General features: G+C 50.3%; 53 protein-coding genes (2 of these 53 only partly in view). 46 read left to right on the forward strand and 7 right to left on the reverse strand.

Features of this window, described 5'->3' with window-relative positions:
* Together ACKU41_RS09225 and ACKU41_RS09230 are read left to right on the forward strand one after the other, a co-directional pair.
* Positions 1 to 502, forward strand: the 3' portion of a protein-coding gene (locus tag ACKU41_RS09225; protein WP_319776855.1) for an aldo/keto reductase. It extends 491 nt beyond the left edge of the window; only the last 502 of its 993 coding nucleotides appear in the window; its start codon lies off the left edge, out of view; its stop codon occupies positions 500 to 502.
* A 164-nt stretch (positions 503 to 666) separates the two neighbouring features.
* A complete protein-coding gene (locus ACKU41_RS09230) occupies positions 667 to 2,064 on the forward strand; it encodes an ATP-binding protein (RefSeq protein WP_321405137.1) in 1,398 nt (465 codons plus the stop codon).
* A 90-nt stretch (positions 2,065 to 2,154) separates the two neighbouring features.
* On the opposite strand, the gene ACKU41_RS09235 is transcribed toward ACKU41_RS09230, so the two are convergent.
* The 3 genes from ACKU41_RS09235 to ACKU41_RS09245 form a co-directional block, all read right to left on the reverse strand.
* Positions 2,155 to 2,517, reverse strand: a complete 363-nt coding sequence (locus tag ACKU41_RS09235; RefSeq protein ID WP_321405138.1) for a cupin domain-containing protein — start codon at positions 2,515 to 2,517, stop codon at positions 2,155 to 2,157.
* 91 nt (positions 2,518 to 2,608) lie between these two features.
* A complete protein-coding gene (locus tag ACKU41_RS09240; RefSeq protein ID WP_321405139.1) occupies positions 2,609 to 5,866 on the reverse strand; it encodes an efflux RND transporter permease subunit in 3,258 nt (1,085 codons plus the stop codon).
* Entirely contained in the window at positions 5,866 to 7,023 is a 1,158-nt protein-coding gene (locus tag ACKU41_RS09245; RefSeq protein WP_321405140.1) for an efflux RND transporter periplasmic adaptor subunit, read from the reverse strand. The genes ACKU41_RS09240 and ACKU41_RS09245 overlap by 1 nt, the downstream gene beginning before the upstream one ends.
* Positions 7,024 to 7,176: 153 nt before the next feature.
* Here ACKU41_RS09245 and ACKU41_RS09250 point away from each other — a divergent pair, with 153 nt between their 5' ends.
* The 26 genes from ACKU41_RS09250 to ACKU41_RS09375 all read left to right on the forward strand — a co-directional run bounded on the left by ACKU41_RS09250 (position 7,177) and on the right by ACKU41_RS09375 (position 32,487).
* Positions 7,177 to 8,580 (forward strand): sigma-54 dependent transcriptional regulator, encoded by a 1,404-nt coding sequence (locus tag ACKU41_RS09250; protein ID WP_321405141.1) that lies wholly within the window; start codon positions 7,177 to 7,179, stop codon positions 8,578 to 8,580.
* Positions 8,581 to 8,912: 332 nt separating this feature from the next.
* On the forward strand, positions 8,913 to 9,458 hold the full coding sequence (locus ACKU41_RS09255) for a GNAT family N-acetyltransferase (protein WP_319776868.1): 546 nt from the start codon (positions 8,913 to 8,915) through the stop codon (positions 9,456 to 9,458).
* An 18-nt stretch (positions 9,459 to 9,476) separates the two neighbouring features.
* Positions 9,477 to 9,749, forward strand: a complete 273-nt coding sequence (locus ACKU41_RS09260) for a hypothetical protein (protein WP_319776870.1) — start codon at positions 9,477 to 9,479, stop codon at positions 9,747 to 9,749.
* Positions 9,750 to 9,908: 159 nt separating this feature from the next.
* Positions 9,909 to 12,224, forward strand: a complete 2,316-nt coding sequence (locus tag ACKU41_RS09265) for a PAS domain S-box protein (RefSeq protein WP_321405142.1) — start codon at positions 9,909 to 9,911, stop codon at positions 12,222 to 12,224.
* A 114-nt stretch (positions 12,225 to 12,338) separates the two neighbouring features.
* Positions 12,339 to 13,823: a diguanylate cyclase gene (locus ACKU41_RS09270; protein WP_321405143.1), complete on the forward strand. Its 1,485-nt coding sequence runs from the start codon at positions 12,339 to 12,341 to the stop codon at positions 13,821 to 13,823.
* A gap of 36 nt (positions 13,824 to 13,859) precedes the next feature.
* Positions 13,860 to 14,063 (forward strand): hypothetical protein, encoded by a 204-nt coding sequence (locus ACKU41_RS09275; protein ID WP_319776876.1) that lies wholly within the window; start codon positions 13,860 to 13,862, stop codon positions 14,061 to 14,063.
* A gap of 189 nt (positions 14,064 to 14,252) precedes the next feature.
* Positions 14,253 to 14,975 carry a 3-oxoacyl-ACP reductase FabG gene (fabG, locus tag ACKU41_RS09280; protein WP_321405144.1) on the forward strand — a complete coding sequence of 241 codons (723 nt, stop codon included), beginning with the start codon at positions 14,253 to 14,255 and terminating at the stop codon, positions 14,973 to 14,975.
* Positions 14,976 to 15,002: 27 nt separating this feature from the next.
* On the forward strand, positions 15,003 to 16,208 hold the full coding sequence (locus tag ACKU41_RS09285) for a beta-ketoacyl-[acyl-carrier-protein] synthase family protein (RefSeq protein WP_321405256.1): 1,206 nt from the start codon (positions 15,003 to 15,005) through the stop codon (positions 16,206 to 16,208).
* Positions 16,208 to 17,704, forward strand: coding sequence for an NAD(P)/FAD-dependent oxidoreductase (locus ACKU41_RS09290; RefSeq protein ID WP_321405145.1), 1,497 nt, complete (start codon positions 16,208 to 16,210; stop codon positions 17,702 to 17,704). Before ACKU41_RS09285 ends, ACKU41_RS09290 begins: the two co-directional genes overlap by 1 nt.
* Positions 17,686 to 18,915: a beta-ketoacyl-[acyl-carrier-protein] synthase family protein gene (locus tag ACKU41_RS09295; protein WP_321405146.1), complete on the forward strand. Its 1,230-nt coding sequence runs from the start codon at positions 17,686 to 17,688 to the stop codon at positions 18,913 to 18,915. The genes ACKU41_RS09290 and ACKU41_RS09295 overlap by 19 nt, the downstream gene beginning before the upstream one ends.
* Positions 18,912 to 19,166 carry an acyl carrier protein gene (locus ACKU41_RS09300; RefSeq protein WP_319776884.1) on the forward strand — a complete coding sequence of 85 codons (255 nt, stop codon included), beginning with the start codon at positions 18,912 to 18,914 and terminating at the stop codon, positions 19,164 to 19,166. Before ACKU41_RS09295 ends, ACKU41_RS09300 begins: the two co-directional genes overlap by 4 nt.
* Before the next feature lie 180 nt (positions 19,167 to 19,346).
* Complete coding sequence (locus tag ACKU41_RS09305) at positions 19,347 to 19,949, forward strand: lysophospholipid acyltransferase family protein (RefSeq protein WP_321405147.1); 603 nt, start codon at positions 19,347 to 19,349, stop codon at positions 19,947 to 19,949.
* Between the two features lie 43 nt (positions 19,950 to 19,992).
* Entirely contained in the window at positions 19,993 to 20,388 is a 396-nt protein-coding gene (locus ACKU41_RS09310; RefSeq protein ID WP_319776887.1) for a hypothetical protein, read from the forward strand.
* Between the two features lie 185 nt (positions 20,389 to 20,573).
* Positions 20,574 to 21,071, forward strand: a complete 498-nt coding sequence (locus ACKU41_RS09315; protein WP_321405148.1) for a 3-hydroxylacyl-ACP dehydratase — start codon at positions 20,574 to 20,576, stop codon at positions 21,069 to 21,071.
* Positions 21,059 to 21,691, forward strand: coding sequence for an outer membrane lipoprotein carrier protein LolA (locus ACKU41_RS09320; protein ID WP_319776891.1), 633 nt, complete (start codon positions 21,059 to 21,061; stop codon positions 21,689 to 21,691). Before ACKU41_RS09315 ends, ACKU41_RS09320 begins: the two co-directional genes overlap by 13 nt.
* A 2-nt stretch (positions 21,692 to 21,693) precedes the next feature.
* A complete protein-coding gene (locus ACKU41_RS09325; protein WP_321405149.1) occupies positions 21,694 to 24,084 on the forward strand; it encodes an MMPL family transporter in 2,391 nt (796 codons plus the stop codon).
* Complete coding sequence (locus ACKU41_RS09330) at positions 24,077 to 24,616, forward strand: hypothetical protein (protein ID WP_321405150.1); 540 nt, start codon at positions 24,077 to 24,079, stop codon at positions 24,614 to 24,616. Before ACKU41_RS09325 ends, ACKU41_RS09330 begins: the two co-directional genes overlap by 8 nt.
* Positions 24,617 to 24,618: 2 nt before the next feature.
* The gene (locus tag ACKU41_RS09335; protein ID WP_321405151.1) at positions 24,619 to 25,005 is read left to right on the forward strand and encodes a 3-hydroxyacyl-ACP dehydratase; all 387 of its coding nucleotides are present in this window, start codon (positions 24,619 to 24,621) and stop codon (positions 25,003 to 25,005) included.
* The gene (locus ACKU41_RS09340; protein WP_321405152.1) at positions 25,005 to 25,484 is read left to right on the forward strand and encodes an acyl-CoA thioesterase; all 480 of its coding nucleotides are present in this window, start codon (positions 25,005 to 25,007) and stop codon (positions 25,482 to 25,484) included. The genes ACKU41_RS09335 and ACKU41_RS09340 overlap by 1 nt, the downstream gene beginning before the upstream one ends.
* 7 nt (positions 25,485 to 25,491) lie before the next feature.
* Entirely contained in the window at positions 25,492 to 26,886 is a 1,395-nt protein-coding gene (locus ACKU41_RS09345; RefSeq protein ID WP_321405153.1) for a lipid biosynthesis B12-binding/radical SAM protein, read from the forward strand.
* A complete protein-coding gene (locus ACKU41_RS09350) occupies positions 26,876 to 28,060 on the forward strand; it encodes a DUF2062 domain-containing protein (RefSeq protein WP_321405154.1) in 1,185 nt (394 codons plus the stop codon). The genes ACKU41_RS09345 and ACKU41_RS09350 overlap by 11 nt, the downstream gene beginning before the upstream one ends.
* Positions 28,047 to 28,970, forward strand: coding sequence for an acyltransferase (locus tag ACKU41_RS09355; protein WP_321405155.1), 924 nt, complete (start codon positions 28,047 to 28,049; stop codon positions 28,968 to 28,970). Before ACKU41_RS09350 ends, ACKU41_RS09355 begins: the two co-directional genes overlap by 14 nt.
* 23 nt (positions 28,971 to 28,993) lie before the next feature.
* Positions 28,994 to 29,239, forward strand: a complete 246-nt coding sequence (locus ACKU41_RS09360) for a phosphopantetheine-binding protein (RefSeq protein ID WP_321405156.1) — start codon at positions 28,994 to 28,996, stop codon at positions 29,237 to 29,239.
* Between the two features lie 3 nt (positions 29,240 to 29,242).
* The gene (locus tag ACKU41_RS09365; protein ID WP_321405157.1) at positions 29,243 to 30,433 is read left to right on the forward strand and encodes a beta-ketoacyl-[acyl-carrier-protein] synthase family protein; all 1,191 of its coding nucleotides are present in this window, start codon (positions 29,243 to 29,245) and stop codon (positions 30,431 to 30,433) included.
* Positions 30,430 to 31,323, forward strand: coding sequence for a beta-ketoacyl synthase chain length factor (locus tag ACKU41_RS09370; protein ID WP_321405158.1), 894 nt, complete (start codon positions 30,430 to 30,432; stop codon positions 31,321 to 31,323). The genes ACKU41_RS09365 and ACKU41_RS09370 overlap by 4 nt, the downstream gene beginning before the upstream one ends.
* Before the next feature lie 3 nt (positions 31,324 to 31,326).
* Positions 31,327 to 32,487: an AMP-binding enzyme gene (locus ACKU41_RS09375; protein ID WP_321405159.1), complete on the forward strand. Its 1,161-nt coding sequence runs from the start codon at positions 31,327 to 31,329 to the stop codon at positions 32,485 to 32,487.
* 2 nt (positions 32,488 to 32,489) lie between these two features.
* On the opposite strand, the gene ACKU41_RS09380 is transcribed toward ACKU41_RS09375, so the two are convergent.
* Together ACKU41_RS09380 and ACKU41_RS09385 are read right to left on the reverse strand one after the other, a co-directional pair.
* Positions 32,490 to 33,347 carry a hypothetical protein gene (locus ACKU41_RS09380; RefSeq protein ID WP_321405257.1) on the reverse strand — a complete coding sequence of 286 codons (858 nt, stop codon included), beginning with the start codon at positions 33,345 to 33,347 and terminating at the stop codon, positions 32,490 to 32,492.
* 5 nt (positions 33,348 to 33,352) lie between these two features.
* Positions 33,353 to 34,459, reverse strand: coding sequence for a pyruvate carboxyltransferase (locus ACKU41_RS09385; RefSeq protein WP_321405160.1), 1,107 nt, complete (start codon positions 34,457 to 34,459; stop codon positions 33,353 to 33,355).
* Positions 34,460 to 34,786: 327 nt separating this feature from the next.
* Here ACKU41_RS09385 and nifH point away from each other — a divergent pair, with 327 nt between their 5' ends.
* The 12 genes from nifH (at position 34,787) to ACKU41_RS09445 (ending at position 46,682) form a co-directional block, all read left to right on the forward strand.
* Positions 34,787 to 35,614 carry a nitrogenase iron protein gene (gene nifH, locus ACKU41_RS09390; RefSeq protein WP_319776916.1) on the forward strand — a complete coding sequence of 276 codons (828 nt, stop codon included), beginning with the start codon at positions 34,787 to 34,789 and terminating at the stop codon, positions 35,612 to 35,614.
* A 160-nt stretch (positions 35,615 to 35,774) separates the two neighbouring features.
* Positions 35,775 to 36,122, forward strand: coding sequence for a P-II family nitrogen regulator (locus tag ACKU41_RS09395; protein WP_319776918.1), 348 nt, complete (start codon positions 35,775 to 35,777; stop codon positions 36,120 to 36,122).
* Between the two features lies 1 nt (position 36,123).
* On the forward strand, positions 36,124 to 36,498 hold the full coding sequence (locus tag ACKU41_RS09400; RefSeq protein ID WP_319776920.1) for a P-II family nitrogen regulator: 375 nt from the start codon (positions 36,124 to 36,126) through the stop codon (positions 36,496 to 36,498).
* 21 nt (positions 36,499 to 36,519) lie between these two features.
* Positions 36,520 to 38,154: a nitrogenase molybdenum-iron protein alpha chain gene (nifD, locus tag ACKU41_RS09405; protein WP_319776922.1), complete on the forward strand. Its 1,635-nt coding sequence runs from the start codon at positions 36,520 to 36,522 to the stop codon at positions 38,152 to 38,154.
* A 12-nt stretch (positions 38,155 to 38,166) separates the two neighbouring features.
* Entirely contained in the window at positions 38,167 to 39,540 is a 1,374-nt protein-coding gene (gene nifK, locus ACKU41_RS09410) for a nitrogenase molybdenum-iron protein subunit beta (protein WP_319776924.1), read from the forward strand.
* Positions 39,541 to 39,597: 57 nt separating this feature from the next.
* A complete protein-coding gene (locus tag ACKU41_RS09415; protein ID WP_321405161.1) occupies positions 39,598 to 40,728 on the forward strand; it encodes a NifB/NifX family molybdenum-iron cluster-binding protein in 1,131 nt (376 codons plus the stop codon).
* Between the two features lie 16 nt (positions 40,729 to 40,744).
* Entirely contained in the window at positions 40,745 to 41,047 is a 303-nt protein-coding gene (locus tag ACKU41_RS09420) for a ferredoxin (protein WP_015850327.1), read from the forward strand.
* 66 nt (positions 41,048 to 41,113) lie between these two features.
* On the forward strand, positions 41,114 to 41,569 hold the full coding sequence (locus ACKU41_RS09425; RefSeq protein ID WP_319776927.1) for a GNAT family N-acetyltransferase: 456 nt from the start codon (positions 41,114 to 41,116) through the stop codon (positions 41,567 to 41,569).
* A gap of 15 nt (positions 41,570 to 41,584) precedes the next feature.
* Positions 41,585 to 42,949, forward strand: a complete 1,365-nt coding sequence (nifE, locus tag ACKU41_RS09430; RefSeq protein ID WP_319776928.1) for a nitrogenase iron-molybdenum cofactor biosynthesis protein NifE — start codon at positions 41,585 to 41,587, stop codon at positions 42,947 to 42,949.
* A 2-nt stretch (positions 42,950 to 42,951) separates the two neighbouring features.
* The gene (gene nifN, locus ACKU41_RS09435; RefSeq protein ID WP_321405162.1) at positions 42,952 to 44,310 is read left to right on the forward strand and encodes a nitrogenase iron-molybdenum cofactor biosynthesis protein NifN; all 1,359 of its coding nucleotides are present in this window, start codon (positions 42,952 to 42,954) and stop codon (positions 44,308 to 44,310) included.
* A gap of 42 nt (positions 44,311 to 44,352) precedes the next feature.
* Entirely contained in the window at positions 44,353 to 45,624 is a 1,272-nt protein-coding gene (locus ACKU41_RS09440; RefSeq protein WP_321405163.1) for a radical SAM protein, read from the forward strand.
* A gap of 194 nt (positions 45,625 to 45,818) precedes the next feature.
* Entirely contained in the window at positions 45,819 to 46,682 is an 864-nt protein-coding gene (locus ACKU41_RS09445; RefSeq protein WP_321405164.1) for a hypothetical protein, read from the forward strand.
* A gap of 109 nt (positions 46,683 to 46,791) precedes the next feature.
* On the opposite strand, the gene nifA is transcribed toward ACKU41_RS09445, so the two are convergent.
* A complete protein-coding gene (gene nifA / locus ACKU41_RS09450) occupies positions 46,792 to 48,387 on the reverse strand; it encodes a nif-specific transcriptional activator NifA (protein ID WP_321405165.1) in 1,596 nt (531 codons plus the stop codon).
* 209 nt (positions 48,388 to 48,596) lie between these two features.
* Between nifA and ACKU41_RS09455 the strand changes: the two genes are divergently transcribed.
* Positions 48,597 to 50,540 carry an aldehyde ferredoxin oxidoreductase family protein gene (locus tag ACKU41_RS09455; protein WP_321405166.1) on the forward strand — a complete coding sequence of 648 codons (1,944 nt, stop codon included), beginning with the start codon at positions 48,597 to 48,599 and terminating at the stop codon, positions 50,538 to 50,540.
* On the opposite strand, the gene ade is transcribed toward ACKU41_RS09455, so the two are convergent.
* Positions 50,537 to 52,240: an adenine deaminase gene (gene ade / locus ACKU41_RS09460; protein WP_321405167.1), complete on the reverse strand. Its 1,704-nt coding sequence runs from the start codon at positions 52,238 to 52,240 to the stop codon at positions 50,537 to 50,539. The genes ACKU41_RS09455 and ade overlap by 4 nt on opposite strands.
* 228 nt (positions 52,241 to 52,468) lie before the next feature.
* On the opposite strand from ade, the gene ACKU41_RS09465 reads away from it, so the two are divergent.
* The 5 genes in view from ACKU41_RS09465 to ACKU41_RS09485 are tightly spaced (at most 13 nt apart) and all read left to right on the forward strand, a layout consistent with a single transcriptional unit that may run on beyond the window.
* Complete coding sequence (locus ACKU41_RS09465; protein ID WP_321405168.1) at positions 52,469 to 53,518, forward strand: UDP-glucose--hexose-1-phosphate uridylyltransferase; 1,050 nt, start codon at positions 52,469 to 52,471, stop codon at positions 53,516 to 53,518.
* Position 53,519: 1 nt separating this feature from the next.
* The gene (locus ACKU41_RS09470) at positions 53,520 to 54,848 is read left to right on the forward strand and encodes a galactokinase family protein (RefSeq protein WP_321405169.1); all 1,329 of its coding nucleotides are present in this window, start codon (positions 53,520 to 53,522) and stop codon (positions 54,846 to 54,848) included.
* 1 nt (position 54,849) lies between these two features.
* On the forward strand, positions 54,850 to 55,872 hold the full coding sequence (locus tag ACKU41_RS09475) for a LacI family DNA-binding transcriptional regulator (protein ID WP_321405170.1): 1,023 nt from the start codon (positions 54,850 to 54,852) through the stop codon (positions 55,870 to 55,872).
* Positions 55,872 to 56,909 (forward strand): aldose epimerase family protein, encoded by a 1,038-nt coding sequence (locus ACKU41_RS09480; protein WP_321405171.1) that lies wholly within the window; start codon positions 55,872 to 55,874, stop codon positions 56,907 to 56,909. Before ACKU41_RS09475 ends, ACKU41_RS09480 begins: the two co-directional genes overlap by 1 nt.
* Before the next feature lie 13 nt (positions 56,910 to 56,922).
* Positions 56,923 to 57,671 carry the 5' portion of a sn-glycerol-3-phosphate ABC transporter ATP-binding protein UgpC gene (locus ACKU41_RS09485; protein WP_319776943.1) on the forward strand. The gene runs 349 nt beyond the window's last position, so only the first 749 of its 1,098 coding nucleotides appear in the window; the start codon lies at positions 56,923 to 56,925; its stop codon lies beyond the right edge, outside the window.

Raw genomic sequence — 57,671 nt, forward strand, 5'->3', positions numbered from 1 at the left:
GACCCTGCGCCGGGCCCATGCGGTGCACCCTCTTTCCGCCCTGCAATCCGAGTATTCCATGCTCACCCGTGATCCGGAAAATGAAATACTAGGCCTGACCCGCGAGTTGGGAATAAGCTTTATTCCATACAGCCCCATCTGCCGGGGACTTCTCAGTAGCTGGAAACCATCCAAAGACAAGAACGATTTCAGGAACAGGCTGCCCCGCTTTCAGGGTGAGGCATATGCAGGCAACAAAACAATTGCCGACGCACTCGGCGTACTTGCCGAAAACAAAGGCTGCACTTTGGCCCAACTCTCTCTGGCATGGGTTTGCGCACAGGCGGAAAACATAATTCCCATTCCCGGAACCACAAAAATTAAAAATCTTGATTCCAATATAGGCGCGACGCAGATCGAGCTTAATAAAGAAGATCTTGCAGCCATTGAAACAATCCTGAGTACCAGAAAGGTCTTGGGAAATCGCTATACGGACGAAGGTATGAAGGGTGTAAATCAGTAAAAAGGGCGGCCCTTTCCTTTCGAGTAAAGGAAGGGGCCGTACATGTTGACCAACCTCTTAAATCCAGTCCTGTACTTGAATTTGCTGCTATGATATTCTGCTATCGCAGGCAATTGTATCAAACCTGCAGTTTCATAAAGCAAAATCACTAACAGGACTTAAACGTGAATCAAGGCAACAAAAATTCCTTAATCGCCCATAAGATTGCAGCAATTTACGCTTTATTCGGCTTTCTATGGATTCTTCTTTCAGACAAATTGCTCAATTTTCTGGTCAGTGATCCGAACTTGATCCAGAATATCCAGACCTTCAAAGGCTGGCTATATGTACTTATCACTGCCGGAATCATATACCTGCTGGTGGATAAGTATGACCGCTCAATCCAGAAAAGCCAGAACGCCTATAGACGCTTACTCGAGAATCTTGTCGACCCCATTTACCTGATGAATTCAGAAGGGATAATCATTGATATAAATGACGCGGCATCATTAGCCCTTGGCTACAGCCGGAAAGAAATAATTGGAATGCCCCTTGATCAGATAGACCCTGATCTCAATCTTAATCAATGGATTAAAACTGTTGCCCAGATAGAGCAGGACATACACCTAAAAACGGAAACAAGGCACCGCCGCAAAGACGGTTCAATATTTCCGGTAGAGGTTGTGGGCTGTATCTTTGAAGAAGACGGAAAAAGATACTGTCTGGGCGTAGCAAGAGACATAACCCACAGAATTCATGCACTGGAGTTGATGGTTCAGAACGAAAAAATGAATTCCATGAGCGGCATGGCTGCAGGGATTGCCCACGAAATAAATAATCCGCTATCTGCCATACTTGGTGCCTGCCAGAATATTACCAACCGCCTGTTCACTGATACCCCGAAAAATCTGAGTATCGCGAAAGAGTGCAATACAGATTTGGAAGCAATGCGGGCTTATATCCGCAAAAGAGATATTCTGCGCATGATAAAGTCCATTTCGGATGCAGGGGAAAGGGCTTCCAAAATTATCGCCAGCATGCTCAATTTCAGCCGTGACGCATCGCGAGAAATGAAACCATGTGCGATTCAGGACATTCTTGATGAAAGTCTTGAACTTATTTCTTCCGACTTCAGTTTCAGCAATAACAGCTGGTTCAAAAAAACCAGAATTATAAAAAAATATCCTCCCCAACAGGTTCACATTTGCTGCATTAGAAGTGAACTACAGCAAGTAATTATGAATCTGGTTAAAAATGCCAGCGAAGCCATGGCGGAAAAGAAATACTCACCCGAAGAGCAGCCCACCCTCGATTTGATGCTAAAAAAAGAGGAACAACATATAGTTATAGAAATAACAGACAATGGTCCGGGCATACCCGAAAAGATTTTAAAAAAAATATTCGATCCATTTTACACCACCAAGGGGGCGAATGCGGGAACCGGACTTGGACTTTCCATCTCTTATTTTATCATCACCGAACAGCACAAAGGATCACTGATAGTTAGCAGTCCTCCCGGCAAAGGGACAAAATTCACCATCCGCTTGCCGGAAAAATCCAGCTATTGTGAATTAGACGTTTGAAAAGTAAGGATGCAATAAACAAGAAAAAGGCCCGAACGACACGAAAAGGCATACGCCTATTTCAGCCGCTGGGCCTGTTGCAGACAATTACTACTGCTTGATCAAAGTCAACAACATCTTGAATCGCTCACGCGCCTCTAGGCCGTGGGGGATATTTGCGGGCATGACAATTGATTCACCTGCAGCCACATTATAAACGTCATCGCCGATAGTAACCTCGGCAACACCGTCCAGGACCTGCACCATGGCATCACCGGGCGCACTGTGGGTGCTTATCCCTTCCCCGGTATCAAAAGCGAACAGGGTCAGAGAAATCTGCTTGACCTGCGAAAGAGTCCTGCTGACCACCTGCCCTTCCTGATAAACTACCAGATCAGTGAGATTCAGAACCTTGTTATGGTCAATATTCTTTATGGTTACATCCTTAAGATTCTTGAGATTTAAGTCAGCCATATGGACCTCCATATAAAAGGTTTACGGTTGATTTTAACAACCTCTACGGCTTCTATTTCACACAAAGACAGTAGGAATCATATGATGCAAGTCAATTCTGATTATTTTTCTGCTCAAACACATAATACCCCACCGGAACAACCAGCAGCGTAAACAAAGTTGAAGCCAACAGCCCGAAAATAAGAGCCCAAGCCAATCCGGAGAAGATAGGATCAAGAGTAATCGGCCATGCTCCCAGTGCGGTGGTAGCCGCAGTCAGAGCGATAGGCCGCAAACGCACCGAACCGGATTTGATGATCGCATCCTTTAATTCCATACCCCCGGCAACTGACTGACGGATAAAATCTATAAGCACCAGCGAGTTACGGATGACAATTCCGCCCAGAGCTATCATGCCGATCATACCTGTGGCTGTGAAGAAAACCGGATCGGCAAAGGCTTCACCTATTGCTCCCTGCACGGTCCCGGCACTGATCACATTGAGCAGCCAGAATCCGGGCATGATACCCAGCAAAGTCAGCGGAATAGCGCACATAATCAGGAGCGGCATCCCGAAAGAACCTGTTTCCACGATGAGCAGGATATAAATTCCCAGCAGGGCCGCACCAAAAGCAAGTCCGAGATCACGGAAAACATCGAGTGTGATCTGCCATTCCCCCTCCCCAGCCCAGTCGGACCAGATAAACGGGGGCAGCGGATCTTTATCAAGCCGAGACTGCATGTCGAGAATGGCTTCTCCCGGTGCGCGACCTGCCATTTCCGCAAACACATAGACCACGCGCTTAAGATTTTTGTGGTAAACCGGCTGCTCGCGGCTGATTTCAACCAAACGGCCAAGTTCGGCCAAGGGGACGGAATGACCGTCGGCAGTGCGCACCTTGAGTTGTTCAAGTGACGACACATCCGCACGCCTTAGGAGGGGTAGGATAAGCCTCACAGGTAAAGGATTGCGTTCACCCTGCTCATGGACTGTTGCCGGGACCATCCCCGAAAGGGCCATCTGTAAAGTATTAACCACGTCTCGGGCGCTGACTCCGTGCAGGGCGGCTTTTTCCTTATCAAGCACAAAGTCGACCATGGTCTGGTCCGCCTCGGTGGATAGATCTATGTCCACCACTCCGGGTTCATCTTCCATAGTAGCTGCAATCTGCTGCGCCCCTTCAATAAGTGCGGAATATGGACGGTCCTCAGCCCCGTAGACCTCGGTAGTAATGGTAGAAATAACCGGTGGTCCGGGTGGGGATTCCACAATTTTTATATTTGCGTTGTTACGCCGGGCGACCTGCTCCAGCTCATTTCGCAACCGGAGCACAATGGCATGGCTCTGTTCCTCACGACGGGATTTATCAGCAAGATTGACCCGGATATCAGCCATATGTCCGCCTTCGCGCCAATAATAATGACGGACTAATCCGTTAAAATCCATGGGGGAAGGTTCTCCGGCATAAGTCACGAAACTGGTCACTTCCGGTACTGTTCGCAGCACCTGCTCCATTTCGCGAACCACACGGTCTGTCTGCTCCAGCGGCGTACCCTCATCCATATCAATAACGATCTGGAATTCATTTTTATTGTCAAAAGGCAACATCTTCAGCGGCACAAACCTTAACCCGGCAAGGGCCATGGAAAAAACAAGTCCGGCAACGATCACACCTACCAGCAGCCAGCGACGGAAACGGGAGTCCAAAAAAGGAGTAATAATCCTAGTGTAAAGGCACTCAATGCGTCCGGGACCGGATGTTGCTGACATTGCCTTTGGCTGCAGATTTTTCAACAACCGGAAAGCCATCCAAGGCACAATGGTCAAAGCGCAGACAGTGGAAAAAGTCACGGTCAGCGGGACATTGGCGGCCATGGGAGCCATGTACGGCCCCATCATTCCGGTAATGAAAAACAAAGGAACAAATGAAACTATAATTGCTAATGTGGACATGATTACCGGAGGCAGAACTTCCGAAACCGCATCAAGAGTCGCCGCTGCAGGGTTCTTCTTTTTCATCAGGATGTGGCGCTGAATGTTGTCCACATTGGTGATTGGATCATCCACGACCAGTCCGAGAGAAAGAATGAGAGCGAAGAGGGTCACCCGGTTGATGGTATAGCCAAGCAGGTAATTGACAAACAGGGCCAGCGAAAAACTTATAGGCACAGCAAGGGCGACAACAGCAGCCTCGCGCCAGCCAAGGGTCAGGGCCAACAGGATTATCACCGTAACCACGGCGAACCCCAACGAACCTAGCAGTTCATCGACCTTTGCATCAGCGGTCTTGCCATAATCGCGGGTAACCTCCATTTCAATACCTGCGGGCAGAATAGCTTCCCTCAATTGCTCAGCACGGGCAAGCACGGCCTCGGCAACCTTGACCGCATTGGTGCCTTTTTTCTTGGAAAAGGCAATGGTCACCGCAGGACGGGAAGACTGTTCAGGATCATGCCCCGCTTTAGTCAGGTACATACGGGAAAAACCGATCCGGGAATAGGAAGAAGCCTCCTGCGGCCCGTCAAAGACTTCTGCAACATCGCGCAGGTAAACCGGACGGGAATTAAACACGCCCACCACCAGATTACGGACATCGGCAGCATCTTCCAAAAAAGAATTAGCCGAAACGATAATTTCCCGGTTACCGGAAAGAACTGATCCTGCCACAGCGGACTGGTCCGCGCCTTGAAGCGCCCCGGCAATTTCCAGAGGTGAAATATTAAATCCGGCCATGCGTTCGGGCTGCAATTCAACGCGCATTTCACGGGATCGCCCGGAAACGAGAGAAACACGGGAAAGGTTCTCCACCTCAGCCAGTCGGGCAGCAAGTTCCTCGGCAACCCGGCGCAATTCGAAATCGGAGATATCTTCATGTCCGCCGGAAGAATGAGCAGATGGGTAAAGGGTCAGGGCCACAATGGGGACATCATCGATTTCAACCGGTTTTATAGCCCAGTTTGAAACTATTTTCGGAGCCAGGTCATTGTTCTTGGTGATGGCGTTATGCAGCTTGATCAAAGATTCTTCTCGATCCTCGCCCACATAAAACCGCACAGTAACCATGGAAGAATCACGTCGGGAGATAGAATAAACATACTCCACCCCGTCAATCTGCCAGAGAATACGCTCCAGCGGAGTGGTAATCAGCTTCTCCACTTCTTCCACCCCGGCACCGGGAGCCTGTACCATGATGTCGGCCATTGGCACTACTATCTGCGGTTCCTCCTCACGCGGGGTAAGCTGAACAGCGGCCACACCCAACAAAAGTGCACCGACAACCAGCACCATAGTCAACTTGGAATGCAGAAAAAAATTAACAGCCGTAGCGATCAACCCCCGGCTCTGTTCCGGCTTCAACGAAGTGGGCATTACTGCTGACCTCCGGTTGCGGGCAGTTCAAACCCCACAGTTTCATTACCGCGAAGCCCGGACAGAATCTCCAGCTTATCGCCGTGGCTTGCACCGCTGCGCACGTAGACCAGTTCCCAGTTTCCGCCACTCTGAACCAGAACTGTTTGCAGTTGCCCCACGCGGGAAACGGCTCTTGCAGGAACAAGCACAACCTGTTTTTTAGCGACAGGTATAAGCAGCCGTCCGAACATTCCGGGATAAAGACCGGGTAAAGGATCAATCCCAGCCTTAACCAAAAAGGTCCGGGTCAAAGGATCGGCAGAGGGCACAACCTCCTCCACTACGGCCTCGGCCCCCTCACCAAGAGCCTCTATGTCCACCGCAAATTTCTGCCCGACACGGACCTGTCCGATTACACTCTCACGTACAAGGGCTTCCAGCCGCAGGGTCCCGCCGGTCTGGATCAGCATAAGCGGCTTACCGGGGAAGGCAAGGTCGCCGGGTTCCACCATGCGTTTGGCAACTTCGCCATCAGCCGGAGCGGAAATAATTGTATAGCTTAGATTTATGCGAGCCGCTTCAACACCTTTTCGGGCCTGTCTGACTCCGGCGGAAGCAGCATCCAAACCGTCTCCAGCCTGAGCCAGAGCAGCTTTGGCCTTGAGGTAATTAGCTTCCACCCGGTCAAGCTCATCCTGTGTTGCAACCTTGTCTTCAAAAAGCTTCTTCATCCGCTTCCAAGTGGCTGTAACCGTATCCGCCTCGGCTCTGGCGGCGTTGATACCTTCACGGGCCTGACGTTCAGAGGCCTCCGCAGATTTAAGTCCCTGTTCCGCGCTTTCAAGCCTGGTCTTGAATTCCCGGTCATCCAGCACAATGAGCTGATCGCCCTTGCGGACTTTCTGCCCGGAATGAACCAGCACCTTGCGAACCTTTCCGGTAACCTGCGCTTCAATTGAAGTTTCCGTTTCAGGACGTACAGTTCCCACTGCTTCATAAACCACAGGCACAACCACGGATTCCGCAACAGCAGTAACGGCAGGCCCCGCTTTACTGCGGGTCGGGACTATCCGCCCTTTTTCAATCATTGCGGACTCAAATGAGCCTGTCATCCAAAGCACCATAAACATTATCGCTGCGCCGAGCATGGCGACCATAATACATTTTTTTGTCATCACTAACTCCAGAATTGCCGATATTTTCCACAGGGAGAGGAAGAACCTTCATATTCTTATACAATTGTTAAACAACTGTTTCAATTACAATCATTTTCTTTTTTGTTGTCCTGACAAAGCATAAAAAGTATCTTTTGCCGCAAGGAGAAAGATGTGCGCAGAATACTTTTAATAACCCGCAACAGGCATCAACTTTCCGGGATAGTCGAAGGGCTTGATTCAAAACGGAATGTGGTAAGGGAAACCGATATTGGGATTGATTCCATGCATGGTGAGGATCACGGGATTGATACGGTCGTAGTTGAAATGAACTCCCTTATGGAGCCGTCTATGACTGTTGATGCGGCCCTTGACCGACTGCTTGAAAAATACCCTTCCGCCTCCATTGTAGTGGTCGCAAACAGCAACCAGTCTCCGCAGGCGGTGGAAGCAGTCAAAGCCGGGGCCTTTGATTACCTTACCCATCCAGTCGGAAAAGAAGAACTGGAACTGGTTATTGAAAAAGCGCATCAGGCCGACATCCGCCACTCGGAACTGGATTATCTGAGGGATCAGTTCTGGGGAGACGATTACAAGGATGTGGTCAATACCAAGAGCGAAAAGATGCTGGAGGTACTTGAAAAAGTCCGGCAGGTAGCCGCAACCGGGACTACGGTGCTCCTTTCAGGGGAAACAGGCACCGGAAAGAACCTTATCGCCCGCATGCTGCATGCCCACAGCAGCCGCAAGGACAGACCGTTTATCAATATACACTGCGGAGCAATCCCTGACTCCCTTGTTGAAAGCGAACTTTTCGGCCATGAAAAGGGCGCCTTTACCGGGGCCATGAAACGCAAACTCGGTAAATTCGAGTTAGCAGACTCCGGAACAATATTCCTTGATGAAATAGGCACTATCAGCTCCGCCGTTCAGATAAAGCTACTTGATGTTCTTCAGGAAAGACACATACAGCGGGTGGGAGGTGAACTGTCCATCCCGTTAAACGTTCGGATCATCGCCGCTACTAATGAAGACCTTGATGAACAGTGCCGCAACGGGGATTTCAGGCGGGACCTGTTCTACAGGCTGAATGTATTTCCCATCACCCTTCCCCCTCTGCGGGAGCGCAAGGAAGATATCCTTCACTTGAGCAGGGTCTTCATTTCCCAGTTCAACACCCAGCTCAACAAAGATATCGAATCCGTGGCCCCTGATGTGCTTGAAGCTTTTATTTCATATGACTGGCCCGGCAATGTGCGCGAGCTTGAAAATATAATTGAAAGGGCCTGTATCCTTGAATCAGGACCACAACTGACCAAAAGCAGCTTCCCCATCGAATTCTTCCATGACTGCAACAGCTCACACCCTACTATGGTTGATACAGACATCCCTTTGGGAAAAGCCCGTCAGTCTGCAATTGATTCTTTTGAGCAAACGTACCTGACTCGCCTTTTAAGCAGAACAAACGGCAGCATAACCCGCACAGCAGCCAAGGCTGGCGTTTCAACCCGGCAGGTAAGCAAACTGATGAATAAACACAAATTGAAACGGAGTGATTTCACTGCAAACAAGAACTGATAGTTCCGAACTCATTTCAAGAAAAGGAACTCCCGATTCTGCATTACACCCAAAGGCATTGCCCCTAATTTTCGCAATCTCAAGTTGTTTTTAGCCAGTTACGGCTAATTACGGACAAATCGGCCTTACAAACAACCGCCCGAACACCGACAAACAGGAACCCGAGGTTCCTGTTTAGCCGCAAATACACAAATATACCCTTTTATTTCAATGCATTATATCTGGCACACTCCATGCTTTAAATAGACAGCCTGCATTCGCAGACTGCAAAGCGTAAACATTTATTGTGGTCTCCGCTTTGTATTTGATCAGAATGAAGTGAGGAACAACAAATGCCTTTCGAAAATGAGCATGGTGCAGAACCTGTTGAAACAGAACTGCAGCTTAAACTCAGTATTGGACTGAATCCGGAAGATACCGAAGAGATACTGGAACTGGCCGCCTGCTGCCAGACCATTCCGCAGGAAAAACTTGAAATGCTCGAACAGAGTGTCTGGGAAGAAGCATACAATACCAGTCTCCCGTTCAGTACATTTATAAGAGCTCATGTTGTTAATGGAGATGAGCAGCCTCTATGCGGGTTTGCATACTTCGGCACCATTGCCGACATGGAAGACTGCTATGAGTTGTACCTTGTCGCTGTGGATGAGGAGTTCAGGAATATCGGCATCGGAGCCGCTCTGGTTGATGAAATCGAACGTCAGATTTCAGCCGCGGATGGAAGCACTATTTTTTGCGAAGTGCCTGACTCACGTGCTCATGAGAATTCCGAAAACTTCCTGCAGGCAACAGGTTTCAGCAGGCAGAACCGCCACTACCGTTTTTTCATCCCTGAAAAAGGAAACGCCGTCTACGCTAAAAAATTACTGCAAAATTAATCATACTGGAGAAAAACTGTGTCAACAGAAGAATATGAAGACACGATATACGGACAGGTGGTTCCATATAGCGGTGAAGCAGAAGACAGGTTTGACATTGCGATTCTGGTAGACAGTGAGGAAGAGTATATTGTCGAGCCGGACTCACGTGGACGCAGTCTGAGCGAATACATGGACCGCTGGATAAAAGCTGATGTTTCGATCAGAGAAACGGAAGAGAACATTTATATAAAAATTATGGATATAGAGCTGGATGACATGAGCTGGCAATACAGCGAAGACAACTGGTAACCCCCATAAATTTCCACGATAAAGGCCGCAGCAGAATAAAATCTGCTGCGGCCTTTTTACTGACTGATAGCAGACAACAATTCACAAGACATTCTTTTTTATGTACTGTATATTTTGTTTTTATTTTCGGTTGTCCAATAATATATTGTCGGAGAACAGATGAAAGCCGTAAGACACCAAAAATCAAAAAAAAATCTTTACGACAGTGAGAAACGCAATCGCAGGCTTTCAGATGCGACTTTTGAGTCCATTTTAATTTCCGAGGATGGCATCTGCCTTGATCAGAACAAAACTGCGGAACATATGTTCGGCTATACATTAGAAGAAGCAATAGGAAAGTCAGACACAGAATGGGTCATCCCGGAAGACCGTGAAAAGGTTATCAAAAAGATTAGCGCCAACATTGAAAAGGCATACGAAGTAACCGCGCTTCGCAAAGACGGAACAACTTTTCCATGCGAGATACAGGAAAAAATAATTATTGAGGATGACAGAGAACTTCACATAACCGCCCTGCGGGACATCAGCCAACGTAAGGCAATAGAAAAACAGATGCGGGACAGTGAGCAGCGCCACCGGCTTATTTTTGAGCACTCACCTCATGCAATGATCCGCTTTGATAACACAGGAACCATTATCGACTGTAACCAGAAATTTGTGAAGCTCATGGGGTCCGATAAGAAAAAGCTCATCGGCTTCAATTCGATCAAGCATAGCACCCGCAAAATGCGTGCCGCCGTAAAAAAGGCGGTGGAAGGTGAAACCTCCGTATATCAAGACATATATACTTCTGTAACAGGCAATAAGACTAGTTATATCCGCGCCATATTCAACCCGGTAAACAAAGGCAACCCAACTGAAGTGATAGCTTCACTGGAGGACATTACCGACCACAGAAAAATGGAAGTGGAATTGGCAAGGACAGAATCCCGTTTCAAGACCATTGCCGAAAATTCCAAAGACCTTATCTACCGCTTTTCCATACCGGACAAAAAATTTGAATATGTAAGCCCGGCCTGCCTTGAAATTACCGGATATCCTCCAGGAACATTCTATAACAATTCACAATTTTTCTTTGATCTGATTCATCCTGACTTTGCGGACTTTATTCACCAGCAATGGCTTGATATGGCCTGCGGTAAAATGTCCCCCATTGTGGAGTACCGGATAATTGACCGCTATGGCCGAAGCAAATGGCTGCAGCAAAGCAATGTCCCCTTTTATGAAGATGGGTCCCCCTCCAAGGTGGAAGGTATTGTCCGAGATGTGACAGAACTTAAGGATGCTTTGAACAAAGTCGAAGAAGAAAAGACTCGGGCCGAGGCCGCCAGCAGAACCAAATCAGAATTTCTGGCTAATATGAGCCATGAAATACGCACTCCGCTCAATGGCATCATGGGCATGCTGCAACTCATTGGTATAGAATCCACTTCAGCCAAACAGGGCGAATATGTCAACGCGGCAATGCAGGCCTCCAAAAGACTGAACAATGTTCTGTCCGATATTCTCGATCTGGCCCAGGTTGAAGCGGGGAAACTGACCCTCAACTACAAAGAATTCAACCCTGAGGAAGAGATAAGGCATGTCTTTGAACTTTTCGAAATTACTTCCCGTCATTCAGGAGTAGAACTCATGCTCAGACTTGCTCCGGACCTCCCCCGGACCGTTATCGGGGACCCGGCACGCCTGCAGCAGATCCTGACCAATCTGGTAGGTAACGCACTCAAGTTCACCCATAAGGGGCATGTCTGCATTGATGCAACGGTACTACCGCATTATAAATCTAAGCAATACGAGCTGCTCTTCACAGTGGAAGATACCGGAGTAGGAATTCCGAAAGAGAAAATGCACAAGCTGTTTCAGTCCTTTTCTCAGGTCAGCCATGGCAGCACCCGCCAATATCAGGGAGCCGGACTGGGGTTATCCATTTGCAAAAAGCTGACCGAACTGATGAACGGCAGCATTTCTGTCGAAAGCACGGCAGGCGAAGGAACCTGCTTCAATGTTTCAATTCCGTTTAACATCCCTCAACACGAAACTCTGCTTCCTGAAACAAAAGAAAACTCCCCGAAAGCCAAGTCCTCTTACTCGGACTACCGAATCCTTGTGGCTGAAGACGAAAAGGTCAACAGGCTTTATATCAAACTATTTCTTGAACAACTCGGGTTCAATGTGGAAACAGTCACAGACGGGCAGCAGGTACTCGACAAATTACTCTATGAAGACTTCAACCTGGTACTTATGGATATCAATATGCCTGTTATGAACGGTACGGAATCGACTCAGGCTATCAGGATGGGTGAGGCGGGGGCACATAACAAGCGTATCCCCATCATTGCTATTACCGCTTTCGCCATGAAAGGGGACCGGGAACAATTTCTGCAAAAAGGTATGGACGATTATATTGCCAAACCTGTAGAAGAAAACGAACTTCGCAAGATAATCCTGAAAACACTGCAGCTTAGCTCGGTATAACAAGCACACCCACCATAATACCCAGCGAATGTCATATCATTTAATCTCGAATTCTTCTCAACAAGCATACATACGACAACCTTAACAACCTGTCTGAATAACATATGGATTTTTATGGGGATCAAAACGGGGAATTTTAAAAATATCGGCAGCTCCTACGAAGAGGGATCAAATGCCGCAGTACTTTCGGCAATTGCCCGAAGTGCCGAAGAGCTGACCACAGGAAAAGGATGGCCCGACGGGGTGAACGACCTGCTTGAGGCCCTCGGCCGGGCTACAGGTGTGAGTAGGGTCTGGATCTTCCAGACCATTGAAGTCACAGACACGCACATAACTCAGAATTACACCTTTGAATGGGCTTCGGCCCCGCGCTACAAACAGCTGGGCATGCCCATGTTCAGCATGTTCACTAACAAGATAAACCGCCCGGAATACCGGGAAACTGTCTGGAGCAGACAACGCGGGGAATGGCAGAAGATGGTCACCAACCGGATCGAACCGGGCTGGCTGAGGGATACCCTTGAAGTACAGAAAATAAAATCCATGCTTACAATTTCCATCATGGTGGAAGATCAGTGGTGGGGAACTCTGGGCTTTGACGACTGTGAACGAGCCTACGACTGGTCGGATGAAGAAATAGCCCTGCTCAAAACTGCCGGATACCTTATTTCAAATGCAGTGCTGCGCGACAGACTCAGCGCTAAACGCAGGCAGTTCAGCATTCTCAAACAATTGACAGACAGCAGCGTCTGGGAATTCGACTTCAAAACCGGACAGATATGGTGCTCACCGGAGCTTCTCTATTCCGTTCCGGTCCCAACGGACAACATCCGCTTTTCGCTGCATAAGGCTCTGCACCTGATCCACCCGGATGACCGCCGTCCCCTGCTTGCCGCTGCCCGGCAATACCTGCAAGGCAACCGGAAAAATGTTTTCCGCTTTGACATGCGTTTATTTACAGATTGCGGTGACCTGCGCTGGGTGGAACTTATCGGGAACCTGCGTAGCGGAGAGGACGGCAAACCTGAACAGCTGGCCGGAATCCTTATAGACATCCGCAAGCGCAAACGAGAAGAACAGCGCCTGCGGGAAGAAGCTGTCACAGATCCATTAACAGGGGTGACCAACCGTCGACTGTTTGAGCACCGCCTGCAGGAATATATTGATTTTTCCGTAAGCGAACGGACGCCTTTCTCCCTGCTTTTCTTTGATATCGACCACTTTAAAAAACTGAATGACACATACGGGCACCCCACCGGAGACAAAGGGCTCTGCCATCTGACTAAAGTGCTGGAAGACCAACTGCGCGGCGACGACCTGTTGGCCCGCCTGGGAGGAGATGAATTCGCTTTAATCCTTCCTAAAACCGATCAGCGTACAGCCACAGCCATCGGGGAGAGATTGATCAGAACGGTAGAATCATCACCTTTTGAACATGATGGAAAAACCCACTGGCTGACTATCAGTATCGGGCTTGCTGTCAGCAACGGAAAGCTGACCACCCCCGCCCGGATAATTGAAACTGCCGATGCTGCCCTGTACGAAGCCAAACAAAGGGGACGTAACAGGCTGGCAGTGCTCTCCGGCTGTGACCTGTGATACAAATTGACTTTTTCCAAAAGACCGGATTAGTAAATGACAACAGAAAAACATGCTGGAGGAGATATGATCACCAGAATTGCCGCTGCACTGATCATTGCAGCACTCATGATTTCGTCCCTTGGCTGTGCCAAAATTGGAAAGGCCACAGGACAGGCAGTCAAGGAAGTCAAGGAAATGCCCGGAGAGTTCAAAAAGGGCTATGACGATGGTAGAAATTCCCAAGAAGACAACATATAAAATTAACTCCTAATCCATTAGCAAATTACAAAGACTGGTGAGACTGAGCCGTCTTCAGGGCGAAAAACAATATTCAAACGATGAATAGGCATTCATGCGGTTCAATATTGTTTGCAGCCAGTTGCAGACCGTTTTCTCTCAGCACTCTGAAGGGGGCTTTGAGCCCCTTTTTGCATTAGGCTGATTACAATGTCACAAATTGCTTTAATCACCGGCGCCAGCAAAGGTATCGGCGCAGCCATCGCCCTGCAACTGGCTGAAGACGGCTACAACATCTGGCTCAATTACCGCAGTGATGACGCAGGCGCGGAAAAAACTGCTGCTGCAATCAGGGAAAAAGGGCGGGAATGCACCCTGCTTAAATTTGACGTTACCAATGAAGAAGAGGTGGAAAAGGTTCTTTCCCCGCTGCTTCAGAAGGAAGTTCCCTATATAGTGGTCAACAATGCAGGCTTCGCGCGCGACTCCATCATGATGATGATGTCCTCCGAAGATTGGAACAAAGTTCTTCAGGTCCATCTGGGCGGTTTTTTCAATGTGACCAAGCCTGTAGTTTCACGCATGTTGCGCAAACGGACCGGACGAATCATTAATATCGCTTCCACCTCTGGCGAAACAGGCGTTGCAGGACAGACAAACTACTCCGCCGCCAAAGCCGGACTCATCGGAGCGACCCGATCGCTGGCCGTGGAGGTTGCCAAACGCAACATTCTGGTCAATGCCGTTACCCCCGGATTCATTGAAACGGACATGGTGGCAGAACTGCCCGTGGATCAGATCAAAAACCAAATTCCACTGAAAAGGCTGGGCAGCCCGCAGGAAGTCGCCGGAGTGGTTTCTTTTCTCTGCTCGGACAAAGCCTCCTATATCACCGGCCAGACCATTGCTGTTAACGGCGGAATCCACACCTAATATTACGGAGATCATTCCTTGTATAAAGTGGCCATTACCGGAATCGGAGCTGTTTCAGTTCTTGGATCTGACTTAGAATCCATTGCCGATGCACTTCGAAATGGATATTCGGGCATTGAAGTTGACGAAGAACGGGTCAAACTTGGATTCGACAGTCCGCTGACCGGGACCATCAAAGACTTCAATCCCAAAAAGTGGCTCTCCCGCAAGCAACGAAAAACCATGCCCGACTTCGCGGTACAGGCATACGCAGCCGCAAAGCAGGCTCTGGATCAGTCCGGGCTGGCAGAAGAAAATCTTCAGAACGATGAAAGCGGACTTATTTTCGGTTGTGACTCCAGTTGCATTGCCGCCCTTGATCAGGTGCAGTTGCTCAAAGAAAGGGGCGAAACTTCGCTCATCGGCAGCGGCGCTGTTTTCCGATCCATGACCTCTTGCGTAACCATGAACCTGAATACGCTTTTCCAGACCCGAGGTGCGGCCTGGACCATAAGTTCAGCCTGCTCCAGTGGAGGGCATGCCGTAGGGCAGGCCTTCAATCTCATCGCTTCCGGGCAGCAGGAGAGAATAATCTGCGGAGGAGCGCAGGAACTCAACTGGCAGTCCATGTGCAGTTTTGACGGATTGGGAGCCTTCTCCTCCCGTACAGCCACTCCCGCTCAAGCCAGCCGCCCCTTTGATAAGGACCGCGACGGACTGGTTCCCAGCGGAGGTGCAGCAGCCATCATGCTGGAGCGTTACGATATCGCTGAAAAACGCGGAGCCAAAATTCTGGGTACGGTCAGCGGCTATGGTTTTTCCTCAGACGGGGAACATATTTCAGTTCCCGGCAGGGAAGGTCTGGCAAGGGCCGGAGCCAAGGCACTCAAACAGGCCGGACTGACCCCGGCGGACATAGACTACATCTGCGCCCACGCCACATCCACCCCGGCCGGAGACATGGCAGAAGCAGCCAACATCAAAACCCTGTTCGATGAAAATTCACCGCGCATTTCCTCCACTAAATCCATGACCGGACATGAATTGTGGATGTCCGGGGCAAGTCAGGTAGTCTATACCACAATTATGAACCGTAACGGGTTCACCGCTCCGAATATCAATTTCACGGCTGGGGACGATGATACTGCCGGACTGAACATCCTCACAGAAACCGACAGCCAGCCTCCGCGAAAAGCCCTGCTCAATTCCGCTGGCTTCGGCGGAACCAACTCCTGCCTTATCCTTGAATTCTGATGACTGAATACGATCAAATTGTTGTGGGCGGGGGAATTTCCGGCATGACCTCGGCCCTGCTGCTGGCAAAACAGGGACATAAAGTCGCGCTGGTGGAAGCCTTTTCCCAGCCCGGCCCAACAGTGCGTGGCTTCAGCCGGAAAGGAATACATTTCGAAACCGGAATCCACCTTATCGGAGGACTGGGGGACGGCGATCCTCTCGATATTTATTTCAAACATCTGGGTATCGGTCCTGATCTGGTCAAAATCCCTTTTAATCAGGATGGCTGCGACTGCTTCCGTTTTGAAAAACAGGGGAAACAAATCTGCCTGCCGCACGGGTATGAACGGGTCCGCCAAGTCCTGCACCGGAACTTCCCTGCAGAAAAGAGTGCCATTGACAAGTATCTGGATCGAATCAGGACTATTTTTGATTCTTCATCATTTCTTAATTTCGAGCTGGATTTCAGTCTGGAATCAGCAGTCCATGACGAAAATGAATCCCTAAGCAACTACCTTGATTCCATAACTGACAATCAGGAACTGAAAGCCCTGCTATGCTGCCACACCCTGCTCTACGGCACCCCGCCGGAACAGGCTCCGCTCACTACCCACGCCCTTGTTTCCGGGTCATACTTCCGCTCCTCGCACACCATTGAAGGCGGCGGTAAAGCCTTGGCCGATGCGTACCGGAAACAGCTCGAAAAACACGGGGTGGATATTTTATGCGGAAAAAAAGCGACTCGCATCAGGTATGATGACAATAAAAATTTCAAGAGTTTGAGGCTGGATAACGGCCCCGAACTGCACGGCAGAATCTGCATCTGGAGCGCGCACCCTGCAGCCATGCTGCTCGCAGTGGAAGACGGCGCTTTTCGTCCGGTCTACAAACGCAGGATTAATGAATTACAAGAAACCGTGTCTGCACTGATCCTTTTCGGGATTGCTGAAAATCCCGTGGAAGAACTTCAAGGGAAAAACATCTACCTCTGGCCGGAAACAGATTACAATAAAGTCCTTTCCGGGAAGACCGGGATGAAGGACAACGCTATTTTCCTTTCCGCTGGACAAACCCTTGGCCGTGGCGGCAGGCAGAGCATTACCGCCATCATGCCTTACGGTTTAGAAAATTTCAGTAAATGGCAGGACTCCGCTTTAAACGGCAGACCACAGGATTATCTTGATTTCAAATCCAAACTGATGGCCGAATTTACAGAGCAGGTCTTTACCCGCTGCCCGGAATTGAACGGACAGGTACAATTTATTGATGCGGCAACCCCGCTGACCCTGCGCGACTATTGCCACTCCCCATACGGAAGTATGTATGGAGCGGCGCATACCGTTTCGCAATACAACCCGCTACCGGCAACTAAAATCAAAGGATTGCTGCTGGCCGGACAATCCATAATTGCGCCCGGAGTCATGGGGGCGGTGATTTCCGCTTATCTGACCTGCGGTTTCATCTGCGGGCACGAAAAAATCAACAAGGAACTCAGATGCATTTACAACGCGTAGTCATCACCGGAATGGGGGCTGTTTCTCCGCTGGGCAACAGGGTGGAGGATCTTTGGAAAGGTCTGCTTGCAGGAAACTCCGGCATAACCCGTATGGAAGAGCTTGACGCGATAAAAGGATTACGCCCGCGCATTGCCGGCCGGGTTAAGGAAGTAAATGCCAAGGCAATACCCCGCAAAGCCCGCCGAACCATGTCCAACTTGTCGATATTTGCTTCCCTTGCCGCACTCGAGGCAATTGAACAGGCTGGAATAGACCAAGATACGCTGACAGGGGGAAGGACCGGACTTTCCGTAGGATCGACTACCGGGAGCTCACAGGCCCTCGAACAGTTCTTCAAACTGTACCTGCCTGAAAATTCCCTTGAAGCCATCCGCAGCACAGAATTTTTCAAAATAATGAACCACAGCGCAGCAGCCAACCTTGCCCAGTTTCTGGGTATCAGCGGACGGGTTATCGCCGCTTCCGCAGCCTGCTCCACCGGGTGCCAGAACATCGGACTGGCAGCGGAAGCTATTGCCACAGGCAGGCAGGATCTCATGCTCTGCGGCGGTACGGATGAACTGCATCCACTGACCGTGGGAACATTCGACATCATCGAAGCAGCCTCAATCGCCGAAATAGAGGACCCCGCCAGCGCATCCCGGCCATTTGACGCTAAACGGGACGGCATTGTCTGCTCCGAAGGAGCAGGCATACTGCTGCTCGAGAGCTATGAACATGCTACGGCTCGCGGAGCTGAAATTCTTGCTGAAATAAGCGGTTTTTCTTCCCTGTGCGACAGCAGCAACATGGCTTCCCCCAGTGCTCAGGCTATCAACCTCTGCATGGCTGAAGCCTTAAAGGAAGCCGGTATCAACGCGAAGGATATAGACTATGTAAACGCCCATGCCACCGGAACCCTGCAGGGGGATGCTTCCGAAGCACAGGCCATAGCAGAACTGCTCGGCGATACCGCCCCGGTAAGCAGCCTGAAAGGACATCTGGGCCATACCATGGCTGCCAGCGGCGCAATCGAAACAATAGCAACAGTACGCATGATGCAGGAAAACACAATAATTCCCACTGCAAACCTGAATATTCCTGCAGAGGAATGCTCGGCAATCAACAACACCTTGCATTTGCTGGAAAGACCAATTACATATGCGCTGAAAAATAATTTCGCCCTTGGCGGTATAAATACATCGCTTGTTTTAAGGAGAATACAATGACCGATGAAGAAATAATCAAACGCATAAATTCCGCTTTAGCCGAGGAATTCGAACTGGAGTTGGATGAAATGGTCCCAGAAGCGGTATTTAAGGACGACCTTGACCTCGACAGCCTTGACGCTGTGGATATGGTTATAGTCCTTGAACAGGAATTCGGGATCAAAATCAAAAAAGACGAAGCATTCAAAGCCATCCGAACCCTCGGTGATTTGCATTCTTTCATTTTGGCTAAAAAAGACGAAGCCGCTTAGACTGTTGATAAAGCCGCCTTCATTCCCACAATGTCCGCATTTCTCAAACTCATCCTAATTAACGCCGGGATATATCTCAGCATTATTTTATGGACCTTGATCGCGAGTGCAATATCCCCGTTCTGCTATCTGATCTTTACCCGCATTCTTAAATGTGAAAAGCCGGAATCCCTGCGAAAAATGATCTGGTATTTCGGATGGATCAGTTCAAAACTGATGTCCATTTTTGTGGACATCAAATGGCCTGAACAGCGGAAAATGCCAGAGCAGTGCATCATTGTGGCCAACCATGAATCCTTTTTCGACCCCTATCTGGTTTCCTTTCAGCCGCAGCGCAACATCTGCATGGCCGTGCGCAACTGGCCCTTTAAAATTCCATTTTACGGATTTTACATGAAGCTTGCGGGTTATATAAATGTTGAAACAGACGATCTGGAAACAATCACCAGACAAGCTGAAAAAGCGGTAAAGCAGAAGGCTTCTCTTATGTTCTTTCCCGAAGGAACCAGAAGCGTAGACGGCACCCTGAACCGTTTTCACTCCGGGCCCTTCCATATTGCCATACAGACCGGCCTTCCCATCGTTCCGCTCTGTCTTACAGGCAGTTTTTGCATGCTCCCACGAGGGCATATGCTCATCCACCCGTCAAAAGTACGGGGCATGATTCTCGACCCGATTTACCCTCAACAATTCAAAACCAAACCAAATGCGCATATTGAATTGCGCCGAGCGGTTAAAACAACTATGGTCTCATGCATTAGGAAAATGCATCAGGAAGCGTAACAGCTATTTTTCAACTCCCACTATCAAGATGAGGAAATTAAAGATGAAAAATCTCCGTATTGTTGCTTTTGTACTGATTGTCTGCGCACTTTTTCTCGGCGGATGCAGAACAGCTCCCATTCAGAACATTGAAATGGCCCCGATAGTAGCCGCCAACCAGCAGGCCCGTTCCATGGAAAGTGTTAAAAATGCCATTATCAAAGGCGGATACAGCCTCGGCTGGCAGATGAGTGATGTCGCACCCGGACATCTCGTGGGCACACTGAATATCCGTTCTCATCAGGCCGTGGTAGACATCACCTACACCCCTGAAACATACAGCATCAATTACAAGGACAGCACCAACCTGAAACACAAGGGAAATACCATCCACAGCAATTACAATGCCTGGGTCAAAAATCTCGCCGGTGCTATCAACCGAGAACTGGGTCAGATCTAAAAGACAAAGACTTCAAGAAGACTTAACAAACCCTGATCGCTGTTTTTTGCAGCCCCTTTTAGCGGGCTGCAAAAAAACAGCTTTACTGAACGACCTCCTTCCGCCGGATACCCTGACAAAAACGTCTCCACGGACCTAAGAGCCGTCGTCTGTCGCCATAATTTTCTGAAATTCAGGATACTTTCATGAACCTCCCCATGCAGGCTGAAAAACTGCTGCCCCATCGAGGACAGATGCTGCTCATCGACAGTGTTCTCACTGCCGAAGACGAAACCGGAACAGTGCTGGCCGATCTTTCCACGCAGGGCATATCCAAAGGACCGGACGGCAACCTGCTGCCACCGTTTTACATTGAACTGGTAGCGCAGGCTTACGCCGCCATATGCGGTTACCGCCTTAAATCCACCGGGAAATCCATTCCTGAAGGATATCTGGTAGGGGTACAAAAATTCCAGATCATCCCCCAACCGTCTAATAAAAAATGGAACAGCAACGAACTGCTGATCAGTGTACAGACATTAGGGGACTTTGACGGTTTTGCCGTAGTTGAAGGAACTGTCAGCCGCGAAGGAATCACACTGGCAGAAGGAAGGATCAAGCTCTTCGTACCGCAGGATGAATCCATTGCAGAACTGGCAGCGCGGACCAAATCCGGGGAAAACGTATCTTCATGGCAGCTGTAAGAAAAACAATCTTGATCGCACTTCTGATGCTTCTGCTGTCAGCGGGAAGTGTTCTGGCGGATAAACAAGCTGAATTCTTAAAGGATCTGCAAACCAGCTCACAATCAATATCTTCCATCAGCAGTGAGTTCAGCCAGCAGAGCCATATAGCCCTTTTTGCAGACAATGTTGAATCAAAAGGAAAATTTTACTTTACTCGCCCGGATAACCTGCGTTGGGAGTACAGTGCTCCTTTTGTCTCCGGTTTCCTGCTCAAAGGACAGCAAGGATTAAAATGGGACGGGACAGCCAAGGAACCGACAGAATTCAGCACAGAAACATCGCCGGAAATGGCAGTTATCACCGAGCAGATTCTGGCATGGACAACCATGAATATTCCATGGCTGCAGTCGCTGTACAACATCAAGGTTACAAATTTCAGCCCGGCAGTTATGGAACTGACCCCAAAATCAAGTAAGGCCAGACAATTCCTAAACCTGATCCGCATCTTTTTTTCTCCGCAAGCCACCCACCTTGAGAGCATTGAACTTCATGAACCGGGCGGAGATTACACGAAAATAACTTTTTCAAACGTACAGTTAAACCAGAAAATACCGCAGGATATATTCCTCAAAGAGTAAAAATGTTTTCCCGCAAGACGCATAATCACGCTGCAGCAGACAGGAAAACACAAAGAAAAGGCGCACTTTTTTTACTGCTTTTCACATTCGTCTGCGCCATTCCCTTGCTTTCGGTTTCATTTTCCGAAGACATATCGGGTATGCTGCCCACCGGAGAAAAAAATGAAATCAGCCGAGACTTCAAGCTGCTTCAAAAATCTCCCCTTGCCGGAAAAGTACTTATTTCCATCTCAAGTGAATCCCTTGGCGAGCTGAAACTAGTGGACGTTGCAGAAAGCATAGCCGGCAGAATGAACTCTCCGTTACTTTCCGTCGAAGACAATTCCACCATTCAGCCCCAAGCTGTCATTAATTTTTTGCTCCGGCAGGCACCCAACCTGACCACCGGAAAAGATCTTGAAAAACTGCAGGGACTCACCTCAACGGAATCGATAAATAAAAATTTAATAAACGCCAAGAAGCTGCTAATTTCCCCGGCAGGAATGGGTATGCGGACCATCATCGCCGCTGACCCGCTTAATTTACGTTCAGTTTACCTGCATAAAATAAGTTCACTCCAAAACCTGCCCCGCCTGAAAATCAGCTCCGGGCAATATTTTATTGCGGGAAAAAACGCACTCCTGATAGTCGGCGAATCCAATATACCCATGACTGATTCCAAGAACGGCTATAAACTTCTGGACCGTTTTCAGGAAATCAAACAGGAAGCTCTAGCCGAAAACAATCTCACTGGAGCAGACCTAAACATCGAAATAATGAGCGGGCATTGCTACAGCGTTGCAAACAGTTCGGTCATTAAACGGGATATTCTGACTGTATCAATCATTTCCATTTGTGCACTTGGGCTGCTCTTTTTTATGGCATTTCGCAACAGGGGGGCTTTAAGCATCTTCCTTGCGCCGGGAGTTGCCATCATGACCGGTCTGGGGGTCTGCGCCTTTATCTACAAGGATATGTCTGCAATTGTCATCGGCTTCGGGGCAGTTCTTATGGGTATTTCCATCGACTTTGCGGTGCATACATATTTTGCGCTGGCGGAAAATCCGAATGATGAACAAAGAGCGCTACGCGATGTAAGCAGGCCGGTTCTTTATGGGGCCGCAACCTCATGTGCATCCTTTACCGCCCTATATATCTCAGGCATTCCTGGCATCAGACAGCTCTCTGTTTTTTCCGTATCCGGAATAATCGCAGCCTGTTTTTACGCCCTGCTATTTGTCCCCCGGTTCTGCAATTCTTTTCCCGCCGGAGAAAAAAGACAGCTCGTTTTTCAGGCAAAAGGGAACCCCAAAATCATACTCGGAGCTGCTTTTATACTGCTCGCAGGATCATCAGTTGCAGCATTAACCAATAATTTTGATACAGAACTTAAAAACCTCGGTTATATTTCCAAAGAAATTTCAAAAACTGAAAGAATTTTTCAAGAAAAATGGAACCAGATGCGTTCCCGTTCCATGCTCTTTGCTTACGGGAAAACTATGGACGAAGCCCTGAAGAATAACGAGAAAGCATGGGCCGACATCAACAAAAATCTTGGAGATGTAAAAGCTGTCAGCATTGCACCGGTATTGCCGTCCGCCATTACTGCACAAAAAAACATCACCAACTGGTCCCGTTTCTGGCAAAAAAGAAAAGCAAAAACTGAAGAGCAGATTTCCAAGGAAGCCAAAAGTCTCGGGTTTGCTACACATGCTTTCAGCCCGGCAATGAATCGCATTTCAGAACTTCCCCCGGCCTTGAGCGTCAAATCTTTTCGTGCCAGTCCTCTGGCTCCCCTTGCGAAAATGTTTATCCCTGCAGCAGGCAGTAATGGCGAAAAACAAATTATCACTCTGCTACCGGATAACAAAAGAATCATGAATTACTACACTCCCCGGAAAGAAAAAGAACTCGGGGTGCGTCTTGTTTCCCAGTCACGCTTCAAAGCCACGCTGGAAAAAGAAATGGAGCGGGACATTCTCAGATTCATCACCTGCTCAGGCCTTCTGGTAGCCGCACTTATTTTTATACTTTTCCGTGATTTACGGCGAGCATTACTGGCTGTTTTTCCTGCTGTATTCGGGGTGGCGGTGACCTTCGGACTATTGGGAATAATGCAGATTCCGCTGAATATTTTTCACATCGTGGCCTTACCCCTTGTCATAGGACTCGGAGCGGACTACGGAATCTTCATGGTTTTTCAGGAAATAAGAATGCCCTCACTATGGACTGTCAAAGCGGTCAAAATTTCAGGCCTGACCACGCTGGCAGGTTTCGGAGTCCTTGTTTTCGCCAGACATCCCTCGCTCCATTCTTTGGGGACTACTGTGTGTATAGGGATAACAGCGGCCCTGTGCTGTGCGGTTATAGTTTTGCCGCATCTGCTGCGTCTGGAAGGAGACGGACATGCATAGTAACTCAAAAACTTCTTTTCAAAAGTCCCTGCTGTTCCTGCTGGTTATATTGATGCTGTCCGGTTGTTCCTCACTCAATAAGGTCAACAATATACAGCATAAAAAATCTTCCACCTACCTGCTGCAGCATTCTGGAGTGCTCTCCATTGCGGATAAAAGGATGCCCCTGCACGGCATGCTGCAACTTATACCCGAGCAGCGAAAAGCACAGGTGGTCATGATGAACGAGATGGGCATGAAGCTGCTGGTAGCTGAAATTATTGCCGACGATAAAGGCGGTTATGAATCTAAAAAAATTTTCGAATCACCGTTTTTGCGCTTGATTCCGCATTTTTATAATGAATCCATGAGCTGCATTTATGAAATGTTCCTCGCTCCGCAATCAGCAACTTCCGGTGCAATAAACATCGTTACCGAGGGCAGCAGGCAAATCGCCGACCGCAAATTTGCCGCCCATACCATCATTACTGATCCTCAGGGTAATTATACCCTTGAACTGTTCCTTAATTCCGGATCACAAAAGGACTTTTAGCCATGGAACTGATCAAACAGATTTCTGCCGCAGGCAGTTCCCTTGAAAAAAACGGGACAGAGTACATACGTACATACGTTTTCAATAAATCATTTACCGGTTTTGACGGGCATTTTCCCGGAAACCCCATTCTGCCCGGAGTAATTCAGACCCTGCTTGGCCAGAACTCTTCCATGGAAGCCCTTAAACAGCAATTTCCCCATGAAAAACTTATCTTGCAATCGGTGACCCGCTGCAAATTTCTGCGCCCGGTCAAGCCCATGGAGAAACTGGAGCTTAGCCTGACGCTCAAAACCAAAGGCCTGAACCACATCTCCATCTGCGTGCTTTCCGTGGACGGAGAAACAGCGGCAACCTACCAACTCATATTCGTACCGGAGACAGTTTAATGGGACGCAAATCTTATTTCCCGAAGATTGAAGGTGCTCCGGCCCCTTTGAGCCATACAGTTGAACGCAAAGTCCGTTTCGAAGAAGTGGACCCCATGAATATCGTCTGGCATGGCCGCTACCCCAGCTACTTTGAAGACGGAAGGACTGCCCTTGGCGATCTGTACGGGGTCGGCTACATGGATCTTTACCGCTACAAAGTAGCCGCGCCGATCAAAAAGATGCAGGTTGACTATATCAAGCCACTCCGCTTCGGGGATACTTTCAGCATCGAAACACTGCTCCACTGGACTGAAGCCGCACGCATGAATTATGAATTCATAATCCGCAATGCTGCCGGAGAAAAAACAACCACCGGCTGCACAGTACAACTATTTATCATCGATGAAGAACTGCTCATGTACCAACCTGATTTTTATGCTGAATTCTGCAATAAATGGAAAGCCGGTTCCCTCTGTCCACTAAACCGAAAGCTTTAGGAAGGCCATGGCAACTGTTTTTCTAATCTCCACAAACACCAATGTTGAACCCTACCCGGTATATCCTATCGGCATGTCAGTTATTGCCGGTCCGCTGCACGCGGCAGGACACAAGGTTATCCAGTACGACATGCTGGCTGCCGGTAATTCTCTTGAGCATCTACGAAAAACACTGGCTGAAACCACGCCGCAATATGCTGGAATATCCATCCGCAATGTAGACAACGTAGATTCCTTCACCTCTCATACCAACAAGTACATCTACAAAGCCAAGCTCATAGTTGATGTGCTGAAAGAATCCGGAATCCCGATCATTGCCGGAGGAGCTGGGTTCTCCCTGCTGCCGGAAGAAATCCTTGAATATACCGGGGCGGACTATGGAATTGTGGGGGAAGGCGAACGCAAGATGGTCGACCTCATCAACAGGCTTGAGCATGGTGAAACAGCTCCGCGAATTTACGGCAAAGAAGAAGGAATTTCCGGGGCTGATATTCCAATGCCACGCTGGGACCATGAACTGCTGAGCTATTATCTTGCTCAGAGCGGGGTCTTGAACGTACAGACCAAGCGCGGATGCGAGCATCGCTGCGCCTACTGTACATACCCTTATCTGGAAGGACGCAAAATGCGGGTCCGCCCGGTGGATGAAGTTGCTGACGAGCTTGAAATGCTTTGCAAATATGGAGCGGACAATATTTTCTTCACAGACTCAGTGCTTAATGACCGGGGTGGTCACTATCTGCTGCTGGCCGAAGAAATTATACGCCGGAAGATTAAAATAAGCTGGTGCGGTTTTTTCCAGCCCGGTCCCGTTGAAAATGACCAACTGGTTCTACTCAAACGCTCCGGCCTGCACGCAATGGAGGTGGGTACAGACGCCACCAGTGATACAACGCTGCAAGCATTGCACAAAAGTTTCAGCTTTGATGAAGTAATGGATTTCAATGAAAAATGTATTCGGCAAAGAATCCCCTGTGCGCACTTTGTAATTTTCGGAGGTCCCGGCGAAACCATGGACACGGTTCGCGAGGGGATCGTAAACATGAACTTACTACGCAATTGCGTGGTTTTCCCCTTTTCAGGGATCAGGCTGCACGAAGGAACTCCGCTCTTTACAAGAGCGGTCAAAGAAGGTTTAATCCGCCCCGGACAATCGCTGCTGGAACCTTTCTACTACTTCTCCCCCGGCCTTGATAAAGATGAAATGAACGCGGCCCTGATCGAAGGATTCAAAAGACGCAGGGATAGACTGTTCCCTCCTGACGAGGGGCAACAACGCATTAACATTATGAAAAAATTCGGATTCCGGGGAATTCTCTGGGATCAGCTGATAAAATTCGATGACCAGCCCGGAAAGAAAACACCTTCTCAACCAGTCACAGATTCCGCTCATGCAGATTAAACCGCTAATAGTTATCCCGGTATACAACCACGGCTCCACCCTGCGCGATGTCGCAGAGCGGGCCTTGAAGCACGGCGAAGTTCTCATTCTCGACGACGGAAGTACGGACGGAGGGCCGGATGCTGTTGAGGATATGGACCTCACCGTAATTTCCCACGATGAAAACCTAGGCAAAGGGCAGGCCATCCTCACTGCAGCTGAAAAAGCACGAGAGCTGGGTAAAACCCACATCATCACCATTGATGCCGACGGCCAACATTTTCCCGAAGAGATTCCTAAATTTATCAAAGCGATCCAACAAAGCCCGGAAACTATTTTCGTAGGCAGCAGGAACTTTGAAGGGCAGAACGTGCCCGGTGCTGCAAAGTTCGGGCGCAGCTTCTCCAATTTCTGGCTACGGGTCCAGACCGGAATAAAAATAAACGACGTACAGAGTGGATTCAGGGCCTATCCCCTTGAAATCTTTTCCGTAGCAAAGACTTCCGAATCCCGCTACGCCTTTGAAGTGGAGATACTGGTCAAATCAGCATGGGCCGGATACGATCTAAAAGACCTGCCTATTGAAGTCTATTATCCCAACCCGGAGGAACGGGTTTCCCACTTTGATACCTTTAAAGATAATATTCGCATCTCGCTGCTTAACACCAGGCTGACCATGCGTTCCTTCGTGCCCCTGCCCCACCGTCAGTACGCAAAGGATGAAGAAGGTAAAATAACTCCCATTCACCCCCTGCGCTCACTGCGAATACTGCTTTGCAAGGATGAAACCCCGCTCAAACTGGCTATTGCCGGAGCAATAGGTATGCTGCTGGGTACTTTACCGCTTATAGCAATGCACTCCATTGCTATCATACTTTTTTGCGGTTTCTTCCGGCTGAGCAAAATAACCGGGCTGGCGGTCAGTCAGTTGTGTATTCCCCCGTTTGTTCCGGCCCTGTGTATCGAAGCCGGACATTACATGCGCTACAATAAATTCCTGACCGAAATCTCTTTGCAGACCATCGGTTACGAAGCGCTGGACCGTTTTTATGAATGGGTGCTTGGATCTCTTGTATTGGGACCGCTCTTTGCCGCAATTATAGGTATTACGATTTACATTATGGCATTTACCATTAAACGGTTTTTAGATATTAAACCGCAGCAGTGTGGAAAAAGTCACCATGAAACGCGATAAGAAATGGTCCAGTAAAAGTCTGGCTCCCGCGTTTTTCCACAATTTTTTTTACGGGGTGATCAAACTGCTGGGCAGACCGGGGGCATACGCCATGCTCTTCTTTGTGGTTGTCTTTTACTGCCTGCTGCCCGGAGTGAGGAAAAGGCCAGCGGAATACATCCGCCGCCGTTTTGGAAAACAGAATGCTGCCAGCAAATTGAAACACACCTTCCTGCTCTACTGGAACTTCGGAAAAATGCTGGTGGACCGTGCAGTACTGCGCATTCTGGGAGATTTCAAAGCCCATGGACCGGATAAAGACATTAGCCTGCTGCAGGAACTCTATGCTGAACACAAACGGCTGATCCTGTTGACCGCGCACGTAGGCTGCTGGCAAATGGGACTTTCATATCTCGGATTTCTGGATGCCCCCAAAGCGGTGGTCATGCTCATGGAACGCGGGGATGTGGACAAACATTCCTTTAAATGGAAAAGCTCGGGCGGAGAAGAAAAGGAAGAAGAAGTAACGATCATCAACCCGGCAGCACCATTGGGTGGAACACTTGAAATGCTCACTGCCCTGCGTGAGAATTCCGTGCTCTGTATCAACGGAGACCGGACTATGGGAAAGAGCAGGCATAATGTGCAGCTTAATTTTCTGGGCGGGAAAATCGAACTTCCGATCACTCCGTTCAAAATTGCGGCAACAACAGAAACCCCTGTGGCAATTGTCTTTTCCATCCGCAGCAAGGCAGGGGAAGGGAAATTCCGGGTAGCACGGGTAATCAACGTGCCTGCAGATACAGGCAAAGGGGAAATCCGCGGTCCCGAAGCTTTCACCCCTTATGCACAACAATTTTCAGCTGAACTGGAAAAGTATTGTCAGGAAAACCCCTACCAATTCTACAATTTTTTTAACATGTGGAATTAACGAATCCTTACAAAGAGGCAAAATTGCATACCAAACTCAAAGAACTGCTGATTGAAGAACTGAACCTCATCGACGTCACCGTCGACGAAATCGAAAACGATGCGCCCCTCTTCGGAGAAGGACTCGGTCTTGACTCTCTCGATGCTGTGGAAATCGTTGTACTGGTCCAGAAGAACTTCAACGTTGAAATCAAAAACATGGAAGAAGGCAAGGCTGCCTTCCAGAGCGTAAACAGTCTAGTGGACTTCATCAGGGAAAAACAGGCTTAAGTCATGGACCTTCCCGTCAATATCTGCGCCGTCGGCTGTATCTGTGCCGCTGGAAAGGATAGCCGCGCATGTTTTGATACCATGTTGCACGGGGATGTCCGGCCCACTTTCAAACCCGGTTTTTCATATGACCAACCCATGTCCTCCCCCGTTTTCGCAGTAAAGCAGGAGTGGATTAAGCGGCAGGAACAAAATCCCCCGCTGACAGAGACTATAAAACTCCTTTTTCAAGCAGCGGACGAGGCTCTGGCACAAGCCGGACTGACCCCGCAAAAACTCGGCGGCCTTAAGGTCGGATCCTGCATCGGCTCTTCCACCGGGGCATCGCTTAATTTCATGCCTTTTTACCAGCAATGGCGGGAAGAGAAAGAACCGGATCTTAAAATTATTGAGAGCTACTTGTCCTGCAATCCGGCAACAGCCGTAGCGGATAGATACGCCCTGAACGGTCCGGTGCAGACCGTAACCAATGCCTGCTCTTCCGGCACCGATGCCATCGGCATAGGATCATCGTGGATAAGACAGGGACTTTGCGATCTGGTTATTGCCGGAGGCGCCGACGCCCTGAGCGGAATTTCCTACACCGGTTTTTCCCGGCTGATGATCACCAGCCCGGAAAGATGCCGCCCCTTTGACAAAGACAGGCAAGGCCTGAATCTGGGAGAAGGCGCGGCTACAGTTATCCTTGCAGGGGAAAAAGCCATGCAGGAACTGCAACTCAATTCCATGGCGAAGGTTATTGGCTACGGCACCTGCTGCGATGCCCACCACCTGACTGCACCACATCCTGAGGGTTCCGGACTGAAACAGGCCATAAACGATGCTCTGCAACGCAGCGGCATAACAGCTTCCGACATAGGATTCATTAACGTACACGGCACAGGCACAGAGAATAACGACCGTATTGAAGGTCAGGTCATAAGGGATTTATTTCCCCGCACCACTTTCACAGGGATCAAAGGATTCACCGGGCATACTTTAGGCGCTGCAGGAGCTATAGAAGCGGTCATGACTGTAATGTCGCTTAAACACGGGTTGCTAATGCCCACCTCTGGATTCCGTGAGGCTTCGGCTAAATCAAACGCAATCCCGGTGACCGCAAAATCTTCAATAAAGGCCGAATACGCACTTAGTGATTCACTGGCTTTCGGCGGAAACAATTCCGCCCTTGTCTTTAAAAAGGGGGCAGCATGATACGCCTAGCCCTGCACGGGATCGGAACAGCTCTAGCAGAAGCCGGAAACAATGTAGATACCTCCGATCTGAATTCATATTTTGCTCCCCGCCGTTTACGCAGGGTGGACCACTTCACACGCATGACCATGCTGGCCGGGTGTCGCGCCCTGCATGACGCAGCCGGAACAGAACAAAAAGACCTCAAGACCGCACTCCCCCTGCCCGAGAACATGGGTATTGTTGTCAGTACCGGATTCGGCCCCTCGCAAACCACTTTTGAATTTCTGGATTCCATAATAGACCACGGAGCAGACTGTGCCTCACCGCTGTCATTTTCCCACTCGGTACATAATATCCCGGCAGCGACCATGAGTATTTTCCTGAACAACCCCAAGCCCAACACCACTATCTGCCAACTGCACGGCCCCTTAATGACCGGGTTGCAGACATCCGCATGCTGGCTGGCAGAAGAAAGAGTCCAGAAGGTGTTGCTTGGCGTCGTGGATGAAAAAACTCCCCTGCTCGAAGATAACTCCCGCCGATTGCTGGACCGTAAGGCCCCCCGGTGTAAACATCTTCCTGTCGGAGAAGGAGCGTGCTTTTTTCTGCTTAGTGCAGTTGAAAATGGTGCCGAAGCAAAATACGGAACATTGGAAATGGAGAATCTTTCCCCGCAGGAACTGCAGGAAACAGGATTACCCGGTCGGGTCCTTGCCCCAGCCCGCATACTGCCCAGACTGGAAAACCTTCACCTTAGAGCTACGGCCACACAACAGGCAGACACGCCTTGCGCTGCCGGACCGGAACTTGCCTTTGCCGCGATTCAGGCTATGGACAAAGGAGAAAGCTGCTGCATTGAGCAATGCGGAAACAATTTCGGGCTTATCACCGTAAAACCACAAGGCTGACCCATGACTGCAAAGCTGTCACTTACTGCGCAGGACATAGCGGAAATGATCTCGTCAACGCTACTTGCGGAAATGGATTACAGCCGGAAGCTGGAATTTTGCACAGGGCAGTCCCTGGCCGGAGATTTTATACCCCTTAATACGATCTTTCAGGACCCGGAAAGAATTCTTGAACGGATCGGAATGCAGTTCGGTATTGAATCATCACAACTGGCGGGTAAAGACATTAACCTGATGGCGGAACTGATCCTGAATCAAACAGGAGGCAGGCCTTGCCGGGTAACATTTTTCACATCCGGCAGCACCGGCACACCGGTTCCTGCAGCATCGAACTTCACCGACCTTGAACAGGAAATCCATTCTCTTGCAAGTATCTTCCCGGATCGCAGGCGGGTGGTCAGCTTTGTGCCCCGGCACCATATTTACGGATTCCTGTTTTCTATCCTGCTCCCCAAAGCACTGGGGGTGCCGAAAGAATACAGCCCTCCCCTGCCCGGCATGGAGCAGATAAAAAAAATGCGCAACGGCGACCTGATCATTGCCTTCCCGCTGCTCTGGAAAAAGCTTGAAAATCTGGACGGAGTCTTCCCTGAAAATGTATTCGGGGTGACTTCAACCGGGCCATGTCCGGCAGAAACAATTACTGGCCTGCAGGCACAGGGGCTGGCCCGCATGACAGAAGTCTACGGTTCATCAGAGACAGGCGGAGTTGGATTTCGTCATGACCCTTCGGGCATGTATACCCTGCTGAGCCACTGGAAAAAAACAGGGGACTCCACCATCGAACGGACTTCGGCAACGGGAGACAAACAACAGCATGTCCTGCAGGATCATCTCGAATGGCAGGGAGCCCGGTTCCGACCGCTTAAACGGGCCGACAAAGCCGTACAGGTTGGGGGGATAAACGTTTATCCGGCACGGGTGGAAAATTTCTTCAGAGAATTACCTCAGGTCAGGGATTGTTGCGTAAGGCTCATGAGAGCAGATGAAGGGGAAAGATTAAAGATTTTTATAGTTCCGGCCTCTGAGAAAGAAAACGCAGCCCTTGAAAAAGAGCTGCGTAATCTGGCGATTGATAAACTTTCCCATCACGAAAAACCCGGAAAATATAATTTCGGACCAAGCCTGCCCGTGTCAAATATTGGTAAGCTCAGCGACTGGTAAAATCAGACTGAACAAATCAGCCCCTTGGATAAATTATCCAGTTGCGGCAGGAACGGCGAACTACTGATTTCATAATTCGCAAAATCCACATAAGACGGCTCCGCGTCAGGGGTTACACTTATTTCAACCCCCTGCTTATCGAAAAGGATACGCATGGGCACCATCTCCCGCTCACTTTCGGAACATAGGGATTCCCGGCATTCGGGGACGAATACGAACTCCTTACCCGAATAATGGCGGGCGGTAATCATACTCAAGGTAGTGCTCACTGCTGCAACCTGTCCCTGATCATCAAAGACAAGTGAATTGGAATCACCGTTGATGCCCACGGCATCGGAATCATAAGCCGTTATTCTGCCTACGGGCGTATCCAGCGGAGTCGGCTCGGCAGGCTCAAGGGAACGGAGATGACCGTCCCGGCTGAAGCTGGCTCCGATGCGGGTCTTGATCACTCCAGCCGGAGTTTGAACGCTTAAGGTTTCATCCGGCCAGAGAGTCATGGAGCGCAATGCTCCATCCTCATAAAAACAAAGACTGATAACTTTTGCGGTCAGCGGACCTGCCGGAGAATCAAAGGTCAGCGGATCTGCCAACTTCCCTTCATCTTCCTGACTCCAATACCCGGAAAGTTTCCCGTTGAGCGGGAAAACACGTTTCAGCTTTCCTGATTCATGAAAAGTGACCATTTCAGCTTCAATTATTCCCGCCGGAGTATATACCGGAGTACGCTCCTCCAGCGGCAAGGATTTTACATTGCCGTTGCCATAGGTCTGCACTGGCTGCAGAGTCTTGCGGCGTAAATCATCAGTGGAATGCTGGGCCACAAGTTCTCCGGCCTCAGTGGAATAGACACGTCTCATGGTATTCACGAGTAGACCTCCTCATCATTGAGCTTGATAAATTCACTGCGGGTCAAAGGCCGTTCAAGGCGCAGTGAAAGCTGGCGCACGGCTTCGGTAAGGGTGGAAAGAGAGTCGGTTCCGCAATCAATGCCGTATTCATCAAGGGCATTTCGAACTGCGGCCCGTCCGCTTTTGCCGCCTACTGCCAGCTTGCGGGCAGTACCAACGGACTCGGGATCGTAAGGTTCAAACAGCTCCGGAGATTTGCTCAGAGCATGGGTGTGCAATCCTGATTCACAGGCAAAAATGTCGGTGCCGACAACTGCCTTGGTTCGCGGGATAGCAACCTTAGCCGCCTTCCCTACCAGCATGCAGGCTTCTTTCAATACTGCAGTGGAATACCGGGAACTGCCCTCGCGCAGGGTCAGCCTTGCCACCAGTTCCTCTGTGGCGGCAATGCCGGACCGCTCGCCGATACCGATTACGGAACAATCTGCGTAATCGGCCCCGGCTTCAAGGGCGGTGAAAGAGTTGGCCGTAGCCATGCCGAAATCATCGTGGCAGTGTACGGCAATATCAATATTAACCTTGTCTTTAAATCTATTGACCAGTTTTTCCATGGCAAGGGGAGTCAGTTGCCCCAGCGAATCCGCAAGCCGGACCCTTGAGGCTCCACAGACCTCGGCATGCAAAGCCATACTCAGGGAAAAATTTCCGTCAGCACGGGAAATATCCTCAAGCCCGACTGAGATATACTCGAATCCGCAATTCTTGGCAGCCCGCACAGCTGCTGCCAGCTTACGCAGTATGGCCTGACGGTCAGACCTTAATCTTTTCTCAATATGCAGGTCTGAAACAGGGACTCCGATATTAATACGATTCAGTCCCAGTTTGCCTGCAGTCTCAATATCTTTTTCTCTACAGGGCGACCAGACACTGAAGGCTGTCTTTCCCTCAAACGACTTTGCATATGCTGCGAACAGATCAAGATCTTCTTGTCCTACCCAACCCAGCTCTATCTCATCCACGCCCATGGCGACGAGAGAGGATGCGATGCGCTTGCGGGTTTCCAGATTGAAATAAGCCCCGAACAACTGTGCGCCTTCACGCAGGGTGGTATCGATCAACATAGTTAATGCTCCAAATGGATTTAATAAGTTCAAAATCCATAAAGCATTATTGATGCCAAAACTCACCGTCCGCCTATCTACCTTAATTTATATAAAATACTCTTCTATCTGCCCTTCCTGCACAACCTGCAAAAATGTAATTTCCTACAATTTTGTACTCGTAAATCGAAGTAATCTACATTTTTAGTAGTTTCTTAAATTTCACATTGTTTACGATTTTGTCCTATTATATCAACTACTTATCTAATGAATTCAAGTTTGGCACGCGGTTTGCCTTATGTGAATCAGCATCAACGAAAACAAATCCAAAACCATATGGAGGAGAAAATGAGAAAGGTAGCAATTTACGGAAAAGGCGGAATCGGCAAATCCACAACCACCCAGAACACAGTAGCAGGTCTTGCAACAATGGGCCGCAAAGTTATGGTTGTCGGATGTGACCCCAAGGCAGACTCAACCCGTCTGCTGCTCGGTGGCCTGGCTCAGAAATCAGTTCTCGATACCCTTCGTGAAGAAGGTGAAGACGTTGAACTTGAGGATATCCGCAAGCCCGGTTTCGGTGAATCATGGTGTGTTGAGTCCGGCGGTCCCGAGCCCGGTGTCGGCTGCGCAGGACGCGGTATCATCACTTCCATCAACATGCTTGAAAACCTCGGCGCTTATGAAGAATCCGAAGGCCTTGATTACGCCTTCTACGACGTACTCGGTGACGTTGTTTGCGGTGGATTCGCAATGCCTATCCGCGACGGTAAAGCAGAAGAAATCTACATCGTCTGTTCCGGTGAAATGATGGCGATGTATGCAGCTAACAACATCTGCAAAGGTATCATGAAATACGCGGAATCCGGTGGAGTACGCCTCGGTGGACTGATCTGCAACTCCCGTAACGTTGATAACGAAAAAGAAATGATCGAAGAACTGGCCAAGAAAATCGGCACCCAGATGATCTACTTCGTACCCCGTGACAACGACGTACAGCGTGCTGAAATCAACCGTAAAACAGTTATTGAATGGAACGACAGCGTACCGCAGGCTGCCGCCTACATGGGCCTTGCAAAAGCCATCGACGAAAACGAAATGTTCGTTGTTCCCAAACCCCTTGAAATCGAAGAACTGGAACAGCTGCTCCTCGATTACGGCCTGATGGAAGTTTAATACTACTTTCCACACCTCCTTAAAAAGCGGCGAGCCCCGACATAAGCACCAAGGTTCTTAAGACCTTTTAAAAAAAGGTCTTAAGCCGCCGGAGGAAAACCCATCTATTCTAAATGCGCGCAGCGCAACAAATTCCACAGCAGAGCAAGGAGACAAACAAATGATGATCATGGTGAGAGCAATCGTAAGACCGGAAAAAGCGGATGATGTACTGGCCGCACTCATGGACAACGGCTACCCCGCTGTAACCAAATACTCCGTAGCCGGCCGCGGTAAACAGCGCGGCATCAAAATCGGCGAAGTAACCTACGACGAAATCCCCAAAACCATGCTCATGAGCGTGGTCAAAGCCGAAGACAAGGACTTCGTAATCAACACCATTATGGACGCAGCCCGCTCCGGCACCAAGGGTGCTTTCGGTGACGGTAAGATCTTCGTAACCGATGTTGAAGACGTCTACACCATCAGCTCCGGTATCAATGAAGCGGCTCCGGTTGAGGAGGCTTAGCATGAAGGAAATCATCGCAGTTGTGCGGATGGATATGATGAACCGCACCAAAAAAGCCCTCACCGAAGCAGGCATCGATGCTTTCTTCGCCCACGAGGCCCAGGGACGCGGAAAAGGTTTCGTCAACCCGGCAGTTCTTGAAGGGGTTGAATCAGGATACGAAGAAGCCGCAGCCGTCCTCGGCGAAAAAGGTAAACTCTATCCCAAACGCGTCCTTACCGCAGTTGTTCCTGAGGAATCAGTGGACGAAGTAATAGCTGAAATTATCAAGGTCAACAAATCCGGCAAACCCGGAGACGGCAAAATATTCGTCTGCCCCGTTGGCGATGCAGTCAGAGTCAGAACCGGAGAAACAGGCGCGAAGTCCATCGCCTAACCACTCAAGGAGACAGAAATCATGAGTAAGACAAAAGTGGTGCAGTGGGACCCGGCGGACATCAAGGAAGAACTTCTGAAGAAGTATCCGCCCAAAGTAGCCCGCAAGCGCGCCAAACAGATAATGATCAATGAAGCGACTGAAAGCGAAACACCGCCCGAAATCGTCGCCAACGTAAGAACTATTCCCGGTATCATCACCATGCGCGGCTGCACATACGCAGGCTGTAAGGGCGTTATCATGGGCCCCACCCGCGACATCGTGAACATTACCCACGGCCCGATCGGCTGCGGATTCTATTCCTGGCTGACCCGCCGTAACCAGACCTCTGCCGGTCCGGACGGTGAAAACTACATGACCTACTGCTTCTCCACGGACATGCAGGATCAGGACATCATCTTCGGCGGTGAAAAAAAGCTCGAAGCAGCCATTCAGGAAGCATATGACCTCTTTCACCCCAAAGGCATCTGCGTCTTCTCCACCTGTCCTGTTGGACTGATCGGTGACGATGTGCATGCCGTGGCAAGAAAAATGAAAGCAAAATTCGGAGACTGCAACGTCTTTGCCTTCTCCTGTGAAGGTTACAAGGGTGTTTCCCAGTCTGCCGGTCACCATATCGCCAACAACCAGGTCTTCACCCATCTTGTGGGCGAAAACAAAGAGCCTCGCACTGAGGAATACAAAATCAACCTGCTCGGTGAATATAACATCGGCGGTGACGGTTTTGAGATTGACCGTATCTTAAAGAAATGCGGCATCACCAACCTCGCAACCTTTTCCGGCAACTCGACTTATGACCAGTTTGCTTCTGCGCAGCATGCAGACCTTAGCTGTGTAATGTGTCACCGCTCCATCAACTACGTAGCTGACATGCTGGAAACCAAATACGGTATCCCCTGGATCAAGGTAAACTTCATCGGCGCGGAATCAACTGCCAAGTCCCTGCGTAAAATCGGTGAATACTTCGGTGACAAAAAACTTATCGACAAAATCGAAGAAGTAATCGCCGAGGAAATGCCGGAAGTAAAAGCCACTGCTGAAGATGTACGTTCCCGTACTGAAGGCAAGACCGCAATGCTCTTCGTTGGTGGCTCCCGTGCACACCACTATCAGGACCTGTTTAATGAAATGGGCATGAAGACCCTTTCCGCAGGTTACGAATTCGGTCACCGCGATGACTACGAAGGTCGCCGCGTAATCCCGGACATCAAAGTGGACGCTGACTCCCGTAACATTGAAGAAATCGAAGTTGAAGCAGATCCAGAACTCTACAAACCGCGCAAAACTGACGGTGAATTGAAAGCACTCGAAGATGCCGGTTATGAATTCAAGCACTATGAAGGTCTCAACCCTGACATGGACAAAGGCACCATCATTATTGACGACCTGAACCAGTACGAAGCTGAGAAGCTGGTGGAAATACTCAAGCCTGATCTTTTCTGTGCAGGTATCAAGGAAAAATTCTCCATCCAGAAGCTGGGTGTACCCTTGAAACAGCTGCACAGCTACGATTCCGGCGGTCCCTACGCAGGATTCAAGGGCGCGATCAACTTCTATAAAGAAATCGACCGCCTCGTGGGCAGTAAAGTCTGGAGCTACATGAAGGCCCCTTGGCAGGAAAACCCGGAACTCACAGCTACTTTCGTGTGGGAATAAGGAGATTTAGATATGTTACTCAGACACACACCCACAGAAATAAGTGATCGCAAGACACTGGTCATCAACCCGGCTAAGACCTGCCAGCCCATCGGCGCGATGTATGCTGCGCTGGGCATCAAAGGCTGCCTGCCCCACTCTCACGGTTCTCAGGGGTGTTGCGCCTATCACAGATCCATGCTGACCAGACACTATAAAGAGCCTATTTCCGCAGCAACCAGCTCCTTTACTGAAGGTGCATCGGTTTTCGGCGGTCAGGCTAACATGCTGCAGGCCATCAACAACATCTTCACGGTTTATGAACCCGAAGTAATCGCCATTCATACAACCTGCCTTTCTGAAACCATTGGTGACGACCTGAACCAGATCATCACCAAGGCCACCAAGGACGGCAAGATTCCTGAAGGAAAAACTGTATTCGGCGCCCCGACCCCTAGTTACGTAGGTTCGCACGTCACCGGTTTCTCCAACATGGTTAAAGCCATGGCCCAGTTGGCTGAGCCTACTACTGAAAAGAACGGCAAAGTCAACATCATCCCCGGCTGGGTGGAACCCTGCGACATGGAAGAGATCAAGCGTATCTGCTCCATGATCGGCGTGAATATCACCATGTTCCCGGATACCTCCGGCGTTCTAAACGGTCCCCTGAACGGTGAATATAAAATGTTCCCCGACGGCGGCGTAACAATCAAAGAACTCAAGGAAGCCGGACAGGCTACCGGGACCATCGCTCTTGGTGAATGGTGTTCCGCAGACGGAGCCCGCTGGCTTGATTCCAAGCACAAAGTGCCCTGCACAGTACTGGACATGCCCTTCGGCCTGAAAGCAACTGACCGCTTCATTGACGTACTGCGCACCGTAGCCGGAGCTTCCATCCCCGAATCCGTTTCCTACGAACGCGGACAGCTGGTGGATATGATCTCCGACATGCATCAGTACTTTTACGGCAAAAAGGTCGCCATCTTCGGTGATCCTGACCAGCTCATCTCCATGGTGGAATTCCTCCGTTCCATCGATATGTGCCCGGTCTACGTAGTCACCGGTACTCCCGGCAAGAAGTTCGAAAAACGGATCAAGGAACTTACCGCAGACATGCCTTACGAAGTCAAGGTCAAAGCCAAAGGCGATATGTTCCTCATGCATCAGTGGATCAAGAACGAGCCTGTGGACCTGCTCATGGGTAACTCCTACGGTAAGTACATTGCCCGCGATGAAGACATCCCGTTCCTGCGCTGGGGCTTCCCCATCACAGACCGTCAGGGACACCAGTACTTCCCCACCGTGGGTTACAAGGGCGGCCTGAGGTTGCTCGAAAAGATTCTCGGTCTGCTGCTTGACCGCAAAGACCGCGATGCCCCCGAAGAAAAATTTGAACTTGTCCTTTAATACAGACCTTACCCCCTGCGGCAGATCATCTGCCGCAGGGGAGATACGGAGCAAACAATGACCACTTCCATCTCACATCCCTGTTTCGGCCCCACCGCCCGTGCGTCTGTCGGTAGAGTCCATTTACCGGTTGCTCCGAAAACTTATGCCCGCACCCGTTTCGCACCTGCAACCAAACTCCCTGCAGCCATGATGCCCGAAGACGCTGTTGCCTTGCTTGATGAACTGATAGCTTCAGGAAAAAAGATCAAGGTGGTCGGCATTACCGGTCCCGGTGACCCTCTGGCTGACTTTGATGCCACTTACCGGACTCTGAAAATGGTCAGGGAGAAATATCCGCGCATGACCCTCTGTCTGACTACGCTGGGTTTAGGCGGAGAAAAATACGCAGCAAAGCTCGCTGAGCTCAAAATTTCCCACATCACAGTACTGGTGGATGCGGTTGATTCAGCTACCGCCGAAAACATATATGCCTGGATTCGCCCGTCCACCAAGAACATCCCCCTGCCCGAGGCCAGCAAACTGCTCATTGAAGAACAGTCCGCATCAATTAAAGCCTTCAAGGAAGCAGGGCTGACCGTCAAGGTCAACACTACCATTTATCATGAAAACGTAGCCCAGATAGAAAACATAGCCCTGACAATGAAAGAACTCGGAGCCGACATATTGGGGTTGCCTTTTTTCATACCTGAAAAAGACAGCGAATTTTCAACCGTAGAAAACGAGGCTGTGGCGACAGCCCGTGAACTTGCGGCAAAACATATTGAACTCATGGATCCGTGGCCCAGATGCGGGGCGTCCACCGAGCTGAAAGCACCCACATCAAATTCCCTGCCTAAACCGAGTAACCGTCGCCCCAATGTGGCGGTAGCCAGTTCCAGCGGGATGGATATTGACCTGCATCTGGGCCACGCCCGCAGAATACTTATTTACGGTCCGCGCGAAGACGGCCTGGCCTGCCTGCTGGAAGCAAGACAGGCACCGGAACCGGGCGGCGGAGGATCACGCTGGGAAAAACTGGCTGAGATCCTGGATGACTGTTTCGTGCTGCTCTGCGCCGCAGCCGGGGATAATCCCCAAAAAATTCTGGCCGCCAACGGGATCAGAACCGTGATCTCCGAAGAAAACGTTGAAGGCACAGTGGATGTGCTCTACGGCGGCGGTAAAAAAGGCAAATGCAAAAAATAAACACGAGGAGAAGAATATGGCTACCCCTGAAAGAATGATCATCTGTTGTCAGAGTTTCCGCGCTGCCGGCGCACCGAAAGGCATCTGTCACAAGCAGACCGACGGTTTCCTGCAATACATCGAGGAAGAAATTATCGACCGAGGCATTGACGCTCTGGTCGTGGCTACCAGTTGCCTGAAGCAGTGTGATAACGGACCCATCCTCGTGGTTCAGCCTGAAAACTGGTGGTTTAAGGGTGTAGATTCCGAGGAAGCCATTGATGAAATCCTCGACGGCCTGGAAGACGGCGAGCCCTGTGCAGATTATCTGCTGGACTAATTAACTCATACATCAACATTTCAAGATTCACGCTTCTGGATTTTGAGAACCACATAGAGGGAGCACATGTCGACTACAGTTCATATCCGTAACGCCAACTCCGCTGATCTGATCCCGATGACCGATCTGCTGAAATCACTCTTCTCCATAGAGAAAGACTTTACAGCGGATGGGAGCAGACAGATGCAGGGTTTGAGGATGCTGCTTGGCAACCCCCGTGCTCGCATCCTTGTTGCGGAAGAACAGGGTGAAGTGGTCGGCATGTGCACCGGTCAAATAGTAATCTCAACCGCGGAAGGCGGCCCGTCAATTCTGGTGGAAGACGTCGTTGTCCGCACAGACAGGCAGGGGAAGGGAATCGGATCCATGCTCATGGAAGCTATTCTCGGATTCGCAGAAGAAAACAGAGCAACAAGGCTGCAATTACTTGCAGACTGCGATAACACCCCGGCTCTGAAATTTTACGACAAGATAGGCTGGGATAAAACCAGCATGATCTGCCTTCGTAAGGCAAACGCATAGGAACGGAGCAAAACAATGAATGAATACACTATACTAGACGAACGTAAGGACCAGATTCACCGCACGGGCGAGGGAGCACTGGAAATGGCCTGCAACCGGGAATCCCTTGCCGGTGCAGTCAGCCAGAGAGCCTGTGTTTTCTGCGGTTCAAGGGTTGTCCTCTACCCCATAGCCGATGCCCTGCATCTTGTACACGGACCTATCGGCTGTGCTGTTTACACCTGGGACATACGCGGTGCGCTTTCCAGCGGACCGGAACTGCACCGCCTATCCTTTTCCACCGACCTGCAGGAAACCGACGTTATCTTCGGCGGTGAAAAAAAGCTTGAAGCGGCTCTTGATGAACTCATTGACCGCCACAGCCCCAAAGCAGCCTTTGTCTACTCCACCTGCATTGTCGGTATCATCGGTGATGACCTTGAAGCGGTCTGTAAAAAGATGAGCGAGAAAAAAGGTATCCCAGTGCTTCCGGTTCAGTCCGAAGGTTTCAAGGGCAGCAAGCGCGAAGGTTACCTCGCGGCCTGCAAGGCCATGTTTAAGCTGGTAGGTAAAGAAGATGTCTCCGACGTCTCGCCGATTTCAGTAAACATTCTCGGCGACTTCAACCTTGCAGGTGAAATCTGGATTATCCGTGAATATTTCAAAAAGATGGGGGTGGAAGTCGTCGCCAACATCACCGGCGACGGACGTGTGAAGGATATCGGGCGCAGCCACGGCGCGGCCCTTAACCTTGTACAGTGTTCGGGTGCGACATTGGATCTGGCAAAAATGATGAAGGAAGAATACGGCAAGCCCTATATGCGCGTCTCCTACCTCGGCATCGAAGACATGGCCGATTCCCTCTATCAGGTTGCTGATTTCTTCAAGGATGTCGACCCGAACATTGTCAAGCGCACCGAAGCCCTCGTCCGCGACGAACTCTCAAAACTCATGCCCGAACTGGCCCGCATGCGTAAAGATCTCGAAGGCAAGAAAGTCGCCATGTACGTGGGTGGCTCCTTCAAGGCCTTTTCCCTGCTCAAGGCATTCCGCCATCTGGGTATGAAAGTGGTCATGGTAGGTTCCCAGACAGGAACCGAGGAAGATTACGCTGAACTGGAACGCATTTCCGATCCCGGCACCATTCTTGTGGACGATGCCAACCCGCTGGAGCTCTCCGCATTCATCAAGGAAAAGGATGTGGACATCTTCGTTGGAGGGGTCAAGGAACGCCCCATCGCCTTCAAGATGGGAGTGGGATTCTGCGATCACAACCACGAACGCAAGGAAGCACTGGAAGGTTTCGAAGGCATGCTCAACTTTGCCCGCGAAATCCATTCATCAGCCATGAGTCCGGTCTGGAACTTTGTACCGCGCAGAGCGAAGAAAGCAGGAGAATAACCATGACTACCAAGAGTAAAAACTACACATCAACAACTAACGCCTGCAAACTTTGCACTCCCCTCGGCGCATCACTGGCCTTTCGCGGTGTGGAAGGATCAATCCCATTCCTGCACGGCTCACAGGGCTGCGCAACTTACATGCGCCGCTACATTATCAGCCATTTCAGGGAGCCTGTGGATATAGCTTCTTCAGCTCTGGGCGAAAAGCACGCAATTTACGGCGGCGGACCGAACCTGAAGAAAGGCATCCTCAACGTAATGAAAAAATACGAGCCGAAAGTCGTCGGAGTGGCAACAACTTGTCTGACAGAAACCATCGGCGATGACGTGCCTATGTACCTGAAAGAATTCTTTGATGAATTCGGCGACCTCGACCTGCCCGAAATAGTTCAGGTTTCCACCCCCAGTTACAACGGAACCCATATGGATGGCTGGCATGGCGCAGTGCGTTCCATGGTTGAGCAGCTCTGTACTGAAAAGGCTGAAAATGACGGACACGTAAACATCCTGCCGAACATGGTTTCCTGCGAAGATGTTCGCCACCTCTTTGATATTTGTGAAGATTTCGGTCTTAAGGCGACCATCCTGCCTGACATTTCGGAAACACTTGATGGCCCGGCATTGGAAGATTATATGAAAATTCCCGTTGGCGGGACTCCGGTTGAAGACATTAAAAAAATGTCCGGTGCATCGGCAACCATCGAACTGGGACGCTGTGTACCCGCAAAAAGCGGCGGAGCCAGCCTTGAAGAAAGGTTCGGAGTAACCAATCACCGCATCGGCCTGCCCATGGGTTTGCGCGAATCGGATAAATTTTTTGAAACCCTTGAATCTATTTCAGGCACAGACATGCCCGCCCGCTATGAACGCGAAAGAGGCAGGCTGATTGATGCCTACGTGGACGGACACAAGTACGTGTTCGGTAAACGGGCTGTCGTTTACGGCGAAGAAGACCTTGTTACCGGACTTTGCGCTTTTCTGGCTGAAATCGGCGTTGATGTCATCCTTGCCGGAAGCGGTGCAAAGAAAAAAGGCATGGCTGAAGCCGTGACCGCCGTAACAGAAGGTGTAGGCCGAACCATCCCCGAAATACATGAAGGTGTGGACTTTCATGACATTGCCGAAAGGGCTGAAGACCTGAAACCGGATATGCTCATCGGTCATTCCAAAGGATACCGCTATGCCAAAGCATGGAACGTCCCGTTGATACGTGTCGGTTTCCCGGTCCATGACCGCTTCGGCGGACAGCGAATCCCCACCCTCGGCTACAGGGGAACGCAGCATCTTTTCGACCGAGTAGTCAATGCCATGCTTCAGAAAAAGCAGGCAGATAACCCGGTCGGCTACGGCTACATGTAAATAATTATCTTAAAATATATATACTCTATTGGGAGAATTACCATGCAGAAGGATACAACCAAACACCCGTGTTTTAACAAAGAAACCGCAGGCTCCTGTGGACGTGTACATCTCCCGGTAGCCCCCAAGTGCAACATTCAGTGCAACTACTGCAACCGCAAATATGACTGTGTAAATGAATCCCGTCCCGGCGTGACCAGCTCAGTGCTCAAACCTTTTCAGGCTGCAGAATACATGGACGCTGTGCTTGAAAAAGAACCGCGCATCACTGTTGCCGGTATTGCCGGACCCGGCGATCCTTTCGCCAACCCGGAAGAAACCCTGGAAACCATGCGGATGCTCAATAAAAAACACCCGCATTTGATTTTTTGCCTGTCCTCAAACGGCATGGGCATATTGCCTTATCTGGACGAGCTGAAAGAAATCGGTGTTTCGCATGTGACTATTACCATCAGCGCAGTTGACCCGGCTATCGGAGCCAAGATTTATTCATGGGTCAAGGACGGCAAAGTAGTCTATCGCGGAGAAAAGGGCGCAAAGGTTCTTCTTGAGCGCCAGCTCGCAGCAATCAAAGGCCTGAAAGAACGCGGCATCACCGTGAAGGTCAATTCCATTGTCATTCCCGGAATTAATGACCATCACATCCCCGAAGTTTCAAAGGTCTGTGCGAAACTTGGCGCTGACATCCAGAATATGATCCCGCTGAAGCCCACTGAAAATACTAAATTCGCTGAACTGCCCGAACCGGGCCATGACATCATCGGTCCCCTGCGCAAAGAAGCGGGCAAAGTCATTGAACAGATGACCCATTGCCGCCGCTGTCGCGCCGATGCTGTCGGTCTGCTGGGTGATGACAAATCCATAGCTCTGTGCGGAACCCTGAAATCATGCTCTGAATTGAAACCCATTGATGTAAAAGGTCCGCGCCCGTACGTGGCCGTTGCATCTCGCGAAGGGATGCTGATTAATCAGCATCTCGGCGAAGCTCAGGAATTTCATATCTGGGCTGAAGACGGAAAAGACGGTTTTAAACTGGTAGAAAAACGCCCCGCACCCAAAGCAGGATGCGGCCCGCAGCGCTGGGCCGACCTTGCGGCAACACTCTGCGACTGCCGCGCAGTGCTTGCGGCGGCAATGGGTGAAACACCGCAGGAAAAACTGGCTGAAAACGGCATCGAACCACATGTTGTAGGTGGATTTATAGAAGACGCCCTGCAGACGGTTTATAGTGGTGGGAATATGAATATTCATAAAGGACGACGCGGTTCAATCGCTGATGCATGCTGCACCGGAACAGGAACAAAGTGTGGCTAAAATCTAATTATAATAATAATTTATAGAAATGCTCCGTTTCTATAAATTATGCTGCGAAGCCCCCGGCAAAGTTGCTCTTGCCGGGGGCTTCACCTTTGGTGAACCGGCAAAGATGAATTATCATCCCTGCTGCCCTGTCTAGCATTCTTTTGCAAAAACGATTACATTTACATAAACATTGATCGGAGCACAAAATGAGAACATTGACCCAAAACATACTGTCGGCCTTATTTATCACACTTATCATCATATCATCCGCTAATGCCGATGACGTTGCCAAGGGAATTAACTGTCCCCCCGGCTGGAGCGACAACCAAGCCGCGCGCGGTGACAACCGCGTTAAACAGTGTATCTCCCCCTCGCTGGAATCCAGTGTGGAACTATATGTTACTCCCGGCAGGAAGATTCCTCTGGACAAGCTGCTGGAAAACTGGATCACCGCCCTGCGGCAGCAGGGATTCCCGCTTGATAAAAAAGTAGCTGAAAATAAAGGAAATGTTTCAGGTGCTCCGGCTGTTTTCCGCGAATACAAGGGAAAAACAAACGGCAAAACAGTTGAATCCCTTCTGGCGGCCAGCCGACATAACGGGATCAATTACATCTTCCAAGGCAGCTATCCCGACAATGACCGCGAAGCCGAACAGCTGGTAAGACACTCTCTCAACACATGGAACTTTCCCGAAGGCAACTCCAAAGAGGACACACCATACGACTCCCCGAAAAACGAAGGAACCAGCGGCAGCTTTAAAGATATTGGCAGCTGCTGGGCATGGGGATTATGGAAAGCCCCTTCAGGAGCATCTGTAGTCATTCTGCCTGACGGAAGAGCTATCTTCGACGGCAGCACCCTGAGACACTGGCGTCCCACGGATAAAAAAGACACGATCATAATGGAAATTCCCGGCAAATGGGGTGGCGGGAGCGCCATGTGGACCCATCCCGAGGGACGCTACGACGTGGTGATTCAGGAAGAATTCCCCGAAGCCCGGCAGATTCTTTTCCGCGAATCATGGGAATACAGCTTTAAAGGTAAGACGTTCAAGGCCTGCCACCATTAGCAGTGGCTACGCAGCTAAATGACAAAAAAGGGCTTTCCACTTCAGGTGGAAAGCCCTTTTTTGTCAGCCGCAACCCCGATGGTCACGACAAAAGCCAGTCAGGAAATTTTTAGCTTTTTTTCATACGCCGCAGCCGGGCCCGGCCTTCGGCAATCATTGACTCAAGGCCGTACCGTTTAACTCTGTAGCCCATCTGCCTAGCGGAAAGGCCAAGGGTTTCTGCGGCCTTGTACTGAATCCAGCCACTGCGCTCCAAGGCGGCAACCACCTCATTCCGCTCTACTTCCTTAAGCGAGGTGCAATGGGGAAGCGCATCATTTGCTGCAGGGGAAGAGGATTCGCTTCCGGAATTGCCGGGAACCCCACGCTGTCCCGGTGCGAGGTATGATTTAAGGAACTCAAGGGTGATATATTCGGAGTCAGACATAATCACCAAGCGTTCCAGCAGGTTCTGCATCTCACGCACATTGCCCGGCCAATCATAAATCATGAGAGAATCAAGGGCCGCCGGAGTAAAAAACATCTTGCGCCCGTAATCATCGGCCATTTTCTGGATAAAGTAATTCAAAAGCCCGGTAATATCCTCTTTGCGCTCTCTGAGCGGAGGCACGGTGATGGGGAAAATATTCAAACGGTAATAGAGATCCAGACGAAACTCATTACGTTCCACCAGTACTCCAAGATCCCGGTTGGTAGCCGCAAGGATGCGCACATCAATATTTCGCGTCTTGTTTGACCCTATCCTTTCCAGCTCTTTCTCCTGCAGGACACGCAAAAGCTTGGCCTGCAGGTTCATGGGGAACTCCCCGATCTCATCAAGAAATATTGTACCGCCGTCAGCTTCTTCAAAACGTCCCGGTCTGGTGGATGCAGCCCCGGTAAATGATCCCTTTTCATGTCCGAAGAGTTCTGATTCCAACAGATTTTCCGGGATAGAGGCACAGTTTACCTTGATAAAAGGATGCTTGCTGCGGTCAGACAACTCGTGGATGATCTTGGCCATGAGTGTTTTACCTACACCGGATTCACCAAGCAGCAGAACTGTGGCCTTGGTTGGAGCCACTTTCTCCAACTGCCGCTGAACTTCGACCATGGCCGAGCTATGCCCGACAATATATAGACCCTTGGACTTTTTAGAAATCTGGTACTTGAGAGAAGTATTTTCGCGCTTGAGGGCAGCTTCGCGCTCAAGGATTTTTTCATTAAGGCTTATGAACTGGCCGATAAGGGTGGCTACGATTTTCAAAAAATCGATATCTTCTTCCGCTGCAATTTCATCACCGAAAATACGGTCAACATTCAAAACACCGATCGGCTCGCTGTGGAGGATAATCGGCACTCCTATGAATCCGGTCTTGGCACGCTCGATCTTGCGGGCCCCGGTTTTGTCCAGAAATAAAGGTTCCTTGGTTATGTCCGGCACAGAGTAGGGTTCCCCGGTCTGGAAAATACGCCCGGTAACCCCTTCATCAAGACGATAGACCCCCCTCTGCTTCTCCTCAAGAGAAAGACCGTAGGAGGCATTGATGGAAAGCTGTCTTGTTTCGGGGTCATAAAGGGTCACTGTCGCCCGCTTCATGCTCAGGTTCTCCGAAAGGATACTGAGCACTCCGTCAAGGGCGGACTCCAAATCAATCGCCTGCTCAATGGCCTGACATATAGCGAGTAACGCCGAAAGCTTAAGTCCATGCAGTGAAGGATACATATTTGCAGCTTAGCAAGGGAAGTGCCACTTTCTAATTTGAAAATAAAACCTTTAATTTTAGTAAGTTAAAAAAAATACAATTTTGAAGTTATTGACATTTATGTAAATTACCACACTACAATGAACATTAATGGAAAAGTTGGCTCTGATTCTCAGGACATGATATACATTAAATAGTGAAAACCATTTCCTATAAAAATGGAGGAGCTATGCACGGTTGGGCAGGATGGATTCTACGGATTGATCTGGGCAGCGGAAAAATCAGCAGGAACGCGCTTGATCACTCAATCGCAAAGCAATTCATCGGCGGAAGGGGATTAAATTCACTGGTCCTTTTCAACGAAGTCAAACCGCACATTGATCCCCTCGGGGCTGAAAATGTTTACTGCCTGAGCGCCGGTCCCCTTTCCGGGACTCCCCTTGGATTAACCAGCCGGGTGGAGGTCAGCACCCTTTCCCCGTATTCCGGTATTCTGGGAGACGGCAACGCAGGAGGATCGCTGGCTTTTATGATGAAACGGGCCGGACTGGACCAGATTATCATCAACGGACAGGCCGGACGCCCCTGCTATCTGCTGATTGAAGATGATCGGGTGGAATTGATTGATGCCGGAGACCTCTGGGGACTTTCTGTCTGGGAAACCACGGATAAACTGCGTGAAAAACACGGCAGATCAGCCAGTGTGGCCTGCATTGGTCAGGCCGGGGAAAATCTGGTCAGGGTAGCGACCACCATGGTTGATAAGTATGCTTCCGCAGCACGCGGATCAGGTGCGGTACTAGGCTCCAAAAGGCTCAAAGCCATTGTGATTAAAGGCAGCCAACGGATTTCACTGGCTGCTCCCGAAGCTTTTAAAAAAATGGCCGACGAAGATCGTGAATTCTTCCGCAACTCGGAGTTCCAGAGCGAAGTGGTCGGACAGTACGGCACGCACATCGGCATGATGATGTGGGAGCCGGGGTTCCGCAATTATGAAAAATACTGGAACGGCAACGAAGTACCGGACAAGCTGCGCCCTGAAGCATGGAAAGACTTTTCACTGGGCAGACACGGTTGCCACGGCTGCCATGTCCGCTGCAAGGATTACTACCGTATCCCCTCCGGAGACCGGGCCGGTGAGACAGGCAAGGCCATGGAATACGAATGCATATTCTGCCTCGGCACCAATTGCGGGATAATAGATCCGGTGGCGATCATGGAGATGGAAAACATCTGCGACACCTACGGCATGGATGTGCTGGCCCTGGGTAACACCATCGCCATGCTCAAGGATTTATACAGCCGGGGATTGCTGGATAAAAAACTGGCTGACGGCCTTGATCTCAGTTGGGAAAACCATATCGACCAGATTGAACTGCTGCACCGCACTGCTCTGCGGCAGGGGCTGGGTAATCTCGTAGCAGAAGGTATGTACACCCTTGCCAAGCGGCTGGGGGGACAGGCCATGGATTATTGCTACCATGTTAAAGGCCTTTCACGCGGCCCCTACCCCAGCGGGGTTTTCTCGCTGGCTCACGCCACCTCCACCCGAGGAGCCGACCATTTACGCGGGCGTTCATGGGCTTTCAGCCAGCCGGACCCGGATATGTTTCCCATACTGAAGGAACAGGGGATGCTTCTGGAAAATGTTGATGATGACCCGGCCCCGGCTGTAATCACAGGAGAACGCATTACCACCCTGACTGACTGCATAGGACGCTGCAAGGGGGCGGTGAACAACTGGATAAGCGCCATGCCGCTGGTCTGGAAAAAGCCTGTATTTGAAGGTCTGGCGGAACTGCTTACTGCGGCAACAGGAATCGGGTACAATGCCGGGACTCTGGAACAGGCGGCGGACCGGGTATACGCGCTGGAACACGCTTTCAACATTCATCAGGGTACCTCCCGCCGGGATGACCGCATGCCCCAGAAGCCGGAAATCCGCGATACCGAAAATGGAAAGGCCGACCTGCGCAAACACGAAGAGCATTTAAGCCGCTATTACCAGTTGCGCGGCTATGATCTGCAGGGACGTCCCAGCCCTGAAAGACTCAAGGAACTGGGGCTGGAATTTGTGGACCGGGTTCTAAACGAAAATCCGGCCAACAGGCAATGGGACGGGCCGCCCATGTGGGAACTCGAAGACTATCCCCACGGGGGCAAGCGCAGCTAAGATTCTACCCACAACCCGGTAAAATCAAACTTATCCACATCCACCAATCCCCGGTCTGTAAGTTTCAGGCTGGGGATTACAGGAAGGGCCAGAAATGAAATCAGCATAAAGGGATTGTAAGAACATCCCAACTGCTGTGTAGCCCGGTTAAGCTCCTGCACTCCTTCGACCATTTCATCAAGCCCTTTGTCACTCATAAGTCCGGCCACAGGCAGGGGCAATGCAGCCAGCACATTTCCGTCCCTGACAACCACAAAACCGCCACCCATGCGTACTGTCTCCCGAGCGGCAAGCACCATATCCCTATCATTCATTCCTGCAACAATCAGGTTATGGGAATCGTGGGCCACGGTCCCTGCAATCGCCCCTAGGGAAAGCCCCAATCCGCGCACAAATCCCGTAGCACAATGACCTGTAGCCCGGTGGCGCTCGATGACTGTAAGTTTGCAGATGTCACGGGCTGGGTCGGCAACCGGAATTCCGTCTTCAAGCGAAGGCTCCAACTCCAGATTATCAGTCAGCAACTGGCCGCGAGCAGTGCCGATAACCCTGATCTTGCCGCTGCCCTTTTCCGGTACGAACATGTTCGCATCAATTTCGGAACCCACATGCATAGAACTGCGGGAGGGCAGGCCGTTACCTGATTCAAAACTATGTTCATCCAGAGTCAGTCCGTTCAGGAAAACTTCATGGATGGCAAAGTCCTTGAGATCATCCACCAGAAAACAATTGGCCCGGTATCCAGGTCCTATTGCCCCGTAACCGCTCAAACCGAAATAGCGGGCCGGATTTATGGAAACCATCTGCACCGCCCTGAGCGGATCCAGCCCAAGGGCCACGGCCCGGCGCAGACCGTAGTCAAGATGTCCGTTCTCACGCAGGTCCAGCACATTGCGATCGTCGGTAACTATGGAAATGTTATGTCCGTTGAACTCGTTTACCACCCCGAGCAAATCTTCCATATTCCGCTCAAGAGAGCCTTCACGCATCATCAGATGCATTCCCGCACGCAACTTTTCCCTCGCCTCTGAAACATTGGAGCATTCATGGTCACTACGCGGTCCGGCCAGCACATAGGCATTCAGATCAAGCCCGGAAAGCAACGGGGCATGTCCATCAATTACGCGTCCTTTAGCTGCCGCAAGCTTTGAAAGCACCTCCGGGTCATTAAAAAGGACTCCGGGGAAATTCATCATTTCGGCCAACCCTAACATCCTGTCCGGGTAAAGCCGCAGGAAAGTCTCCACGTCCACAGCGCTGAGCCGGGCACCGGAATCCTCCAGAGCGGTAGCGGGCACACAGGAAGGAAACATAAAAAATATGGCGACAGGGAGGTCACGAGAACTCTTGAGCATATACTCCACACCGGCACGGCCCAGTACATTGGCTATTTCATGCGGATCACAGACCACGGCAGCAGTTCCATGAGCAGACACGGCCTGCGCAAATCGGGGCGGGGTCAGAAGGGTCGATTCTATATGGATATGCCCTTCCACCAACCCCGGCAGCAGGAAACGGCCCCCGCCATCATATTCCCGTTCAGCATCATAAGCACCAAATCCGAGAAAAACGCCTTCCGCGATCCCTACGTCAGCCTCGTGAATCTCCCCGCTAAGCACATTGACCACCCGGCAGTTGCGGATAACCAAATCAGCGCGGCCAGTACCACGGGCCAAATCAATCATTCGGGAAAGCTGCATACCCCCTCCGATGTAAAAACAGTGCAAAAAAATCACTTCGCCCTGATTTTAACACCTTTCAGCCAAGTATGACAACCTTGCCTAAAAAAGATCTATGCTCACGGTAAGCAGTGACAATACATTTCCCCATGCACTTATTGACAAGATAAGTCTCTTAAGGCAATATTTTCGAAAACGTTTGCGGTTACGTTTGCAGAAACCGGAGAAAAGAAAATACAGGGAACAGTAATGAATAAAGAATTTCAGGACTATCCGCATAAAAGGTACAATCCCCTGACCGGAGAATGGGTGCTTGTTTCGCCGCACCGCACCAAACGCCCATGGCAGGGCAAGCAGGAAAAACCTGCACCCAACACCCTGCCTGCATACGATGACAAGTGTTACCTCTGCCCCGGAAACACCCGCAATCAAGGCGCAGCCAACCCTGAATATCAAGATGTTTTTGTTTTTGATAACGACTTTCCGGCCCTGCTCAATGAATCAGTGGACGATTTCAACGATAACGACGGCCTTTTCAGAATCGAGCCCGAAAGCGGCACCTGCCGGGTGGTCTGCTTTTCCCCCCGCCATGACCTGACCATTTCACGCATGAAGCCCGAAGCGGTTCGCAAAGTAATAGACACATGGTGTGCCCAGTATGAAGAACTGAGTACGCGTGAAGACATTGGATATGTGCAGATCTTTGAAAACCGGGGCGAAATTATGGGCTGCTCCAATCCTCATCCGCACGGACAGATCTGGGCTACCAGTTCAGTTCCGGTAATTCCTGCATCAGAAGATGACCGCCAGCGGGAATATCTGGAAGATAGAGGGAAATGCCTGCTCTGCGCTTATGTTGAGCGGGAGCTTGAAAACAAGGAAAGAGTAATTTTCGAAAACGATTCCTTTGTCGCCCTTGTTCCTTTCTGGGCTGTATGGCCTTTTGAAACAATGCTGCTGCCCAAACCCCATATGGGTGCAATTAACGAAATGAATCCGGGGCAGCGTGATGACCTTGCAGATGCACTGGTACGCATGGGCATCCGTTTTGATAATCTTTTCGAGACGTCTTTCCCTTATTCCATGGGAATACACCAACGGCCGACGCGGAACGGAACAGCCGATCATTGGCACTGGCACATCCACTATTACCCGCCCCTGCTGCGCTCAGCCACAGTAAAAAAATTCATGGTCGGCTTTGAAATGCTGGGCATGCCCCAGCGGGACATCACCGCCGAACAGAGTGCTCAACGGCTGCGTGAGCTTCCGGACACACATTATATGGACCGGGAAGGATAACATGCATTCTTTGGCGGCATACCGCAAATATCTGGATCAAGGCGGATTTGACCAAATTTTCAGCCATATTCATTCCAGTGCCAGAATCGATGATTCACGTGACCGCATGTCCAGTCTTCTGCACCGCATGCTTGAGAATTTCGGCCGCAACAATATCTGCTTTGCCAGTGCTCCGGGCCGGACCGAAATGGGCGGCAACCACACTGACCACAACCACGGCCATGTGCTGGCAGCGGCTGTTAATCTTGACTGCCTTGCCGCGTTTTCCAAAGCGGAAAACAATAAAGTGACTATCCTTTCCGAAGGCTACAACCCGATCAACATCGATATTTCGGACACCGCCCCCCGCAAAGAGGAAGAAGAAACAAGCGCGGCAATTATACGCGGCGTTGCCGACGGATTCCGCAAGCAAGGGCTGAAAACCGGGGGCTTCAACGCATGCGTAAACAGCTCCATCCCGGCTGGGGCAGGGCTTAGTTCCTCAGCAGCCTTCGAAGTCCTGACAGGTCGGATTTTCAGTTACCTTTATAATGAAAGAACAGTCAGCTCTCTCGAAATTGCAAATGCAGCCAAACATGCTGAAAACATACATTTCAATAAGCCATGTGGATTCATGGACCAGATGGCAAGTTCATACGAAGGCATCCTGTCCATTGATTTTGCTGATCCGACCAATCCGGGAGTTACCCGTGTAAATCCGGGATTTAATACGGACAACATCTCCCATGGATTTTACGGGACCGGATATAGGCTCTGTGTAATTGATACCGGAGGGAGTCACGCGGACCTGACCCCCGATTATGCAGCTATTCCGGAAGAGATGTTTCTAGCAGCAAAATGCTGCGGCCATGATCAGGCCAAAGGACTGACCATGAATCAGATTCTAAAAAATATAGACCGCATTCGGGAAGCTGCCGGGGACCGGGCGGTACTCAGGTTATTTCATTTTCTCTGGGAGGATAAACGGGCATTGAAGCAGGCCGAAGCCCTGCAAGGTGGTGATATGGATGAATTTCTGCGGCTTGTTGCTGAATCCGGGCATTCGTCCAGTGATCTGCTGCAAAACTGCTACAGCCCCACCACGCCCAAACGCCAGCCTATCCCGCTGGCCTTGACTCTTACGGAACTGATTCTCGGCTCACATGGGGTGGCACGGGTTCACGGCGGCGGATTTGCCGGGACAGTACAAGCCTATGTTCATGAGTCTGATTTCACCCGGTACTGCCATTCCATGGAAAAGGTTTTCGGATTAGATTCAGTCATTGAACTTTCGATCCGTCAGCCGGGCAATGAATTTCTGGACATCCCTGAAAATAGGACGGAATCGTAGCATGGGACACATGACTCTCAAAGACCTCGCCCGCAAACTGGGCATTTCTGCATCCACAGTGTCACGAGCCCTGCATGACCATCCGGACATCAGCGACAAGACCAAAAAGAGCGTCATGGAAGCTGCGGACAAATACGGCTATCAGCCCAACCCCATCGCCCAGAGCCTTAAAAAGCAAAGCAGCAAGGTAATCGGGGTTATTGTCCCTGAAATTCGGCACAATTTTTTTGCCACAGTAATCAGTGGTATTGAAGAAGTGGCCTACAACGCCGGGTATATCATCATGGTCTGCCAGTCCAACGAGACCCTGCAGCGGGAGATCATGACCACCAAGGCCCTTGCTGCCAACAGGGTGGCCGGAATTCTCATGGCCATATCTCTGGCGACAACGACTTTTGACCACATGCGCGCTGTGATGCGCCAATCCATCCCGCTGGTCCAGTTTGACCGGGTTGTGGATGAGCTGGACACCGGGAAGGTGGTCATTGATGATTTCCGGGCGTCCTACCGGATGACTTCCCACCTCATTGACCGGGGCTACAAACGTATAGGCTTCCTTGCCGGAAGCGAAGGTATTTCCATGAACCGGTTGCGCTTCAACGGTTATCTGCAGGCCCTCAAGAATCACAACGTTACCTTTTACCCGGAACTTAACGTCAACATCGGAGGCTGCCGGGGCAGCAATGGTAAAGCCGGAGCCGAAGAATACCTGAAAATGGACAATCCCCCGGACGCAGTGCTGTGTATCAACGACCCCGTAGCTGTAGGTGCATTCTGCCGTTTTCGAGAGGCCGGCTGGCGCATCCCCGATGACATTGCTTTGGCTGGATTCTCCGGTTCACCGGAATCAGCACTAATCGAACCAGCGCTGACTTCCGTAGCCCAGCCTGCCTTCAAGATGGGTAAAACTGCGGCCACTCTTCTGTTCAAGCAACTTAAGGAAAAAGAAAATTTCAGGCCCGAAACCATTACTCTTGAAACCGAACTACTCATCCGGGGCTCGAGCTACAAGGAGAGCAAGTAATGGGAGTTTCCTGCAGATCATGGGGTTTTACCCCCGCCGGAGCAGAAGTGCAGCTCTTCACCCTGAAAAACAGCTCCGGCTGTAAAGCGGACATCTTGACCTTCGGAGCCGCCCTGATCGGGCTGGAAATACCGAGGGAAGACAACACTATAGATGTCGTGCTCGGCTTTGATTCACTGGAAGAGTACATGAATGACGGCAACTACATGGGGGCTACCGTGGGACGGGTTGCCGGACGGATTTCCAATGCAAGTTTTAATCTTGACGGTCAAAAGATCCGGCTGGACAGCAACGAAGGACCAAACCACCTGCATGGCGGCAAAAACGGATTCAGCAGCAGGGTATGGGAAATTGCAGCCTGCAACCGGAACGAGGAAGCTCCGGCCATTACCCTTTCGCTGCACTCCCCGGACGGAACCAATGGCTACCCCGGCAACCTTCTTGTTGAAACCACCTTTACACTGAAAGGCACTACCCTGCGCATAGACTACCGGGCCATTACCGACCAGCCAACCCCGCTGAACATGACCAGCCATGCCTACTTTAATCTCAACGGGAACGGATGCAAAATCAACAACCATGAATTAAAGCTTCACGCAATCAAATCAGCCGCCACCGACAAAGCCATGATCCCCACAGGCGAGATTAACAATATTTCCGGCACTGCTGCTGATTTCACACAATTTACTCCGCTGGGTAACACTGCACAGGACCGCTTTTATGTTCTGGACAATGAGCAAGGAGAACTTGTTCCGGCAGCAATCGGGCGTTGTAATGAATCAGGTCTGGAAATGGAAATCCTCACCACACAGCCCGGAATGCAGCTTTACACTGCAGACGGCATAGCTCCCGGAACCGCAGGAAAAAAAGGCAGCCTATACGGACCGCGCTACGGGTTCTGCATAGAACCCATGGGCTACCCCGATGCGGTCAACCATCCCGAATTTCCCTCCGTGATTCTTAATCCCGGAGAAAAATACCATCATTCAACCGAGTACAGGTTCCGCAACTTCACTGCAGTACCTGAAAACGATTAAGGCGAAATGAAGCATGGCAAACGTAGAACTTAAGAACGTCATCAAACGTTATGGCTCTGTCGAGGTCATCCACGGTGTGGACCTTTCCGTAAATGATAACGAATTCATCGTACTGGTCGGCCCTTCGGGATGCGGCAAGTCCACCCTGTTGCGCATGGTGGCCGGACTTGAAGACATCAGCGGTGGAGATATCCACATCGGTGAACGGGTGGTCACTAATGTTTCCCCCAAGGACCGCAACGTAGCCATGGTTTTCCAGAACTACGCCCTCTACCCGCATATGACCGTTGCCGAAAACATGGGCTTTTCTCTGAAAATGCACAAAAGGACCAAGGACGAGATCAAACAACGCGTAAATGAAGTTGCCAAAATCCTCGAACTGGAACCCTACCTGCACCGCAAACCTTCGGAACTTTCCGGTGGACAACGCCAGCGGGTTGCCATGGGCCGGGCCATGGTCCGCAACCCGGATGTATTTCTATTTGACGAACCACTCTCCAACCTTGATGCCCAATTGCGGACCCAGATGCGTATGGAACTCCGCAAGATGCATATGCGGCTGAAGACCACCACCATCTACGTAACCCACGACCAGATCGAGGCCATGACCCTTGCCGACCGCATTGTTATCCTCAAGGACGGCTATATACAGCAGGTTGGCTCTCCGGTGGAAGTCTTTGAAAAACCGAACAATGTTTTCGTTGCCCAGTTCATCGGCAACCCGCCTATGAACATCCTTGAAGGGGTGCACAAAGTCATCGA

It is taken from the genome of Maridesulfovibrio sp., assembly GCF_963678865.1.
Classification (GTDB): domain Bacteria; phylum Desulfobacterota; class Desulfovibrionia; order Desulfovibrionales; family Desulfovibrionaceae; genus Maridesulfovibrio.

Coding starts and splice junctions, on each gene's coding strand:
- ACKU41_RS09235 (WP_321405138.1), bottom strand. CDS start 2,517: ATGGCTGACTTAAATCTCAAGAATCTTAAGGATGTAACCATAAAGAAT.
- ACKU41_RS09240 (WP_321405139.1), bottom strand. CDS start 5,866: ATGCCCACTTCGTTGAAGCCGGAACAGAGCCGGGGGTTGATCGCTACG.
- ACKU41_RS09245 (WP_321405140.1), bottom strand. CDS start 7,023: ATGACAAAAAAATGTATTATGGTCGCCATGCTCGGCGCAGCGATAATG.
- ACKU41_RS09255 (WP_319776868.1), top strand. CDS start 8,913: ATGCCTTTCGAAAATGAGCATGGTGCAGAACCTGTTGAAACAGAACTG.
- ACKU41_RS09265 (WP_321405142.1), top strand. CDS start 9,909: ATGAAAGCCGTAAGACACCAAAAATCAAAAAAAAATCTTTACGACAGT.
- ACKU41_RS09270 (WP_321405143.1), top strand. CDS start 12,339: ATGGGGATCAAAACGGGGAATTTTAAAAATATCGGCAGCTCCTACGAA.
- ACKU41_RS09275 (WP_319776876.1), top strand. CDS start 13,860: ATGACAACAGAAAAACATGCTGGAGGAGATATGATCACCAGAATTGCC.
- fabG (WP_321405144.1), top strand. CDS start 14,253: ATGTCACAAATTGCTTTAATCACCGGCGCCAGCAAAGGTATCGGCGCA.
- ACKU41_RS09290 (WP_321405145.1), top strand. CDS start 16,208: ATGACTGAATACGATCAAATTGTTGTGGGCGGGGGAATTTCCGGCATG.
- ACKU41_RS09295 (WP_321405146.1), top strand. CDS start 17,686: ATGCATTTACAACGCGTAGTCATCACCGGAATGGGGGCTGTTTCTCCG.
- ACKU41_RS09300 (WP_319776884.1), top strand. CDS start 18,912: ATGACCGATGAAGAAATAATCAAACGCATAAATTCCGCTTTAGCCGAG.
- ACKU41_RS09305 (WP_321405147.1), top strand. CDS start 19,347: ATGATCTGGTATTTCGGATGGATCAGTTCAAAACTGATGTCCATTTTT.
- ACKU41_RS09310 (WP_319776887.1), top strand. CDS start 19,993: ATGAAAAATCTCCGTATTGTTGCTTTTGTACTGATTGTCTGCGCACTT.
- ACKU41_RS09315 (WP_321405148.1), top strand. CDS start 20,574: ATGAACCTCCCCATGCAGGCTGAAAAACTGCTGCCCCATCGAGGACAG.
- ACKU41_RS09320 (WP_319776891.1), top strand. CDS start 21,059: ATGGCAGCTGTAAGAAAAACAATCTTGATCGCACTTCTGATGCTTCTG.
- ACKU41_RS09325 (WP_321405149.1), top strand. CDS start 21,694: ATGTTTTCCCGCAAGACGCATAATCACGCTGCAGCAGACAGGAAAACA.
- ACKU41_RS09330 (WP_321405150.1), top strand. CDS start 24,077: ATGCATAGTAACTCAAAAACTTCTTTTCAAAAGTCCCTGCTGTTCCTG.
- ACKU41_RS09335 (WP_321405151.1), top strand. CDS start 24,619: ATGGAACTGATCAAACAGATTTCTGCCGCAGGCAGTTCCCTTGAAAAA.
- ACKU41_RS09340 (WP_321405152.1), top strand. CDS start 25,005: ATGGGACGCAAATCTTATTTCCCGAAGATTGAAGGTGCTCCGGCCCCT.
- ACKU41_RS09345 (WP_321405153.1), top strand. CDS start 25,492: ATGGCAACTGTTTTTCTAATCTCCACAAACACCAATGTTGAACCCTAC.
- ACKU41_RS09350 (WP_321405154.1), top strand. CDS start 26,876: ATGCAGATTAAACCGCTAATAGTTATCCCGGTATACAACCACGGCTCC.
- ACKU41_RS09355 (WP_321405155.1), top strand. CDS start 28,047: ATGAAACGCGATAAGAAATGGTCCAGTAAAAGTCTGGCTCCCGCGTTT.
- ACKU41_RS09365 (WP_321405157.1), top strand. CDS start 29,243: ATGGACCTTCCCGTCAATATCTGCGCCGTCGGCTGTATCTGTGCCGCT.
- ACKU41_RS09370 (WP_321405158.1), top strand. CDS start 30,430: ATGATACGCCTAGCCCTGCACGGGATCGGAACAGCTCTAGCAGAAGCC.
- ACKU41_RS09375 (WP_321405159.1), top strand. CDS start 31,327: ATGACTGCAAAGCTGTCACTTACTGCGCAGGACATAGCGGAAATGATC.
- ACKU41_RS09380 (WP_321405257.1), bottom strand. CDS start 33,347: ATGAGACGTGTCTATTCCACTGAGGCCGGAGAACTTGTGGCCCAGCAT.
- ACKU41_RS09385 (WP_321405160.1), bottom strand. CDS start 34,459: ATGTTGATCGATACCACCCTGCGTGAAGGCGCACAGTTGTTCGGGGCT.
- nifH (WP_319776916.1), top strand. CDS start 34,787: ATGAGAAAGGTAGCAATTTACGGAAAAGGCGGAATCGGCAAATCCACA.
- ACKU41_RS09395 (WP_319776918.1), top strand. CDS start 35,775: ATGATGATCATGGTGAGAGCAATCGTAAGACCGGAAAAAGCGGATGAT.
- ACKU41_RS09400 (WP_319776920.1), top strand. CDS start 36,124: ATGAAGGAAATCATCGCAGTTGTGCGGATGGATATGATGAACCGCACC.
- nifD (WP_319776922.1), top strand. CDS start 36,520: ATGAGTAAGACAAAAGTGGTGCAGTGGGACCCGGCGGACATCAAGGAA.
- nifK (WP_319776924.1), top strand. CDS start 38,167: ATGTTACTCAGACACACACCCACAGAAATAAGTGATCGCAAGACACTG.
- ACKU41_RS09415 (WP_321405161.1), top strand. CDS start 39,598: ATGACCACTTCCATCTCACATCCCTGTTTCGGCCCCACCGCCCGTGCG.
- ACKU41_RS09420 (WP_015850327.1), top strand. CDS start 40,745: ATGGCTACCCCTGAAAGAATGATCATCTGTTGTCAGAGTTTCCGCGCT.
- ACKU41_RS09425 (WP_319776927.1), top strand. CDS start 41,114: ATGTCGACTACAGTTCATATCCGTAACGCCAACTCCGCTGATCTGATC.
- nifE (WP_319776928.1), top strand. CDS start 41,585: ATGAATGAATACACTATACTAGACGAACGTAAGGACCAGATTCACCGC.
- nifN (WP_321405162.1), top strand. CDS start 42,952: ATGACTACCAAGAGTAAAAACTACACATCAACAACTAACGCCTGCAAA.
- ACKU41_RS09440 (WP_321405163.1), top strand. CDS start 44,353: ATGCAGAAGGATACAACCAAACACCCGTGTTTTAACAAAGAAACCGCA.
- ACKU41_RS09445 (WP_321405164.1), top strand. CDS start 45,819: ATGAGAACATTGACCCAAAACATACTGTCGGCCTTATTTATCACACTT.
- nifA (WP_321405165.1), bottom strand. CDS start 48,387: ATGTATCCTTCACTGCATGGACTTAAGCTTTCGGCGTTACTCGCTATA.
- ACKU41_RS09455 (WP_321405166.1), top strand. CDS start 48,597: ATGCACGGTTGGGCAGGATGGATTCTACGGATTGATCTGGGCAGCGGA.
- ade (WP_321405167.1), bottom strand. CDS start 52,240: ATGCAGCTTTCCCGAATGATTGATTTGGCCCGTGGTACTGGCCGCGCT.
- ACKU41_RS09465 (WP_321405168.1), top strand. CDS start 52,469: ATGAATAAAGAATTTCAGGACTATCCGCATAAAAGGTACAATCCCCTG.
- ACKU41_RS09470 (WP_321405169.1), top strand. CDS start 53,520: ATGCATTCTTTGGCGGCATACCGCAAATATCTGGATCAAGGCGGATTT.
- ACKU41_RS09475 (WP_321405170.1), top strand. CDS start 54,850: ATGGGACACATGACTCTCAAAGACCTCGCCCGCAAACTGGGCATTTCT.
- ACKU41_RS09480 (WP_321405171.1), top strand. CDS start 55,872: ATGGGAGTTTCCTGCAGATCATGGGGTTTTACCCCCGCCGGAGCAGAA.